This window comes from Pseudomonas sp. NBRC 100443 (genome assembly GCF_030268185.1).
Classification (GTDB): domain Bacteria; phylum Pseudomonadota; class Gammaproteobacteria; order Pseudomonadales; family Pseudomonadaceae; genus Pseudomonas; species Pseudomonas citronellolis.
In genome coordinates, this window is sequence record NZ_BSQE01000030.1 from 1 (window position 1) to 56400 (window position 56400).

Below are 56400 nucleotides of genomic sequence, written 5' to 3' on the forward strand. Positions count from 1 at the left end.
GTTGGCCAGAAGCCCGACGTGGCTTCCTCGAACAGGCCTAATACATAGATGCAGTCGGGTTTTCATGTTCAAAAGCGGGTTGACGGTGGGGGTGAGTCCATACATAGGAGCGAGCTTGCTCGCGAACAGGTTCCGCTGCGGGGCTCATTCGCGAGCAAGCTCGCTCCTACGAAAAGCCATAAAGCCATCCGCCCTCAGGCCAACACCGCCACCGACTTCACCTGCGCCCACACCCCCTCCCCCACCCGCAACCCCAGTTGCTCGCAGGAGTAACGGGTAATCCGCGCCAACAACGGATTCCCCCCCACATCCAGCCGCACCAGCAGATGCGCCGGCGTATCCGTGGGAGCCAGCTCGGTCACCGTGGCCGGCAGCAGGTTGAGGATGCTGCTGCGCTGCGGGCGCTGCAGAGTCAGGCTGACGTCGCGGGCCTGCACCTTGATGCGCAGCGCCTTGCCTACCGGCAGCGGGCCGTGGGCCAGGCGGATGCGTTCGCCGCAGTTGGGCAGGCCGAGGTCGAGCAGGCCGTATTCGGCGTCGTGGCCCAGCACCTGGCCGTCGATCACCACGCCGGCGTCTTCCAGCAGCGAGGTGGGCAGGTCGGTGCGCGCCAGGGTCTCGCCCACCGCGCCGCTGGCCAGGGCGCGGCCGGCTTCCAGCAGCACCAGGTGGTCGGCCAGGCGCGCCACTTCGTCCGGCGAGTGGCTGACGTAGAGGATGGGAATGTCCAGCTCGTCGTGCAGGCGCTCCAGGTAGGGCAGGATTTCCGCCTTGCGCTTGAGGTCCAGGGCCGCCAGCGGCTCGTCCATCAGCAGCAGGCGCGGGCTGGTCAGCAGGGCGCGGGCGATGCCCACCCGCTGGCGCTCGCCGCCGGACAGGTGGCGCGGCATGCGTTCGAGCAGGTGGCCGATGCCCAGCAGTTCGCAGGCCTGGTCCATGGCCACGCGGTGCTCGCGCGCCGGCACGCGTTTCATGCCGTAGCGCAGGTTGCGCCTCACCGACAGGTGCTCGAACAGGTTGGCGTCCTGGAACACGTAGCCGATGGCGCGCTTGTACGGCGCCAGGAACAGGCCCTGGGCGCTGTCCTGCCAGGTTTCGCCATTGACCACCAGGCGCGCCTCGCGCGGCCTTTCCAGGCCGGCCACGCAGCGCAGCACGGTGGTCTTGCCGGAGCCGGAATGGCCGAACAGCGCGGTCACCCCGCGGCCCGGCAGGCGCAGGTCGACGTCCAGGGTGAAGCTGCGGTATTCGAGCAGGAAGCGCGCTTGGATGTCTGCCGGCATCTCAGTTCCAGGCCGAGTGGCTGCGGCGCGTGGAGTACAGCGCCAGCAGCACGAAGAAGGAGAACACCACCATGCCGCCGGCCAGCCAGTGCGCCTGGGCGTACTCCATGGCCTCGACGTGGTCGAAGATCTGCACCGAGACCACGCGGGTCTGGCCGGGGATGTTGCCGCCGATCATCAGCACCACGCCGAACTCGCCCACGGTATGGGCGAAGCCGAGGATGGCGGCGGTGACGAAGCCCGGCCGCGCCAGCGGCAGGACCACGCTGAAGAAGGTGTCCAGGGGCCCGGCGCGCAAGGTCGCCGCGGCCTCCAGCGGGCGCGTGCCGATGGCCTCGAAGGCGTTCTGCAGCGGCTGCACCACGAAGGGCAGCGAGTAGATCACCGAGCCCACCACCAGCCCGGCGAAGCTGAACGGCAGGCGTTGCCAGCCGAGGGCGTCGGTGAGCTGGCCCACCGGGCCGTTGGGGCCCAGCGTGACCAGCAGGTAGAAGCCGATGACCGTCGGCGGCAGCACCAGTGGCAGGGCCACCAGCGCACCCAGCGGGCCCTTGAGCCACGAACGGGTGCGCGCCAGCCACCAGGCGATGGGGGTGCCCAGCAGCAACAGGATAAGGGTGCTGACGGTGGCCAGCTCGAGGGTGAGCCGGATCGCCGTGAGGTCCGCCGCGGTCAGGTGCATCGTTTTCCCTGTTTACAGCTCGTAGCCGTAGGCCTTGATCACCGCCGCCGCCTTCGGCCCCTTCAGGTAGTCCACCAGGGCCTTGGCCGCGGCGTTGTCCTTGCCTTTTTCGAGGATGACCGCGTCCTGGCGGATCGGCTCATAGAGGTCGGCCGGGACTATCCAGGCCGAACCGGCCGTCACCTTGCCATCCTTGTAGATCTGCGACAACGCCACGAAGCCCAGTTCGGCGTTGCCGCTGGAGACGAACTGGTAGGCCTGGCCGATGTTCTGGCCCTCGACGATCCTGCCGGCCAGCTTGTCCTTCAGGCCGAGCTTGTCTAGCACCTGGGTGGCGGCCAGGCCGTAGGGCGCGGTCTTCGGGTTGGCGATGGACAGGTGCTGGAAGCCGCCTTTCTTCAGGACCTCGCCCTTGGCGTCGACGTAGCCGTCTTTCGGCGACCACAGCGCCAGCTTGCCGATGGCGTAGGTGAAGCGCGAGCCGGGGACCACCGCCTTCTCCTGCTCCAGCTTGGCGGGGGTGCTGTCGTCGGCGGCGAGGAACACCTCGAAGGGCGCGCCGTTCTTGATCTGCGCGTAGAACTGCCCGGTGGCGCCGAAGGAGGCCACCAGCTTGTGCCCGGTGTCCTTCTCGAAGTCCTTGGCGATGGCCTGGATGGGCGCGGTGAAGTTGGCCGCGACCGCGACCTGCACCTCGTCGGCCAGCGCCGCGTGGGTGGCCAGGCAGGCCGCCAGGGCCAGGGAAAGGCGGGCGAATGTGTGTTTCATCGATGTGCTCCAGTGGTTGGCTGTCGTTCTGCTTCGAAGGGCCCGCCGGCTCTGCTATACCTTCCTGACCTCACTGCAACCAAGGAGAGAAAGACATGAAAGTCAGCGCGCGCAATGTGTTCCGCGGCACGGTCAAGCAACTGCGCAACGGCGCAGTGAATGCCGAGGTGGTGGTGCAACTGCCCGGCGGCAACGACCTGGTGGCCATCGTCACCGAGGAAAGCGTGAAGAGCCTTGGCCTGGCCCAGGGCAAGGACGTGGTGGCGCTGGTCAAGGCGCCCTGGGTGATGCTGATGACCGACGCCGAGGGCATTCGCCTGTCGGCGCGCAACTGCCTGGCCGGCACGGTGAAGTCGGTGGCCGACGGCGCGGTGAACGCCGAGGTGGTGCTGGACCTTGGCGGCGGCAGCGAAGTGGTGGCGGTGGTCACCCGCGACGCCGTCGCCGAACTGGGGCTGGCGGCCGGCGTCAAGGCCACGGCGGTGATCAAGGCTTCCCATGTGATTCTCGGTGTTCCTTCCTGACGGATGCCACGGCGCGACGCTGGAGGGCCCGGTCTGTCCGGGGCCCGCTGCCGGAGAATCGTTATATCAAAAATTACATAACGATACCCGTGCCGCAGCAATACCCATTAAGGGCAACGCCATGGGCTTGGCCACGGGCGTCGGTGCCGATGGGCACGCCAGCATTCTGCATTTATTGACCTAGAGGTCAATTTTTTCGCAAGGCTACAGCGCCAGGTACAGCGTCAGCAGCAGGCCCAGGCCGGCCACCGTCAGGTTGAGCCAGGGCCCGGCGTTGACCCGGTAGCCCTCGGGAATCTCCACCGGCTTCAGCCCGCGCACCACGTTGCGGTACTGCAGCGCCGAACTGCAGGCCGCCACGCAGCCGAGCAGGATGAAGCCCAGCCCCACCCAGAACGACATGCGCAGCGCCGCCGCGGTCTCCAGGCCCGCGTGCATCAGGCGCAGCAGCAGGCCGGTGCGCTCCACCACGAAGCCGAAGGCGATCAGCGCCAGGGCGGTACGGTTCCAGGCCAGCAGGGTGCGCTCGGCGGCGAAGAAGACGCGGGGGTCGTTCAGGTCGGACATGGGGCCTCGGTGTGCAAGGGAATCTCCGGGTAGCGTAGGCGGCGGGCGGCGCTGCGTCTAAGGCACGGCTTCATGCCCCCGCGCCCTTGCGCCGCTGCTGCCATTCGAACGCCGCCATGCCGGCCAGCATCCCCAGCACGAACAGCGCCGCCTGCCAGTGGCCGGCGCCCAGGCCGACCAGCGCCGGCCCCGGGCAGATGCCGGCGATGCCCCAGCCAACGCCGAACACCAGGCTGCCCAGCACCAGGCGGCGGTCCAGGTCGCGGCGCGTCGGCAGTTGCATGGCGCCGCCGAGCAGGCCGTGCGCCTTGCCGCGGGCCAGGCCGAAGAACGGCAAGGCGGTGAGGATGGCGCCGACCATCACCAGCGCCAGGGACGGGTCCCAGGCCCCGGCCAGATCAAGGAAGGCCAGCACCTTGGCCGGGTCGGCCATGCCGGCCAGCAGCAGGCCCAGGCCGAACAGCAGGCCGCAGAGGAAAGCGCTCAGGCGGGCCATGTTCAGGCTCCCAGCAGGTGGCGGGTGCAGAAGACGGTGGCGAAGCCGCTGGCCATGAAGCACAGCGTGGCCAGCAGCGACCGCGGCGACAGCCGCGCCAGGCCGCACACGCCATGGCCGCTGGTGCAGCCGGCGCCATAGCGGCTGCCCAGCCCCACCAGCAGCCCGGCCAGCAGCAGCGCTGGCCAGGCGCTGTCGAAGTGCAGCGCCGGCAGCGGACCGAAGGCCAGCCACAGCAGCGGCGCCAGCAGCAGCCCGAGGAGGAACGCCAGGCGCTCGCCGCCGACGCCGCCCCTGGCCAGCAGGCCGCCGAGCAACCCGCTGATGCCGGCCACGCGGCCGTTGAGCAGGGCGAACAGGCCGGCGGAAAGGCCGATCAGCGCGCCGCCGGCCAGGGCGCTCCAGGGGGTGAAAGCCGTCCAGTCGATGTTCATTCGGCATCCTCCGTGCAGTACAGCCGGTAGAGCGTCTGGATCACCGCCAGCGCCTGCGGGCTGCTGATGCGGTAGTACACCTGCTTGCCCTCCTTGCGCGTCGCCACCAGCCCTTCGCGGCGCAGCACGCCCAGTTGCTGCGACAGCGTCGGCTGGCCGACGCCCACCCGCTCCTCCAGGGCGCCGACGTGCAGCTCCTCCTGGGACAGCATGCACAGCAGCAACAGGCGGTCGGGGTTGCCCAGGACCTTGAGCAGGCGCCCGGCCTGGTCGGCGGAGTGGCGCAGGCGTTGCAGGTCGATGGCTGGAGTGGCGGGCATGGGAACGCTCTACGAAATTACAATATATGAAAACATATAATATAAACCCGCAGAACGTCCACCCTCACCCGCCGCGGGCTATTCCTTGGGCGCCTGGCGCCGCGGCCAGGCCAGGGTGAAGCAGGCGCCGCCCAGGGCCTGGCTGCGGGCGATGGACACCCGGCCGCCGTGCCAGCGGATGATCCGCCGCACGATGGACAGCCCCAGGCCGTGCCCGCCGGTGACCCGCGTGCGACTGTCGTCGACGCGGAAGAACGGCGTGAACAGGCGCTCCCAGCGGTCCTCCGGCACGCCCGGGCCGTCGTCCTCGACGTCTACCTGGCAGCGGTCCAGGCTGACCCGGTAGCTCACCCGCACCCGCGTCTCGGCGTAGCGGATGGCGTTGCTCAGCAGGTTCTGCAGGGCGCGGTGCAGGTAGCGCGGCTCGGCCTCGATCCAGCTGCCCTGGTCGAAGGGTACCAGCGCGCCGGCCTCGCAGGTCACCTGCACCTCGCCGCGCAGCGGGGCGATCTCCGCCACCACCTGGCGCACCAGCTCGCCCAGCTCCACGCTCTGGTAGGTCAGCGCCGGCGAGCCCTGCTCCAGGCGCGCGTAGGTGAGCATCTCGTCCACCAACTGGTCGAGGTCCTGAATGTCGCCGTCCATGCCCTCCAGGTACTTGTGCCGGGTCTTGTCGTCCTCGGCGGACTCGATCATCTCCAGGCCGAAGCGCAGCCGCGCCACCGGCGTGCGCAGCTCGTGGGACACCGCGCGGACCAGCTCGCGCTGCACGCTGATCAGGCGCTGGATCTGCTCGGCCATGTGGTTGAAGGTGCCGGCCAGGCGCCCCACCGAGTCGCTGCCGCGCTCCTCCACCCGGGTGTCGAGGCTGCCGCGGGCAATGCGCGAGGCAGCCGACTCCAGGCCGCGCAGGCGCTGCTCCAGGCGGCTGATCAGCAGGTACAGGGTGAGGCCGATCAGCGACAGGCCGACGGCGGCGATCAGCAACAGCAGTTGCGGCGGATAGGGGTTCATCTGGTAGATCGGCCCCAGCTCCAGCACCCAGGGCGTGTCGACGATGCCGGCCACCACGCGGATGGAGTCGCCGTTCTTGCCCAGCGCCAGCACGGTGTCGCCCTCCTCCACCCGGCGGCTCTGGTCGTCGTCCAGGTCGATCTCCTTCAGGCGCAGCAGGTGCACGTCGAAACCGAAGCGCTTGTCGCGCACGATGCGCGCCAGGTGGTAGGGCTGCTCGCTGGCGGGGAAGCGGCGCAGCTCGTCCATCAGCATATAGATGGTGGCCCGCGCCAGTTGCTCGCTGACCTGCTCCACCTCGCCGGTGAGCACCAGGCCCTCCTGCAGGCTGACCTGGGTATGGATGCGCACCTGGTGCGGCCCGTCGGCCTCCACCAGCACCTGGTTATTCATCAGCCGCGCGCGGTCGCGGCCGTCCATGCCCAGGGCGTCGAGCTTCTGCAGGCTCAGCGGGATGCCCATCAGGCGGCTCCACTGCAGCAGCGCGCGCTTGCGGTCCACCTCCTCCATGCCCGCCATCTCGTCGGCCATCAGGCGGAAGGTGCCGCGCGCCAGCTCCTCGCGGTAGCGGTCGCCGCGCACCTCGTTGACCAGGTGCAGGGTCAGCACGCCGAGGGCGGCGACCAGCACCAGGGTCAGCAGCATGCCGCCGTAGATGCGCAGGAAGATGGATTTCATCGGCGAAGCCCTGTGCCGGGTTCAGCGGCCGGCGTGGAGGCGCGGGGATGGCGCCGGGAAGTATGGATGCAACACGCAGGATGGGAGAGCGAAGCGATTCCCATCGATGGGTATCGCCGCGCTCCACGCCATCCTACGTGAACACGGACGCGGGCGAGAGCGTTGGCCCTACTGCTCGCCAACGAACAGATAGCCCTTGCTGCGCACCGTCTTGATCAGCCGCGGGTGCATGGGGTCGTCGCCGATCTTCGGGCGGATGCGCGAGATGCGCACGTCGATGGAGCGGTCCTGGCCGTCGTATTCGATGCCGCGCAGGGAATTGAAGATTTCCTCGCGGGAAAGGATGCGCCCGCTGTTGGCCGCCAGCAGCCACAGCAGGTCGAACTCGGCGCTGGTCAGCTCGATGGTCTGGCCGTCCAGCCAGGCTTCGCGCATGGCGTTGTCGATCACCAGCCTGCCGAAGGTCAGGCGCTTGCTGCCCGCCGCGGGCGCCTCGTCCGGCCCCTCGCTGCGCCGCAGCAGGGCGCGGATGCGCGCCAGCAGCAGGCGCGGGCGCACCGGCTTGCACACGTAGTCGTCGGCGCCCATCTCCAGGCCCTGGATCTGGTCCATGTCGTCGGTGCGCGCGGTGAGCATCAGGATCGGGCCGTCGTAGTCCGGGCGCAGGCGCCGGCAGATCGACAGGCCGTCCTCGCCGGGCAGCATCAGGTCCAGCACCACCAGGTCCGGCCGTTCCGCCAGCACGCGGTCCACCGCGCGGGCGCCGTCGGCCTCGACGCCCACCTTCAGGCCGTTGCTTTCCAGATAGTCCTGGGTCAGCTCGGCCAACCGCTGGTCGTCCTCGACAATGAGGATTCGCGCCTCTTGCTCCACACCGCCTCCCAATGCACCTGAACGGGTCCGCCGCGCACCGCCGCGAGGCAGGCGGGACGTGCCGCATTGTAGCCAGGAAGCCGCGCCATGGCACGGGCGGAACGCGACGGGGCAGGACCACAAGATATTGTGGTAGGGTTCACACCCTGACAGCCTCAGGCCAACTCCTGAATCTGTCAGTCGCTCATGACGAACGGTGAAAATCAGCAGCGGTGCGGCCTGGCGCGATCCCTACGCGATCACGCACACGCCACCCACAATTTATCCACAGGTTTCCCCCAGCCTGCCGCCTTGCAAAGCCTCCCATAGCGCATTATCTTGTATCCCCGTTGCGGATAACCCCTACATGTTGGGTCCGCAACCTGGAACCGGACACAAGAAGAAGCATGAGGTCGCGAGCCTTTTCCACGGCTCCTCCGGTTCCCCCAGCAGCTGCATCCAGGCGTACGGAAGTCCGACGCGGCGTAGGCCGCAAAGGAGTGATCGATGTCGATGGCCATGCGGTACGGGTGTTGCAACCGATCGGTCAACACCACTAGGTATTGTGGTTCCGGCCCGTAAAGCCGGACACCCGACTTGGGCCAGGGAGGCGCTTGAGTCCCCTTCCCCTGTTACGCAAGTTTTCATGCGGCCGGCCCCGCCGGACGCACACGCTCTTTATTGCTGTTTTTCCGGAGCGGCGCCCCCGGCGCCAGTGACAGAACCCACTAAGAGAATGTGGAGACAACCACCCATGCAGATCGACACCACTCGCGAGAACCCGCAGGCCGCAGCGCCGCAGGCAGCCGAATCCGCCCAGGATCTGGCCGCCACCGCGCCCGGCCAGCTGCGCGTGATCAAGCGCAACGGCACCGTAGTTCCCTACACCGATGACAAGATCACCGTAGCCATCACCAAGGCGTTCCTCGCCGTGGAAGGCGGCACCGCTGCCGCCTCGTCGCGCATCCATGAAACCGTCGCGCGCCTGACCGAACAGGTCACCGCGACCTTCAAGCGCCGCATGCCCTCCGGTGGCACCATCCACATCGAAGAAATCCAGGATCAGGTCGAACTGGCCCTGATGCGCGCCGGCGAGCAGAAAGTCGCCCGCGACTACGTGATCTACCGCGAAGCCCGCGCCAACGAGCGCAAGACCGCCAGCGCCGCCGGCGAAGTCGCCCAGCCGCACCCGAGCATCCGCATCACCAAGGCCGACGGCAGCACCCAGCCGCTGGACATGGGCCGCCTGCAGACCATCATCCGCGAAGCCTGCGAAGGCCTGGCCGAAGTCGATGGCGGGCTGATCGAACGCGAGACCCTGAAGAACCTCTACGACGGCGTGGCCGAGAAGGACGTCAACACCGCCCTGGTGATGACCGCCCGCACCCTGGTGGAACGCGAGCCGAACTACTCCTACGTCACCGCCCGCCTGCTGATGGACACCCTGCGCGCCGAAGCCCTGGGCTTCCTCGGCGTGGTCGAGAGCGCCACCCACCACGAAATGGCCGAGCTCTACGCCCGCGCCCTGCCGGCGTACATCGAGAAGGGCGTGGAATTCGAGCTGGTCGATCCCAAGCTGAAGACCTTCGACCTGGCCAAGCTGGGCGCCGCGCTGAACCACGAGCGCGACCAGCAGTTCACCTACCTGGGCCTGCAGACCCTGTACGATCGCTACTTCATCCACAAGGACGGCATCCGCTTCGAACTGCCGCAGGTGTTCTTCATGCGCGTGGCCATGGGCCTGGCCATCGAAGAGCCGCAGAAGGAAGAACGCGCCATCGAGTTCTACAACCTGCTGTCGTCCTTCGACTACATGTCGTCCACCCCCACCCTGTTCAACGCCGGCACCCTGCGTCCGCAGCTGTCCAGCTGCTACCTGACCACCGTGCCGGACGACCTGTCGGGCATCTACAGCGCCATCCACGACAACGCCATGCTGTCGAAATTCGCCGGCGGCCTGGGCAACGACTGGACCCCGGTGCGCGCGCTGGGCTCGTACATCAAGGGCACCAACGGCAAGTCCCAGGGCGTGGTCCCGTTCCTGAAAGTGGTCAACGACACCGCCGTGGCCGTGAACCAGGGCGGCAAGCGCAAGGGCGCCGTGTGCGCCTACCTGGAAACCTGGCACCTGGACATCGAAGAATTCCTGGAGCTGCGCAAGAACACCGGTGACGACCGCCGCCGCACCCACGACATGAACACCGCGAACTGGATTCCCGACCTGTTCATGAAGCGCGTGTTCGAAGACGGCACCTGGACGCTGTTCTCCCCGTCCGACGTCCCCGACCTGCACGACCTCTACGGCAAGGCCTTCGAAGAGCGCTACGAGTACTACGAAGCCCTCACCCAGTACGGCAAGCTGAAGCTGCACAAGGTCGTCCAGGCCAAGGACCTGTGGCGCAAGATGCTCTCCATGCTGTTCGAGACCGGCCACCCGTGGCTGACCTTCAAGGACCCGTGCAACCTGCGCAGCCCGCAGCAGCACGTGGGCGTGGTGCACAGCTCGAACCTGTGCACCGAGATCACCCTGAACACCAACAAGGACGAGATCGCCGTCTGCAACCTGGGCTCGGTGAACCTGGTCAACCACATCGTCGACGGCAAGCTCGACGTCGAGAAGCTCGGCCGCACCGTGAAGACCGCGGTCCGCATGCTCGACAACGTCATCGACATCAACTACTACTCGGTGCCCCAGGCGGAGAACTCCAACCTCAAGCACCGCCCGGTGGGCCTGGGCATCATGGGCTTCCAGGACGCCCTGTACCTGCAGCACATCGCCTACGGCTCCGACGCCGCCATCGACTTCGCCGACAAGTCCATGGAAGCCATCAGCTACTTCGCCATCCAGGCCTCCTGCGACCTGGCCGAAGAGCGCGGCGCCTACGAGACCTTCGACGGCTCGCTGTGGTCGCAAGGCATCCTGCCGATCGACTCGCAGAAACTGCTGATCGAAGCTCGCGGCGCCAAGTACATCGAAGTCGACCAGAGCGAGAGCCTGGACTGGGCCCCGGTGCGCGAGCGCGTGCGCAAAGGCATCCGCAACTCGAACATCATGGCCATCGCGCCGACCGCGACCATCGCCAACATCACCGGCGTGTCGCAGTCCATCGAGCCGACCTACCAGAACCTCTACGTGAAATCGAACCTCTCCGGCGAGTTCACCGTGATCAACCCCTACCTGGTGCGCGACCTCAAAGCCCGCGGCCTGTGGGACCCGGTCATGGTCAACGACCTGAAGTACTACGACGGCTCCGTGCAGCAGATCGAGCGCATCCCGCAAGACCTGAAAGACCTGTACGCCACCGCCTTCGAAGTGGAGACCAAGTGGATCGTCGACGCCGCCAGCCGCCGCCAGAAGTGGATCGACCAGGCCCAGTCGCTGAACCTCTACATCGCCGGCGCCTCGGGCAAGAAGCTGGACGTGACCTACCGCATGGCCTGGTACCGTGGCCTGAAGACCACCTACTACCTCCGCGCCCTGGCCGCCACCAGCACCGAGAAGTCCACCATCAACACCGGCAAGCTGAACGCCGTGAGCTCGGTGATCGACGAAGGCCTGCAAGCCGCCCCGGCCCCGGCGCCGGTACCCAAGGCCTGCAGCATCGATAACCCGGACTGCGAAGCCTGCCAGTAAGGAAGTAGCGGCCCTCGCCCGAGGGCCGCGTTTCCACGCAGCACGGATATCCCCTCTCCCTTCAGGGAGAGGGTTAGGGAGAGGGGCTCTTGTCCCCGCCTCCCCCAGACATAACAGCTTCCCCTCGTCATTCCCGCGAACGCGGGAACCCGGAGAAGGGAAGCCAAGCAAGCTTTAGCGTGCCCCCCATCACGCAACCAGACCAGGAGAGGAACCAATGCTGAGCTGGGACGAATTCGACAAAGAAGACCCCACCGAAGCCAAGGCCGCCCCGGCCGTGGCCAAAGCCGCCGCCCAGGCCGCCGACAAACTGGACGACGAAGCCGCCGGCTCCGTGGAAGAAGCCCGCGCCGTCTCCGCCAGCGACTCCGACGCGGTCGCCCGCGCCAAGAAGGCCCTGGACGCCCTGGACATCCAGGAAGGCCTGGACGATCTGGAAGGCTCGGCCGCCCGCGTACAGGTCGGCGACAAGCAGATGATCAACGCCCGCGCCGACCTCAACCAACTCGTACCCTTCAAGTACGACTGGGCCTGGCAGAAGTATCTGGATGGTTGCGCCAACCACTGGATGCCGCAGGAAGTGAACATGAACGCCGACATTGCCCTGTGGAAGAGCAAGGACGGCCTGTCCGAAGACGAGCGCCGCATCGTCATGCGCAACCTCGGCTTCTTCTCCACCGCCGACTCCCTGGTGGCGAACAACCTGGTGCTGGCCGTGTACCGCCTGATCACCAACCCCGAATGCCGCCAGTACATCCTGCGCCAGGCGTTCGAAGAGGCAATCCACACCCACGCCTACCAGTACTGCATCGAGTCGCTGGGCATGGACGAGGGCGAAATCTTCAACATGTACCACGAGATCCCGAGCGTCGCGAAAAAGGCGTCCTGGGGCCTGAAGTACACCCGCTCGATCTCCGACCCGCAGTTCCAGACCGGCACCCCGGAAACCGACCGCCAGTTCCTGCGCAACCTGATCGCCTACTACTGCGTGCTGGAAGGCATCTTCTTCTACTGCGGCTTCACCCAGATCCTCTCCATGGGCCGCCGCAACAAGATGACCGGCACCGCCGAGCAGTTCCAGTACATCCTGCGCGACGAATCCATGCACCTGAACTTCGGCATCGACGTGATCAACCAGATCAAGATCGAAAACCCGCACCTGTGGGATGCCCAGATGAAGGACGAAGCCACGCAGATGATCCTGCAGGGCACCCAACTGGAAATCGAATACGCCCGCGACACCATGCCGCGCGGCGTCCTGGGCATGAACGCAGCGATGATGGAGGACTACCTCAAATTCATCGCCAACCGCCGCCTGACCCAGATCGGCCTGAAGGAAGAATACCCGGGCACCAGCAACCCGTTCCCGTGGATGAGCGAAATCATGGACCTGAAGAAGGAAAAGAACTTCTTCGAAACCCGCGTGATCGAGTACCAGACCGGCGGCGCGCTGAGCTGGGACTGACGGAAGTAGTAGCAAAGCAGCAAGTCAAGACCATTAGAAAGCGCTATATTCCCGAAATGGATTTTTGGGGCAGCGATGAAAGACCAAAGCCCCGCCTAGTGCGGGGCTTTCCTATTCACGGCATTTGGTCAGGAAGTCATGATCTCTAAAGAAAAAGTCCGAGAACTGTTACTTGACGTCGAATCTGATCGAACTGAGAGAACGATATCGACTACCAATAAAGATAAATTCTGCGAAGCAATTTGCTCATTCGCCAATGACTTCCCTAACCATCGAGAGTCTGGATATCTTTTTATAGGTGCAAAAGACGATGGAACTTTAAATGGCCAAATCATTACTGATGAAATATTAAGAAATCTTGGTGGCATCAGATCTGAAGGAAATATTCTGCCCCAGCCAGCTATGACCGTATCCAAGTATTCCTATGAAGGTGGCGAAGTTGCCGTAGTAGAAGTTCACCCATCGGACCTTCCACCTGTTCGATATAAAGGTAGAACTTATATTCGCGTAGGCCCAAGAAAAGCCATTGCGAATGAGCAAGAAGAGAGAATTCTTACCGAAAAGAGGATTGGCCTTGCGCGATCATTTGACTCTCATCCTTGTGTAGCGGCAAGTCTTGCCGACCTAGCTCTGAATCAATTTATCGCATACAGAGATGAAGCTATAAATTTAGATGGAGAAGAAGACAGCCGTAGCATTGAGATGCAAATGGCGTCATTACGTTTATTTGATCCTGATCGAAACTGCCCGACAAATGCAGGAATACTCCTCTTTGGGAGCAATCCAATTTTTCATCTCCCAGGTGCGTATATTCAATACCTTGAAATGCCCGGCACAGACTTAACCGAACTTCCTACCAATCAGGCAGAAATTTCTGGCGATCTCAGGACCGTTCTCACTGAGCTTGAGACCCGTCTGCGGTCCCTAATCACCAGAACAATAGTCAGCGTAAGTGAATAAGAGAAGAGACTCGCTATAACTATCCTGAAACGGCAATTAGAGAGCTACTTATGAATGCTGTCATGCACAGAAACTACGACAGCACAAGCCCAATAAAATTCTATGTATTTTCTGATCGAATAGAAATAACAAATCCGGGAGGGCTGTATGGCGAAGTCAATCAGTCCAACTTCCCCAGCAGAAGCAGCTATAGAAACCCAACTATTGCTGAAGCAATGAAATCATTAGGTTTTGTAAACCGTTTTGGATATGGAATTATTCGAGCTCAAAGTCTACTTGAGAAAAACGACAGCCGTCTTGCAGAGTTCGAAATTGAAGAGAACTTTGTACTAGCAAGGGTTTTTGCGAGGACCGAATGAAAATTCTAGCATTTTTCAACAACAAAGGCGGAGTTGGAAAAACTTCACTTGCCTATCATCTCGCATGGATGTTTTCCGAGAAAAACATTCCAACCCTTGCCGTAGATTTAGATCCGCAAGCCAACCTAACCACCATGTTTCTTGACGAGCAAAAGCTAGAAGAGATATGGCTGGATGGCGGTGAGCGTACAATATACGGCTCCGTTGCACCGTTAATGTCTCGTGTCGGCGACATCGCCCCTCCCCATATAGAGCCCATTGCACATAACCTCTGGCTTATCCCTGGAGATCTTACACTCTCCAGGTTTGAGGATCTGCTCTCTGAGAACTGGCCAAAGTGCCTAGACTCTCAAGAAGCAGCCTTCCGCGTTACTACCGCCTTTTTTCGGGCAATATCAATTGCAGCAAAACAGACCAAGGCAGAATTAGTCCTCATTGACGTAGGACCAAACCTCGGTGCGATTAACCGATCTGCATTAATAGCCTCTGACCATGTATTACTACCTCTCGCGCCAGATTTGTTTTCTCTTCAAGGTCTTCGAAATCTCGGCCCAACCCTTAAAGAATGGAGAAAGGGCTGGAGAAAACGATATGATGAAGCGCCACAGAGAAAAGACCTTGAATTACCTAACGGGTCAATGACGCCTATTGGCTATGTTGTAATGCAGCATAGTACGCGAGAGAACAGACCAGTAAAAGCATACCAGCGCTGGATGGAAAAAATTCCGGAGATCTACGAAGATAACTTCCTCGACCCTCCCTCTAGTTCACAATCCACTCCAGATGAGTACAGATTGGCACTATTAAAGAACTATCGAAGCCTAATGCCTATGGCAATGGAGAACCATAAACCAATGTTCTCCTTAAAATCATCCGACGGTGCTATCGGCTCCCATATAGAGGCAGTTAAAAGTTGCTACCGCGACTTCGAACTCTTGGCAAGCAGAGTTTCCGAAAAGCTAAAAATACCCTTCACTCTTTCCAAAAGAACTCTAAACGTCAGAGGCTCTTACTCAAAAAGCACAATAATACCAACAAGCCTTCCAGGAGCATTCAGCCTTAAAAAATCTACCGACGGCCAATACTACTTCACCCTAAGCCGCGGCAATGGAGAAACAATTCTAAGCAGCGAACTTTACAAGCATAAAGAAAGCGCAATAGCCGGAATAGAATCCGTACGAAAAAATTCTCTCCGAGCAGACGCCTTCGAAATAAAAAAGGCATCTAACGGAATGTTTTATTTCACACTAAAAGCAATGAACGGCCAAATTATAGGCCAAAGTCAAATGTATTCATCAGAGTCACACTGCATGATTGGCATTCAGGCAGTTGCCGCATCGGCCTTCAACTCCAACCTGAAGGACTCAACTAGTTAATCTTCGGAGTTCAAACTGACATAATTTTTATTTACAGTTGACCAAAATTAGTAAAAAAATTAGTATTTTTCGCGGCGCCTAAGAAACGCCTGTCACCTAGCGGCCTGACCGCTCCCGAAAGCTAAGCGGCTTTTTTGAGCCTGCGGGATTTTCTCGTCCTCAAAAAACTCTGCGACGCCGGGAGTGGGCTAATACAAGACCCGAAAGGGGAATACGTCCGGCCCTCTAGGTGGGGTTTCTTAACTCCCGGCACCCAGCCCTAAGAAAGCTGTTCTGACCTAGCAGAGGTAATGGATATGCCTATCACCCCCAGCCTTCAGCCCGAAGGCGCTCCGCCGTACCTGCCCTCTTCCCCCTCCACCCCGGAGGTGCGCCATGTCTGAAGAGGTACTGATCCCCACCCTGTTCACCCGCCACAAGCGCCAGCTGCGCGCCCTGCTGCTGGAAGACCAATGCTGGTTCAGCACCCGCGACCTCGGCCGGCTGATGGGCGTGCCGATGCTGGAAGAGCGCGTGCAGCGCAACCTGGACGACGACCAGCACCGCCGCGCCTGGCTGCGCGGCGGCAATGGCGACTACGAGGACGAACTGCTGCTCAGCGAATCCGCCGTGTACGCCACGCTGATCCACTACTTCCACCCGGAAAACCGCTGCATCCGCCAATGGATCACCCAGGAGGTGGTCCCAGCCCTGCGCGACAGCTACCGCCACGACACCCGCCAACCCCGCCGCGAAACCCTCCACGGCCCCACCCAGGCCCTGACGGTGCTGCACTGGCAAGGCATGCTCTGGGTGCCCTACCGGCAATGGCCACAGGTGGACACCACACCCACCCGCTGAACACCGGACCTGTTCGTAGGATGGCGTTGAGCGCAGCGATACCCATCGATGGCGCGGCAGCATGGGTATCGCTTCGCTCCACCCATCCTACGGGGGCTGGCGCTTCGGGTTCGGCCATGGTGTTGGCGGCAACGGTGATCACCGCGTACAACCGCGAACGGTTGTACGCCCTACGGGAGGGCCTGGCGTAGGGCGAATAACGCTCCGCGTTATCCGCCGTTTGACCTTGGCCCAATCCCGCTCGCCGCCGAGCACGGAGCCGCCCTCGAAACCGCGCCAGGCTCAACCACGGCGTTGCCGACAAGGAAGGTGTAGCGGCGGATAACCGCGAACGGTTATTCGCCCTACGGGTGGGCCTGGCGTAGGGCGAATAACGCTCCGCGTTATCCGCCGTTTGACCTCGGCCCAATCCCGCTCGCCGCCGAGCACGGAGCCGCCCTCGAAACCGCGCCAGGCTAAACCACGGCGTTGCCGGCAAGGAAGGTGTAGCGGCGGATAACCGCGAACGGTTATTCGCCCTACGCAACCTGCCCACCGGGGACGATCACGCCGCCTGATGCTCTATGGTCAGGCCGATGGACAATCCGGCGTGAACGGTGAGCACAACCAGGGCATCCAGGCTGAACTCACTCAACTGGCCGCGCTTGAGCAGGGTATAGCGCGGCGCGGTGATACCCAGACGTTTGGCGCGGCTGCGGTCGGTGCCATCCCAACTGGCCGCCTCCTTCTGGATCGCCTGCAGGAGGGTCGCGCGCAGGCGCAGCTTTTCCACCTCGGCGGTGGTGTCTGCAATGGCGTCGAAGACGCTGTTGAACGCTTGGACCTCGATCGTTTTCTTTCCCTCGGTCAATCGCGCAGGCGGCTCCTGGCCAGGTCGATAGCTGCCCGCCGATAAAGCCGGGCAAGCAAAGTTATCGGAACCGATAACGCGGCACAATTTTCCTGTCGACCAAAAGCGGAGTTTGGCGTTAAGGATGAGGCCCAGCACCGTAGGGCGCAGGGAAGCACGGTCGTAGGAGCGGACTCCGTCCGCGATTCGGCGGATAACGCCGGCGGTCGGGGTTAAGAGCACCCTCTCCCCAGCCCTCTCCCGCAAGCGGGAGAGGGGGCTGTTCGTGCCACCGGGGCATCCGGCGTGGCCGGGGAAGCCAATCGCGGACGGAGTCCGCTCCTACGGGAAGCTTCGTGCCTCATTGCAGACTGTAGGAGCGGGCCCTGCCCGCGAATCGCGCGCAGGGCGCGCTCCTACAGGTGAATGGTGCGGGCGGCACTCACGTCACGACCGAGCGCCATGCTCGGGGCTGTCGTCCAGGCTAATGCCCTGCACCCCGATTTCCTTCTCCAGTGCCAGCAGGTATTGGCGCAGGGCCTGGCGGGTGGATTCTTCGCGCAGGCTGTGGCGGACGCGGGTGCTGACCTGGGCGTAGGGCAGCGGGCGGCTTTCCTGGCGTTGGTCGATGCTGACCAGGTGCCAGCCGTAGCGCGAGGCCAGGGGGCGGTCGTGCAGGCCCAGGGGCAGGCGGTGCAGGGCCTGGTCGAGTTCGGCGACGGTTTGCCCGGCGCGGAGCCAGCCCAGGTCGCCGCCTTCTTCTTTCGACGGGCAGGCCGAGTGGCGTTGGGCGAGTTCGGTGAAGCGCTGCGGGTCGCGGTGCAGTTCGCGCAATAGTTTTTCGCCCAGGTGGTAATGGGCGTCGCGGGCGCTGGCGTCGTCCGGGGCGGCGGGCAGGAGGATGTGGCGGACCTTGATCCTGGCCGGCTCGGCGAAGCGTTCGCGGTGGGCTTCGAAGTAGCGCCGGCAGGCGTCCTCGTCGGGCTCGGGGACTTGCAGTTCGCGCTCCAGCAGCGCCGCCACCGCCTGGTCGGCGCCCTCCTCCGCCAGTTCGCCCGCGGGCAGCAGGCCGAGGCTGGCGGCCCTTTGCCCGAGCAGTTCGCGCACCACCAGGGCGCGGGCCGCCTGCAGTTGCGCCTCGGCCAGGGAGGCGGCCGGGTGGAAGGGGGTTTCCCGGGCGATGTCGGCTTCGCTGAGCTGGGCGCTGCCGACGCGGATGACCGCGACGGGCTCGTCCGGCAGGTTCTCGACGGCGATCATTTGGGCCATGGCTTCGCTCCTCAGCCGCGCCGGCGGACGATCTGGTAGTTACGCCCGAAGTAGCCCAGGGGGATGCTCCAGACGTGCACCAGGCGGGTGAAGGGGAACAGCAGGATGATGGTCAGGCCGATGAAGATGTGGATCTTGAAGATCAGCGGCGTGCCGATCAGGAAGCTGGCCGCGTCGCCGCGGAAGAACACGATGGACTGCGCCCAGCCGGCCAGGGCCAGCATCATTTCGCCGTCCAGGTGGTGCAGCGAGAAGAAGATGGTGATCAGCCCCAGGCACGCCTGCAACAGCAGCAGGGCGATGATCAGGTTGTCCATGAAGCTGGACGAGGCGCGCACCCTGGGGTTGAACAGCCGGCGCCAGAGCAGCATGCCGCCGCCGATCACGCAGAGCACCCCGGCCGCGCCGCCGAAGAGGATGGCCATGAGCTGCTTGTGGCCGGCGGAGAGGAACGGCTCGTAGACCCAGTGCGGCGTCAGCAGGCCGACCAGGTGGCCGAAGAAGATCGCCAGGATGCCGATGTGGAACAGGTTGCTGGCCAGGCGCATGTGGCGGCTGGAGAGCAGTTGGCTGGAGCCGGTCTTCCAGGTGTACTGGCCGTAGTCGTAGCGCAGCAGGCTGCCGAGCAGGAACACGGTGCCGGCCAGGTAAGGGTAGTAACCGTAGAGCAGGTGCAGAACGTAGTCTTCTAACATGGTGAGCCTCCGTTCATTGGCCGTCCGCCAGGGGCGACGGGGTGGCGGGCAGGACCTGGACGACCTGGGGCAGCGCCTGGTATTTGCGCTCGGCCAGGCGCCGGCCCTCGGCGGACTGCAGGCTGCAGTCCTGGTCGGTCTCGGCGTTGAAGCGGACGATTTCCTCTTCCCACACCGCATCCAGGGCTTGTGGCGTGTGGTCCGGCGCCTCCCCCTCGACCGCCGGGCGCTGCTGCTGGATCAGCTCGCTGCGGCCGATCAGCGCCAGCAGCGCGTGGGGCACCAGGGCGTGGTCGGCGCCGCGCTCTTCCAGGCGCGCGGCGAGCAGCGCGAGGATGTGCTGGATGTCGCCCAGCCATTGGCCGATCTCGGCGTGGCTGCGGGTGGAGAGGTATTCGAGGAACAGCGGCAGGTGGTCGGGCAACTCGCGGGCGTCGAGCTGGAAGCCGGCGGCCTCGTACTCGGCCAGCAGGTCGACCATGGCCTGGCCGCGGTCGCGGGACTCGCCGTGGACGTGCTCGAACAGCAGCAGCGAGACCGAGCGGCCGCGGTCGAAGAGTTCGACGTAGGCTTCCTGCAGGTCCAGCAGGTCGCTCTGCGCCAGGCGTTGGCACCACTGGCCCAGGCGCTTGCGCAGGGGCTCGGGCAGGCGCGTCTCGTCGTCGAGGATGGCGGCCAGCTCGCCGCCCGCTGCCTGCAGCTCGGCGCAGGGGTAGTCGAGCAGCCGGGCCAGCACGCGCAGGCTCAGCAGGCCCTGGGGCTGGCGCTCATCCATGGCGGCTGTCCTCCACCGGGTCGAAGGTCTGCACCGGCTTGACCAGGGTGGTGGTCTGCTTGCTGCCGCCGAACAGGCTGACCTCGCTGTTGCCGCCGTGGCAGCCGTTGCCGAAGCTGAAGCCGCAGCCGCTGCGCTCGGCGTAGGCGTCGGGCAGGGCCTCGCGGTGGCCGGTGGGGATGACGAAGCGGTCCTCGTAGTTGGCGATGGCCAGGTAGCGGTACATCTCTTCCACCTGGCGCTGGCTCAGGCCGACCTGTTGCAGCACTTCGCTGTTGAGGGTGCCGTCCACGTGCTTGGCGCGCATGTACACGCGCATGGCCATCAGCCGCTTGAGGGCCAGCACCACCGGCGCCTCTTCGCCGGCGGTGAGCATGTTGGCCAGGTAGCGCACCGGGATGCGCAGCGACTCGATCTTCGGCAGCACGCCGTCGAATTCCACGTGGCCGGCCTCGGCGGCGGACTGGATGGGCGACAGCGGCGGCACGTACCAGACCATCGGCAGGGTGCGGTATTCCGGGTGCAGCGGCAGCGCCAGTTGCCAGTCGATGGCCAGCTTGTACACCGGCGAGGCCTGGGCCGCGGCGATGACGCTGTCGGGCACGCCGTCCTTGCGCGCCTGCTCGATCACTTGCGGGTCGTGGGGGTCGAGGAAGATTTCACACTGGCGGTGGTAGAGGTCGCGGTCATCGGCCGAGGCGGCCACTTCCTCGATGCGGTCGGCGTCATACAGCAGCACGCCGAGGTAGCGGATGCGCCCCACGCAGGTCTCGGAGCAGACCGTCGGCTGGCCGGTCTCGATGCGCGGGTAGCAGAAGATGCACTTCTCGGACTTGCCGCTCTTCCAGTTGTAGTAGATCTTCTTGTACGGGCAGCCGCTGATGCACATGCGCCAGCCGCGGCACTTGTCCTGGTCGATCAGGACGATGCCGTCTTCCTCGCGCTTGTAGATGGCGCCGCTGGGGCACGAGGCCACGCACGCCGGGTTCAGGCAGTGCTCGCACAGGCGCGGCAGGTACATCATGAAGGTGTTTTCGAACTGCCCGTAGATGTCGGCCTGGACCTGCTCGAAGTTGATGTCCTTGCGCCGCTTGGCGAACTCGGTGCCCAGCAGTTCTTCCCAGTTCGGCCCCCATTCCACCTTGTCCATGCGCAGCCCGCTGATCAGCGAGCGCGGCCGCGCCACCGGCTGGTGCTCGCCCTGGGCGGCGCTGTGCAGGTGCTGGTAGTCGAAGGTGAAGGGTTCGTAGTAGTCGTCGATCTGCGGCAGGTCGGGGTTGGCGAAGATGTTCGCCAGCACCCGCCATTTGCCGCCGATGCGCGGGTTGATGGAGCCGTCGGCGTTGCGCACCCAGCCGCCGTTCCATTTCTTCTGGTTCTCCCATTCCTTGGGGTAGCCGATGCCGGGCTTGGTCTCGACGTTGTTGTACCAGGCGTATTCGATGCCTTCGCGGCTGGTCCAGACGTTCTTGCAGGTGACCGAGCAGGTGTGGCAGCCGATGCACTTGTCGAGGTTGAGGACCATGCCGACCTGGGAACGGATCTTCATTTCACCGCCTCCTGCTGGTAGTCGTTGCCTTCGCCGTCGAGCCAGTCGATGCGCTTCATCTTGCGCACGATGACGAACTCGTCGCGGTTGGAGCCGACGGTGCCGTAGTAGTTGAAGCCGTAGGACAGCTGCGCGTAGCCGCCGATCATGTGGGTCGGCTTGGGGCAGACCCGCGTCACCGAGTTGTGGATGCCGCCGCGCGTACCCGTCACTTCGGAGCCGGGGATATTCAGGATGCGTTCCTGGGCGTGGTACATCATCGCCATGCCCGGGCGCACCCGCTGGCTGACCACCGCCCGCGCGGCGATGGCGCCGTTGGCGTTGTAGAGCTCTATCCAGTCGTTGTCGACCACGCCGATGGCGCGCGCGTCGTCCTCGCTGATCCAGACGATGGGCCCGCCGCGCGACAGTGTCTGCATCAGCAGGTTGTCGCTGTAGGTGGAGTGGATGCCCCACTTCTGGTGCGGCGTCAGCCAGTTCAGGGCGATTTCCGGGTTGCCGTTGCTGCGCGGCTCGGCGACGCTGGCCGCGGCCTTGGTGTCGATGGGCGGGCGGTAGACCATCAGGCTCTCGCCGAAGGCGCGCATCCAGGGGTGGTCCTGGTAGAACTGCTGGCGGCCGCTGAGGGTGCGCCAGGGGATCAGCTCGTGGACGTTGGTGTAGCAGGCGTTGTAGCTCACGTGCTCGTCCTCCAGGCCCGACCAGGTGGGGCTGGAGATGATCTTGCGCGGCTGCGCCACCAGGTCGCGGAAGCGGATCTTCTCTTCCTGCTTGGGCCGCGCCAGGTGGGTGTGGTCGCGCCCGGTGATCTTCGACAGCGCGGCCCAGGCCTTGACCGCCACCTGGCCGTTGGTTTCCGGGGCCAGGGTGAGGATCATCTCCGCCGCGTCCACCGCCGAGGCCAGCCGTGGCCGCCCTTCGGCGGAGCCGTCGAGCTTGCGGTAGTTGAGCTTGCCGAGCAGGTCGACCTCTTCCTGGGTCTGCCAGGCGATGCCCTTGCCGCCGTTGCCCAGGGTGTCCAGCAGCGGGCCGACGGAGCTGAAGCGCTCGTAGGTTTCCGGGTAGTTGCGCTTGACCTCGATCAGCGAGGGCATGGTCTTGCCGGGGATGGGCTCGCACTCGCCCTTCTTCCAGTCGCGCACTTCGGGCTGGGCCAGCTCGCCGGGGCTGTCGTGCTGCAGCGGCAGGGTCACCAGGTCCGTCTCCTCGCCCAGGTGGCCGACGCACAGGCGCGAGAAGGCGCGGGCGATGCCGTCGTAGATCTGCCAGTCGCTGCGCGCTTCCCAGGCCGGGTCGGTGGCGGCGGTGAGCGGGTGGATGAAGGGGTGCATGTCCGAGGTGTTGAGGTCGTCCTTCTCGTACCAGGTGGCGGTCGGCAGCACCACGTCGGAGTACAGGCAGGTGGTGGACATGCGGAAGTCGAGGGTCACCAGCAGGTCGAGCTTGCCCTCGATGGGCTCGTCCTTCCACAGCACTTCCTCGGGCTTCTGCTTGCCGGCCTCGCCCAGGTCCTTGCCGAGCACGCCGTTCTTCGTGCCGAGCAGGTACTTGAGCATGTACTCGTGGCCCTTGCCCGAGCTGCCCAGCAGGTTGGAGCGCCAGACGAACAGGTTGCGCGGATGGTTCTGCGGGTTGTCCGGGTCTTCGCTGGCGAAGCGCAGCTGGCCGCTCCTGAGCTGCTCCACCACGTAGTCGGCGGTGCTCTTGCCGGCGGCCTGGGCCGCGGCGGCCAGGCGCAGCGGGTTGGTGCTCAGCTGCGGCGCCGAGGGCAGCCAGCCCATGCGCTCGGCGCGCACGTTGAAGTCCACCAGGCTGCCGCTGAAGTCCTGCGGCCGGGCCAGGGGCGAGAGCAGTTCCTTCACCTCCAGCTTCTCGTAGCGCCACTGGCTGGAGTGGTTGTAGAAGAACGAGGTGCCGTTCATGTGCCGCGGCGGGCGGTGCCAGTCCAGGGCGAAGGCCAGGGGCGTCCAGCCGGTCTGCGGGCGCAGCTTCTCCTGGCCGACGTAGTGCGACCAGCCGCCGCCGCTCTGGCCGATGCAGCCGCAGAGGATCAGCATGTTGATCAGCCCGCGGTAGTTCATGTCCATGTGGTACCAGTGGTTCATCCCGGCGCCGACGATGATCATGGAGCGGCCGTGGGTCTTGTCGGCGTTCTCGGCGAACTCGCGGGCGATGCGGATCATCTGCGCCGCCGGCACCCCGGTGATGGCCTGCTGCCAGGCCGGGGTGTAGGGCTTGAGCTGGCCGTAGTCGCTGGCGCCATCGTCCTCGCCGGCGCCGCCCACGGTGGGCTGCAGGCCGCGGTCGATGCCGTAGTTGGCGGCCATCAGGTCGAACACGCTGGCCACCAGTGCCTCGCGGCCGTCGGCCAGTTGCAGGCGCTTGGCCGGCACGTGGTGGTAGAGCACGTCGCGCACCGGCACGTTGGGGAAGTGCTTGCGCTCGATGCCGCCGAAGTACGGGAAGGCCACCCGCGCCACTTCGTCGTGGCGGCCCAGCAGCGACAGCGCCAGGCGCACCTCGCGGCCCTCGGCGTCCACCGGTTCCAGGTTCCAGTGGCCGGACTCGCCCCAGCGGAAGCCGATGGAGCCGCGCGGCACCACCAGGCGCTCGCCCGCCTCGTCCCAGGCCACGGTCTTCCACTCGGGGTTGTTGGCCTGCGCCAGGTTGCCGGCGAAGTCCGCGGCGCGCAGTTGCTTGCCGGGGACCAGGCCGCCTTCGGCGCGCGGTTCCAGTTCCACCAGGATCGGCAGGTCGGTGTAGCGGCGCGCGTAGTCGGTGAAATAACTCCGCGGGTTCTCCAGGTGGAATTCCTTGAAGATGACATGGCCCATGGCGATGGCCAGGGCCGAGTCGGTGCCCTGCTTGGCGCTCATCCACTCGTCGCAGAGCTTGGAGATTTCCGCGTAGTCCGGGGTGATGGCCACGGTCTTGGTGCCCTTGTAGCGCACCTCGGTGAAGAAGTGCGCGTCGGGGGTGCGCGTCTGCGGCACGTTGCTGCCCCAGGCGATGAGGTAGCCGGAGTTGTACCAGTCGGCGGACTCGGGCACGTCGGTCTGCTCGCCCCACACTTGTGGGGATGCGGGCGGCAGGTCGCAGTACCAGTCGTAGAAGCTCAGGCACACCCCGCCGATCAGCGACAGGTAGCGGGTGCCCGAGGCGTAGCTGACCATGGACATGGCCGGGATCGGCGAGAAGCCGGCGACGCGGTCCGGGCCGTAGGTCTTCACGGTGTAGACGTTGGCCGCGGCGACCAGCGTCTGCAGCTCGTCCCAGTCGCTGCGCACGAAGCCGCCGCGGCCGCGGATGGACTTGTACTGCTTCGCCTTCTGCGGGTCTTCGACGATGCTCGCCCAGGCCAGCACCGGGTCCCTGTGCGCGGCCAGCGCCTCGCGCCACAGCTGGATCAGCGCCTTGCGCACCAGCGGGTATTTCAGCCGGTTGGCGCTGTACAGGTACCAGGAGTAGCTGGCCCCGCGCGGGCAGCCGCGCGGCTCGTGGTTGGGCAGGTCCGGGCGGGTGCGCGGGTAGTCGGTCTGCTGGGTTTCCCAGGTCACCAGGCCGTTCTTCACGTAGATCTTCCAGCTGCACGAGCCGGTGCAGTTCACCCCGTGGGTGGAGCGGGCGATCTTGTCGAACTGCCAGCGCTGGCGGTAGCCGTCCTCCCAGGCGCGGCTCTCGTCGCGGGTCTCGCCGTGGCCGCCGGCGAATTCCGGCGGGCGTTTGACCAGGTAGCGCAGGCGGTCGATGAAGTAACTCATTTCTCTCCTCCTCGGCGCGGGCCGGATGGCTAGCAGCTCACCTCGGCGTTACGGCGGGTGTAGTAGAACCAGGTCACGACGATGCACAGGGCGTAGAAGACGATGAAGCCGTAGAGCGCCCACTCCGGCCCACCGGTCAGGTCGAACGAGCTGCCGAACGACTTCGGGATGAAGAAGCCGCCATAGGCCGCCACCGCCGAAATGAAGCCCACCGCGGCGGCGGACTCCTTCTCGCTCTGCAGCGCCTGCTGCTCGGCGGGCAGGCCGGGGAACAGGCGCGGCGTCTGGATGCGGAAGATCGCCGGGATCATCTGTGTGGTGCTGGCGTTGCCGACCCCGGAGAAGAAGAACAGCAGCAGGAACATGGCCAGGAAGCCCCAGTAGGCCCCCGGCTGGTCCTTGATGCCGATGAAGAACAGCACGCCGCCCACGCACACGGCCATGGCGACGAACACCCAGAGGCTGATGCGGGCGCCGCCGAAACGGTCGGCCAGGCCGCCGGAGAAGGCGCGGCTCAAGGCGCCGATCAGCGGGCCGAGGAAGGCGAAGCGCAGCACGTCGACCTGCGGGAACAGGTGCCCGGCCAGCAGCGGGAAGCCGGCGGAGAAGCCGATGAAGCTGCCGAAGGTGCCGGTGTAGAGCACGCTCATCAGCCAGGTGTGCTTGCGCTTGAAGATCGCCATCTGGTCGCTGAACGAGGACTTGGCGCTGGCGATGTCGTTCATCCCGAACCAGGCGGCGAGGGTCGCGGCGATGATGAACGGCACCCAGATGAAGCCGGCGTTCTGCAGCCACAGCGGGGTGCCGGCGGCGGTCGTCTGCGGCTCGCCGCCCAGGCTGCCGAACACCGCCAGGGTGATCGCCAGCGGCACCAGGAACTGCATGACGCTCACGCCCAGGTTGCCCAGCCCGGCGTTCAGGCCCATGGCCGCGCCCTTGGCCTGTTTGGGGAAGAAGAACGAGATGTTGGCCATGCTCGAGGAGAAGTTGCCGCCGCCCAGGCCGCACAGCAGGGCGAGGATCAGCATGATCAGGTAGGGCGTGTTGGGGTTCTGCACGGCGAAGCCGATCCACAGCGCCGGCAGCAGCAGCGAGGCGGTGGACAGCGCGGTCCAGCGCCGGCCGCCGAAGATCGGCACCATGAAGCTGTAGAAGATGCGCAGGGTGGCGCCCGACAACCCGGGCAGCGCCGCCAGCCAGAACAACTGGTTGGGCGTGTAGCTGAAGCCGGCCAGTGGCAGCTTGGCCACCACCACCGACCAGACCATCCAGATGGCGAAGGCCAGCAGCAGGTTGGGGATGGAGATCCACAGGTTGCGCGTGGCGATGCGCTTGCCCTTGGCCTCCCAGAACGCGGCGTCCTCCGGGTGCCAGTCCAGCAGCACGAAGCTGCTGGGGGTGGACAGTTCCGGCAGGTCGCGGCCCTCCCGCTGCTCGGCCCATTCCACGCGCTCGGCCATGCGGATCGCGTAGTGCATCCAGGCCAGGGCGCCTGCGGCGATCAGGAACAGCAGCATGAAGCAGCTCTGCCAGACGCCGATGACGTCGTTGAGCATGCCGAAGGTCAGCGGCAGCAGGAAGCCGCCAAGCCCGCCGATCATGCCCACCAGGCCGCCGACCACGCCGACGTGCTGCGGGTAGTAGCTGGGGATGTGCTTGAACACCGCCGCCTTGCCCAGCGACATGAAGAAGCCCAGCACCACGATGACCGGGATGAAGCCGGCCAGGCCCAGGTGCAGGGAGAATTCCAGGTCGCCGCGCACGCCGCTGACGATGTAGCGCGTCGGCGGGTAGCTGAGCAGGAAGGTGCACAGCACCGACACGCCGAGGGTCCAGTACATCACCCGGCGCGCGCCGTAGCGGTCGGACAGCCAGCCGCCGAGGATGCGGAACAGCGACGCCGGCACCGTGTACAGCGCGGCGATCACCCCGGCGCTGGCCAGGCTGACGCCGAACACCTGCATCAGGTAGTGCGGCAGCCACAGGGCCAGGGCGACGAAGGCGCCGAAGACGAAGAAGTAGTACAGCGAGAAGCGCCAGACGCGCAGTTCCGCCAGCGGCGCCAGTTGCTCCGCCAGGGGAATGGGCTGCTGCTTGCGCGCCTGGCTCTGCGGGTCGGACTTGGCCAGCAGCATGAAGGCCACGCCCATGACCGCCAGCACCGCGGCATACACCAGCGCGGCGCCGCGCCAGCCCAGGGCCAGCAGCAGGAAGGGCGCGGCGAAGTTGGTGATGCCGGCGCCGACGTTGCCGGCGCCGAAGATGCCCAGCGCGGTGCCCTGGCGCCCCGGCTCGAACCAGGCCGAGGTGTAGGCGGTGCCGACGATGAAGCCGCCGCCGGCCAGGCCCACGCCCAGGGCCGCCAGCAGCAGGCTGTAGAAGTCCGTGGCGAAGGTCAGCAGGTAGACGCACAGCGCCGAGGCCAGCATCACCAGGCCGAACACCCAGCGCCCGCCGTAGCGGTCGGTCCACAGGCCGAGGAAGATCCGCGAGATGGAACCGGTCAGCACCGGCGTGGCCATCAGCAGGCCGAGCTGGGTGTCGGTTAACCCGAACTCGTCCTTGATCTGCAGACCGAGGATGGAGAACAGCGTCCACACGGCGAAGCAAAGGGTGAACGCCAACGTCGACAAGCCGAGGGCCCGGTATTGGTCCCGGGCGGGAACGGTCGTAACCATGCGCACGCAGTCCCTGGCGAGCGCCTCGAACGGCGCTTGCTCTACAGGCCCGGGGGCGAGTCCCGATACCGGCGGCTACCGGTCCACAGCGAATAACGTCGCACTCAGGCCAATCACGGTTGATGTTGCTGCTTTCGTTATCGTGGCACCGCTTTGGTGCAAGAACTGAGCGTAGACAGGTTCCGCGAGAATTCCAGAACGCCGCCTCAGGCAGGCGCCGCCGCAGAGGCGGCTCAAGTTGTCCCCTTGCGGGGACATCGCGGTAGCGCGCGGGGGGTAGAGTCGTCGGCGAATCCGCCCACAAGCACAATAATCCCGGAGACGCACCGCGATGCACTGCCCTTCCGCCGAGCCCCGGCGCTCGCTGTATTTCGACTACCAGGTCCACCCCGCCTTCACCGCCGCCGTGGGCGCCGCGCAGGCCGCGCGGCATGCCGTGGTCATCGTCGGCGCCGGGCCCATCGGCCTGACCACCGCGCTGGACCTGGCCCGCTACGGCATCCCCTCGGTGCTGCTCGAAGCCGAGCAGCAGGTCAGCGAGGGCAGCCGCGCCATCGTCTTCACCCGCCGCTCGCTGGAAATTCTCCAGCAGGTCGGCGTGGCCGGGCGGGTGACCGCCGCGGGGCTGGGCTGGCGCTTCGGCAACTCCTTCTACCGCAACCAGCGGGTGTTCCGCATGGAGGCGCCGCAGGACGCGGACGACCGCTTCGCGCCCATGACCAACCTGCAGCAACCCTGCCTGGAGCAGTACCTGGTGGAGGCCGTCCAGGCCAACCCGCTGATCGAGCTGCGCTGGGGCAACAAGGTGACCGCCGTGACCCAGGCAGCTGACCATGCGCGCCTGGAAGTGGACACGCCCGCCGGCCCCTACGCCCTGGAAGCCCAGTGGGTGATCGCCGCCGACGGCGCGCGTTCGGCCCTGCGCTCGCTGCTCGGACTGAAGCTGGAAGGCGCGGCCTACGAGGGCCGCTTCGTGATCGCCGACATCCGCATCCGCCTCGACCTGCCCACCGAGCGCCTGGCCTTCTTCGACCCGCCGTGGAACCCCGGCAACACCGTGCTGATGCACCGCGAGCCCGGCGACATCTGGCGCATCGACTACCAGCTGCCGGCCGACGAGACGCCGGAGCAGGCCCTGGCGCCCGAGTCCCTGCGCGCACGCATCGACGCGCAGCTGACCCTGGTTGGCGTGCAGGACCCGCAGTGGGAGCTGGACTGGTGCTCGGTGTACTCCGCCCGCGCGCTGACCCTGCCGGACTACATCCACCGGCGGGTGATCTTCACCGGCGATGCCGCGCACCTGCTGCCGATCTTCGGCGTGCGCGGGGCCAACACCGGCTTCCAGGACTGCAACGGCCTGGCCTGGAAACTGGCCCTGGCGCTCAAGGGCCTGGCCGGCCCGGCGCTGCTGCCCTCCTACAGCCACGAGCGCGTCGGCGCGGCGCGGGAGATCATCGCCGAGGCCGGCAAGAGCACCCGCTTCATGACCCCGCCCACGCCCGGCCAGCGCCTGGTGCGCGATGCCGTGCTGTCGCTGTCGCTGAGCCAGGCCTTCGTCCGCCCGCTGTACCACTGGCGCACCTCGCGGCCCCACGACTACACCGACTCGCCGCTGAACTGCCGCGACGACGACGATGCGGCGTTCCCCGCCGGCCCGCGCCAGGGCGCGCCGCTGCCGAACGTCCGCCTGGGCGAGGACGACTACCTGTTCGACCACCTGGGCGCCGCCTTCCACCTGCTGTACTTCAGCGAAGCCGGCGAACTGCCCGAAGACCTGCGGGCCCAGGCCGCGGCCCTGCGCGAGCGGGGCATCCCGCTGCGCATCCTGGCCATAGGCGCGGCCGATGCGGTGGACGGCGCCGACCTCAGCCTCGCCGACGCCGACGGCCACCTGCGCCGCAAGTACGCCGCGCAGCCGGGCGGCGCCTACCTGGCGCGCCCCGACCAGCACGTCTGCGCACGCTGGCGGCAACTGGACGGCGCCGCGCTGGGCCGGGCCATCCACACCGCACTGGGCAACGCCTGAGGGAACCGCCATGCAAACACTGACCATCGCCGGGCTGGAAAGCGTCTACGAACAACTGGCCGAAGCCCTGGACCGCGCGCCCCAGGCGCAGCGCGAGCTGTTCCTGGTCAAGCTGGCGCTGCTCGCCGCCGAGGCCCTGGGCGAGCCCGAACGCTTCGCCGAACTGACCGAGGCCGCCCTGCTGGACCTCTGAGCCCGGCCGATCCCCGGTCCGCCATGGCGGCGGCCGGGGTGCTACAGTGGCCGGCGCCCGCAACCCGCAGAACCCCGGAGGGACGTCGCGATGCAGTACTGGCCCCTGCGCGCCGGCAGCGTCGAGCACAGCCTGAACCTCGGCCACGCCGCCAACCTGTTCGCCCGCGTCGGCGGCAACCGCAGCCGCACCCTGGCCGCCGACCTGCTGCAGCTGATCGGCCCCGGCGTGCCCCTGGCGCAGTGCACCATCTTCGCCTACGCGCCGCGGCGCAACCCGCAGGTGTTCTCCTTCGCCGACCGCGCCCGCGACGTGGCGCTGCCGCGCATCTCGCACAACTACGCCGAACGCTTCTACAGCCAGGACGGCAACCAGCAGGCCATGGCCCGCCGCGGCCCGGCCGAGCGCATCCTGGTGCAGCGCCAGGGCATCGACGACATCGCCCACCCCGAATACCGCCGCGTGTGCTACGAGCAGCCGCGCATCAGCGAGCGCGTGGCCCTGCTGGCCCATGGCGAGAACGAGCGCTGGCTGTCGCTGAACCTCTACCGCGGCCACGAGCACGGGCACTTCTGCGCCCGCGAGATGGACTACCTGGAAACCCTGGCGCCGCTGCTGATCCAGGCCGTGCGCCTGCACTACCAGGCCTGGCTGCAGGCCAACGAGCTGCCGCTGCTGCTGGCCGAACGCATAGCCGCCCGCCAGCCGGGCCTGACCCTGCGCGAGCAGACGCTGCTGCGCCTGATGCTGACCGGCGCCGACAACGACGCCATCGCCGCGCAACTGGGCGTGCGCCCCTCCAGCGCCGCCACCTACGTCAAGCGCCTGTACCGCAAGCTGGGCATCGGCGGCCTGCGCGAGCTGATCGGCCTGGCGACCCAGGCGCAATGGGCCTAGCGCAGACGCCAGGCGGGCGCCGCGGAAAACCCCGGAAACGCTTTTGCCCGGCGGCGATCCGCAATTCCACGAACTGGCCTGACTTGGGACAAGGACTCCGGGGAATGGCGCGACCGAGCCTAGGTGTCGGCCGAAAAATTGTCGGACAATTCGCACGCCAATCTCTGCCCTTGACGGGAAGAAACTACACGCATGCCCACCCGGATCTTCGCCTTCATGATGTCGCTGGCCATCGGCCTGTCCCTGCTCGCCGGCTGGCAGATGCTGGCCATGAAGCGCGATGCACTAGCCTACGCCCGGGCCAGCGGGCACAACATCCTGCTGCTGGTGGAACGCGAGCTGCACCGCGACCTGGTGGTGCATACCCAGACCCTGCAGACACTCAACAACGTGGTCGTCTCGCCGGACGCCCGCGAAGTCGCCGGGCCGGCGCTGGGCGCCCTGCTGCGGGGGCACGAGGACAGCGCCGGGGAACTGGGCACCATCGTCCTCACCGATGCCCGGGGCCAGCTGCTGCGCGAACTGCACCACCAGACCGAGGTGCAGCGGGACCTGTCCGGGCGGGAATACGTCAGCGCGGTGCTGGCCGAACCGCAGCGCCTGCACCTGAGCCATCCCTTCCTGCCGTCCTATCCGGGCGCGGGGCCGAGCACGGCGCTCAGCCGCAGCCTGCTCGACGCGGACGGCAAGCTGATCGGCGTGGTGGCGGTGATCAAGGAGCTGCGACGCCTGCGCAGCCTCATCGAGGACGTGAAGATCGACAGCAGCGGCCTGGTGTCGATCCGCCTGCTCGACGGCACGCCGCTGGCCCGGTGGCCGGTCGCGGGGCGCAGCAACAGCGAGGCGGAAAAGCGCGCCTTCGAGCACTTCGTCGCCAGCGGGCAGCAGGAATACGTGCACGACAACCTGGACGCCCCGCAACCGGCCTGGCACGGCTACAAGCGCGTCGGCGACTACCCCATGGCGGTCAGCGTGGAACTGGGGAGCGAGTGCGTGCTGCGCACCTGGAACGGCCGCACGGTGGTCACCAGCGGCCTGCTGGTGAGCTTCAACATCGCCACCGTGGCCATGGCCTTCCGCCTCAGTCGCTATCTGCGCGAACGCGCCGCCGCCGAGAACCGCCTGCGCAACCAGGCCTGCACCGACGCCCTGACCGGCCTGCACAACCGCCGCTGGTTCGACGACAAGGCCCGCCAGGAATGGCACCGCCACCTGCGTAACGGCGGCGACCTGGCGGTGCTGATGCTGGATATCGACCAGTTTAAGGCCTACAACGACCACTACGGCCACCCCATGGGCGACGTGGCCCTGGCGAAGGTGGCCGAACAGGTGCGCCAAGGCTGCCGCCGCGAGGAAGACGGCGCCGCGCGCTACGGCGGCGAGGAGTTCGTGGTCATCCTGCCCAACGCCGACCTGGCCGGTGCGCGCAAGGTGGCCGAGGACATCCGCCAGCGGGTGGAAGCCACCGCCCTGCCCCACGCCAAGGTCCAGCGCGGCGTGGTGACGGTGAGCATAGGCGTGGCCAGCACCTCGGCGAGCAAGGTGGAGAGCGTCGAGGCGCTGCTGAAGGTGGCCGACGAGAACCTGTACCGGGCCAAGGCGGATGGGCGTAATCGGGTGGTGGGGTGACCGCCCATGGCGGGCTTGGCGTAGGGCGCATAACGCCTCCGGCGTTATCCGCCGCTTGACCTTGGCCACACACCGCTCGCTGCCGTGCACGGAGCCGCCGTTGAAGAGCGCGCCGAGTTCAACCACGGAGTCGGTGATAGGTGAGGTGAGGGCTTGCTCGGGGGCGGTGCTTGCCGGGGGCTTTGGTGGTGAGCCTTCAGAGCGCCCTCTCCCCAGCCCTCGGCTGCGCGCCCCGCCCTGAAGGGAGAGGGGGCTTGTCCGTGCCGAGAAAGGATCTGGTGTCAGCCGGGTAATCGGTACAAGCCGGCTAACGCCGAAACATCCGCGCACACCGAACGGTCCCCTCTCCCTTCAGGGAGAGGGTTAGGGAGAGGGAACAGAGGTGGGCTTGGCAGAGGAGTCACCGGGGAGCCTGTTCGCGAGCAAGCCCCACTCCTACTACTGCATGAGCGAGCATGGCTTTTCGTAGGATGGTGTTGAGCGAAGCGATACCCATCACCGCAACCGCATGGGTTTCGCAGGCTCAACCCATCCTACGAAGGGCGCCTCGGCGCAACCGGCAAGACAGTTGCTTGTGCCAACTCTGCAAACAAGAACGCCCGCGGATCACTCCGCGGGCGTTCTTTCATTCCAGCGCCGCCGCCTTCAATCCGGCAGCGCGAAGGCCATCACGTAATCCCCCTGGCGGGTGCCCAGGGAGCCATGCCCGCCCGCCATGACCAGCACGTACTGCTTGCCGTCCTTGCCGGTGTAGGTCATCGGCGTGGTCTGGGCGCCGGCCGGCAGGCGGCCTTCCCAGAGGACCTTACCGTCGCGCATGTCGTAGGCGCGCAGGTACTGGTCCAGGGTGCCGCTGAGGAAGCCCAGGCCACTGGCGGTGGTGATCGGCCCGCCCATGCTGGGCACGCCCATGGTCAGCGGCAGCGGGAGGGGCGAGTTGTCGCGCACGGTGCCGTTCTTGTGCTTCCAGATCACTTTGTGGGTGGTCAGGTCCACCGCCGCCACGTAGCCCCAGGCCGGGGCCTGGCAAGGCAGGCCGATGGGCGACAGGAAGGGCGCCATGATCACGCCGTAGGGCGCGCCGGCGTTGGGTTGCACGCCTTCGGTCTCGCTCTTGCGGGCCGGGCCGCCGGCGACTTCCTCGCGGGGCACCAGCTTGGACTTGAAGGCCATGTAGTCGGGGTTGACGAACATGATCTGGCGCACCGGGTCGACCGACACGCCGCCCCAGTCGAACACCCCGAAGTTGCCTGGGAACACCAGCGAGCCCTGCAGCGACGGCGGGGTGTAGATGCCCTCGTAGCGCAGCGACCTGAAGTCCAGGCGGCAGAGCATCTGGTCGAACGGCGTCACGCCCCACATGTCCTTCTCGCGCACGGTGGGCGGCATGAAGTTCAGCTCGGACATCGGCTGCGTCGGCGAGGTGTGGTCGCCTTCCACCGCGCCCTGCGGCACCGGGGTTTCGTTGATCGGCACGATGGCCTCGCCGTTGCGGCGGTCGAGCACGTAGATGCTGCCCTGCTTGGTCGAGGCCAGCAGCGCCGGCTTGATGCCGTCGGCGGTCTTCAGGTCGACCAGGGTCGGCTGGCCGCCCACGTCCATGTCCCACAGGTCGTGGTGGGTGAACTGGTGGGTCCAGCGCACCTTGCCGGTGGCCAGGTCCAGCGCGGTGACGCCGGCGCTGAACTTCTCCGCCTCGGGGGTGCGGTTGCCGCCCCACTGGTCGGGCATCTGGTTGCCCATGGGTAGGTAGACCAGGCCGAGCTTCTCGTCGACGCTGGCCACCGACCACATGTTCGGCGAGTTGCGGGTGTAGGTCTTGTCGGCGGCGATCGGCGCGGTGGCGTCCGGGTTGCCGCTGTCCCAGTTCCACACCAGGTGGCCGTCGCGCACGTCGTAGGCGCGGATCACCCCGGAAGGCTCGTCGGTGGAGACGTTGTCGGTGACGTGGCCGCCGATGATCACCAGGTCGCGGGTCACCGCCGGCGGCGAGGTGGAGTAGTAGCCGCCGGCGGTGAAGCTGCCGATGTTGGCGCGCAGGTCGATCTCGCCCTTGTCGCCGAAGCCTTCGCAGACCTTGCCGGTGTCGGCGTCGAGGGCGATCAGGCGGGTGTCGGCGGTGGGCACGAACAGGCGTTTCGGGCAGCTGCCGGCGGCCGGCGCCGGGCTGGCGACGGTAGTGCCGTCGGCGGCCTTGGCGGCGTAGGCGGCTTCGTCATGGTAGGCCACGCCGCGGCAGGTCATGTGCGCCCAGCCCTTGAAGTTGGCCGCGTTCTGCGTGCTCAGCTTGGGATCGAAGCGCCAGAGTTCCTTGCCGGTGTCCGGGTCCAGGGCGATCACCTGGCTGTGCGGGGTGCACACGTAGAGCTTGCCGTTGACCTTCAGCGGGGTGTTTTCCGCGGTGGTCTCGCCCGGGTCGTTCGGGCCGGGCAGGTCGCCGGTGCGGAAGGTCCAGGCCAGCTTCAACTGGTGGACGTTGTCCGGGTTGATCTGCGTGAGCGGCGAGTAACGGTCGCCGAAGGCGGTGCGCCCGTAGGCCTGCCAGTCGCCCTCGGGCTGCGCCGGGGCGGCGTTGGGCACGCCGGCGCTGGCGCGGTCGATGCGCCCTTCGATGCGGCCCGGGTTGGTGAACTGCGAGGCGATGGCGGTGGCACCGGCCAGCACCACGGCCAGGCCCAGCAGCGCAGTGGCCTTGGGCGCCGGGCCCGCGGCCAGCAGCGGGCGGCGCAGCCAGGGCAGCAGCAGGACGATGCCGAGCACGAACCACAGCGCCAGGCGCGGCACCAGTTGCCACCAGTCCAGGCCCACTTCGTACCAGGCCCACAAGGTGCTGCCCAGCAGGAACAGCGCGTACAGGCCGATGGCGGCGGCGCGGCCGAGCAGCAGCAGCACGCCGGTCACGGCCAGCACCGCGCCGGCCACCAGGTAGTAGAGCGAGCCGCCCAGGCTCAGCAGCTTGATGCCGCCGGCCAGCAGGGCCAGGCCCATCAGCAGCAGCAATAGTCCGAGCAGGCTCGGCAGCAGGCGTGGCCTGCCAAACGCACCGTCAGTGCTCATGCGTGTTCTCCTTCGGTCTTTCAGTGAGCGGGTACTGCTTGGGTTCAGAACTGGTATTGGAGGCCAGCGCCGGCGTACCAGGAACGCCCCGGGGCGGCCTCGTAGTAGCGGCCGTTGCTGTCGCCGACGATGACCGAGCCGACGTACTGGCGGTCCAGCAGGTTGTCCAGGCGCAGCAACTGGTGGAAGGTCCAGGGGCCGTAGCGCTGTTCGAAGCGCGTGCGCCAGTTGAACACCGCGTAGCTGGGCGCCGGCTTGTCCTCGTTGCTGTCTTCAACATAGACCTTGCTGCGGTACTGCCCTTCGAAGCCCATGCTGACGTCCTGGCGCGGCTTCCACACCAGCTCGCCGTAGAGGCTGCTGCCGGGCACGCCGGGCAGGTGGTTGCCCTTCTCGATGAGGTTGCCGCCCTCGACGAAGTCCTGGTCGTAGGTGGCTTCCAGGCGGGTGTAGGCGAGGGTCGCGTCCCACTGTTCGCTGAGCTGGCTCTGCACGCCCAGTTCGAAGCCGCGGCGCAGGGTCTTGCCGGCATTCTGGTAGCTGGTGCGGCCGCCGGTGGAGCTGGCGACGACGATCTCGTCGTCGGTGCGGATTTCGAAGACCGCCGCGTTGACCCGCGTGTTGCCGCCGACCTTGGCCTTCAGGCCCAGTTCGTACTGGGTGCTGGTGGCCGGGTCGAGGCCGAAGTTGAAGCTTTCCACCAGGCCCGGGGCGTAGGCCATCTCGGCCTGGGTCGGCGTCTCGAAGCCCTTGCCGGCGCTGACGTAGCCGTGCAGCTCGGGGGTGAAGGCGTACATCACCGACAGCGACGGGGTGTTCTTCTGGTACTTCTTCGAGCCGCTGGAGTCGCCGTTGGCCAGGTAGTGGTCGTCCACCTCCATCTTCATGGTGCTGTGGCGCAGGCCGGCGTCGAAGGTCCAGTCGCCCAGCTCCCAGCGCGCCTGCACGTAGGGGTCGAGGCTGGTGGCGATGTCGTCCTCGTCGCGGCGCAGCTCGCCCTTCACGCCCAGCAGGTCGCCGCTGTAGTTCTGGTAGCCGTGGCGGTCGTCGCGGCTGCGGTCGTAGTCCACCCCCGTGGTGACGGTCAGCTCGCCGGGCACCCCATGCACCGGCTGGATCCAGCGCAGGGTGCCGCCGTGGAATTCGCGGTCGAAGTCCACCACGCCGCCGCCGCGCTGGGTGTTGGAGACCACGCCCCTGGGGATCGACAGGTACTGGATGACGCTGCGCTGCCCGGCGTACAGGTTGAACTGCAAGGTGGCGTCGCCGAAGTAGCGCTCGTAGTTCATGCCCACCTGCTGGTGGTCGATGCTTTTGCGCGTGTTGTAGGTCTCGGCCACCGACGCCACCGAGCGCGGGTCGTGCTGGTAGGCGGCCCAGGTCTGGCCCAGCGGGTCCTGGGTGCCGTTCTGCTCCAGGCTGCTGTAGATCAGCGCCAGGCGGCTGTCGTCGTCGAGCCTGAAGTTGAGCTTGGCGAAGGTCTGGTCGCGGCGCGCGGCGCTGTGGTCGCGGTAGCCGTCGGTGTCCATGCGCGAGGCGTCGAGGAGGAAGCCGGCCTTGTCGTTGCCGCCCTCGGCGTAGAGGTGGTTCTTGTTGAAGCCGTCGCTGCCGAAGGTGGTTTCGGCGCCCACCTTCGGCGGGCCGGAGCCATCGCGGCTGAACATCTGGATGACCCCGCCGGCGTTGCTGCCGTAAATGGTCGAGGCCGGGCCGCGCAGCACCTCGATGCGGTCGGCCACGTCGAGGTTCAGCGTCGCCGCCTGGCCCTGGCCATCCGGCGTGCTGGCCGGGATGCCGTCGCTGAGCAGCTTCAGCCCGCGAATGCCGAAGGCCGAGCGCGCGCCATAGCCGCGCGAGGAAATCTGCAGGTCCTGGGCGTAGTTCTGGCGGTTCTGCACCACCAGGCCGGGCACCCGCGGCAGCACTTCGGAGAGGTTGACGCCGAGCTGGCCGTCGCCGATCTGCGGCTGCTGCACGGTGTCGATGGAGAACGGCAGGTCGAAGCTGGAGACCGGCGCGTAGGTGCCAGTGACGACCATCGGGGCGAACACCTCGTCGGCGGGCACGGCGCTGTCCGCGGCAAGGGCGAAGGTGCCGGTGCTCAGGCCCCAGAGCAGCAGCGGCGGCTGCAGGGTCATGGCGAGGCTGAGCGGGCGAAAACGCAAGGGCATGCTGGGGTTCCTGCTCCCTGCCCCGGCGCTGGCCGGGGCCTTGGTGATGACTGGGCGGCTCAGAAGCTGGACTGGATCTTCAGGCCGGCGACCAGGGCGTTGTCCACCTCGTAGACGCCGCCGGGATGCTTGATGTACTGCAGGTTCGGCCGCACCGTCAGCCAGTTGGTGACGTGCACCCCGTAGTACAGCTCGGCGTCGTATTCGCTGTGCTGCACCGGCTGGAACAGCGGTTTGTCGTAGTCGTCGATGCCCGACACCGCGTTGATCTGCTTCTGGTGCCTGGTCACATCGTCGTTGATGTGGATGCGCGCCACCGCCAGGCCGATGTCGTCCTTCGGCCGCGCATCGAACAGGCCTTTGTAGACCGCGCCCACCTGCTGGTAGTTGTCGATGCTGTTGGTCGCCTGGTCATGCACGGTGAAGTTGGCGAACAGGCTCAGGCCGCGCGCGGCGTCGCCGTCGTGCGCGGTGACCTGCTGCTGCGCCACCACCCACCAGCCGTGCTTGCTGCCGTGGGACTTGAAGGCGTTGCCGGTCAGCGCCTGGGGCTGGCCGTTGACATCCTCGTAGACGTCGTCGGCCTTGGCGGTGCTGTAGTAGTAGCCCAGGCGGTATTCGCCCGGCAGCCCGCCGACCTTCGGCGACCACACCAGCTCCATCGGCAGGATCGCGCCCTTGGTGCCGCTGCCGCTGAGCTTGAAGCCGTTGCCGGTTTCCAGGTTCGAGGGGTTCTGCTCGTAGGCGCCGACCTGCACGAAGAACTCCGGGCTCAGGTTGTACTTCACCCGCAGCGCCCACTGCGCCACCGGCCAGTTGTACCAGATGCCGCCCACCCAGTTGCCCACCTGCGAGCCGCAGAAGGCCAGGTTCTGGAAGTCGCAGGGGAAGCTGTTGAAGTCCTCGCCCTCGCCGAACTGGCCGACCTTGATGTCCAGGGCGTCGTCGAGGAAGGTCTGCTTGTACCACATCTGCGTCAGCCGCCAGGTCTGGCCGCGGCCCCAGACTTCCTGCACCGAGCTGAGCTGGCCGGCGCGCGGGTCGCTGATGCGGTCGTTGGAGAGGTTGTTGCCGCTGCGCTCGGTCACCGTCAGCTGGAACTCGGCGCCGTGCCAGCCGAGGATCTTCTGCAGGTCCAGGTGGGTGCCCAGCGCCCACTGGTCGGTGTAGCGCGCAGTCTTGTCGTCGTTGTAGCCGCCGTGCAGGTTGCCCGCGGCCTCGCCGACGTAGTCCAGCTTGAAGTCGTAGCCCTTCTCCAGCAGCTCGCTGCGGATGCCGCCCCAATCCCCCAGGCCCCATTTCGAATCGGCGGAAAAAGCCTCGTCGCCATGGGCGCCGCCGGCCAGCAGGGCGAGCAGCCCCAGCCCCGGGGCGAGATTGCGGGCGGTGATCATGGGGGCTATTCCTCCTGGCAGCCTGAAGCGAAAAGCGCCACCCGGCCCGCTCCCCAACGGGGCGCGAGCCGCATGGCCAAACGAAAACTGTAGAACAGGGCCCGGCGCAGCGCTCTGGCGCGGCCATTCCCCCTGCCCCGGAAAATCTGCGCAGCCTTGAGACAGCGCTATCTTTTGCAGATGAAAAAAACGCCCGGTCAAAGGCGACGCGCACGTTACTGCCCGCACGGGCTAATGGCCAGACGCAGGGCTGGCAATATTATTTTTCATTTCCCGTAATAATCTAGTCCGCTGGCGAAGTATTTTCCTCAATAACCGCACGAAAATCAGGGTAATGGCGGCCCACAGGTTCGCGCCTGCGGGGCCCTGCGGCGACATGCAGCCTCCCGCGCGCAAAAGACAGCGCTGTCCAAACACCTCCCCAAACCACCACCGGCACGGCGCTGGCAGCCCGCGCCCGGCTCCGCTACCTTGGCCGGGCCATCGACGAAGCGAGAATCCCCATGCCCCTTCCGCACGCCGCCCGAGGCCGCCATGCCCCGCGCTGACACGGCCAGCGCGCCCACGCCGCGCATCGACGAAGAGCTGACGCTGAAGAAGCTGGAAGTCTTCCTGGCCTTCATGCGCACCGGCAACCTGGCCCGCGCCGCCGCCGAGCTGGGCACCAGCAACGTCAGCGTGCACCGCGCCATCCACTCCCTGGAAAGCGCCCTGCGCTGCCCGCTGTTCAAGCACGAGGGGCGCACGCTGACGCCGCTGGAAAGCGCCTTCGTGCTGGAGGAACGCGCGCAGAAGCTGGTGCAGGACGTGAACGAGACGGTGCGCCTCACCCGCGAGGCCGCCGGCTTCTCCGCCGAGCGCTTCAAGCTCGGCGCGCTCTATTCGCTGACGGTGAAGACCGTGCCGCAGCTGATCATGGGCCTGAAGCTGCGGCGCAGCGAGCTGAACATCGATCTCATCCTCGGCTCCAACGTCGACCTGTTCTACCAGTTGAAGAACATGGAGCTGGACGCCATCCTGGTGTCGCTCAACGAGAGCGTGGCCGACCCCGACTGCGAGCAGCTGCCGCTGTTCTCCGACGACATCTTCCTCGCCGTGCCGGTGGATTCGCCCTATGCCGAGCAGGCCGAGATCGACCTGGCCAGCCTGAAGGACGCGCCCTTCGTCACCCTCGCCCAGGGCTTCGCCACCCACCAGGACGGCGTGCGGGTGTTCCGCCAGGCCGGCTTCGAGCCGCACATCGCCATGCAGGTGAACGACATCTTCACCCTGCTCAGCATGGTCAGTTCCGGGGTGGGCTACGCGCTGCTGCCCAAGCGCATCGAGGCGGTGTACGAGAACCGCGTGAAGCTGATTCCGCTGCAGGCGCGCTACCGCCTGCAGCAGCGCATCGGCGTGGTGTTCCTGCGCGCCAAGGAGCGCGACCCGAACCTGCTGGCGCTGCTCGCCGAATGCCGCATGTACAGCATGCGCCACGAGCAGGAAGCGGCGCGGGCGGGGGCCTGAGGCGCCCCGCCCGCTTTTCTCAGCCGGCCACTAGCTCAACCCACCAGGCCGCGCACGCAGAAGTACAGCAGCGACGGGCCGAGCAGACAGCCCAGGCCGGTGTGGAAGGTGGCGGTCAGCGCGCCGTAGGGCACCAGGCGCCGGTCGGTGGCGGCGAGCCCGGCGGTGACGCCGCTGACGGTGCCGGCCAGGCCGCCGAAGACCATCGCCGAGCGCGGGTTGTCCAGGCCCAGCAGGCGCGCCGAAACCGGAGTGAAGACCATCACCAGGATGGCCTTGATCAGCCCGGTGGCGATCGACAGCGCCATCACGTCGGAACTGGCGCCCAGCGCCGCGCCGGTGACCGGGCCGACGATGTAGGTGACCGCGCCCGCGCCTATGGTGGTCATGCTCACCGCGTCGCGGTAGCCGAACGACCAGGCCACGATCACCCCGACGATGAACGGCAGGATGGTGCCCAGCAGCAGCGACACCGCGCCGATCAGCCCGGCCTTGCGCGCCTCGGTGGCCTGCACCTCGAAGGCCGTGGCGACGATGGCGAAGTCGCGCAGCATGGCCCCGCCCATCAGGCCGATGCCGGAGAACAGCGAGAGGTCGGCCAGGCCCTTCTGCCCGCCGCTGAGGGTGCCGCCGACCCAGGCCAGCACCAGGCCGATGAGGATGGCGATGGCCGAGCCGTGGACGCGGCCGAAGGTCAGGTGGCGGGAAATCAGCACCGACACCCACATGATCACGCCCACCACCGCGAAGGCGGTGACCAGGCCGTTATGGATGAGCGCGTTCTCGACGATCTGCCACATCTCAGCGCCCTCCCACCGGGGCGGCGCCCAGGTCTTCGGCTCGGTCCTCGCGCGGCAGCGGCTCGCCGCGGTGGGTACGGCTGATCAGCGCGATGGTCGCGCCGCACACCAGCACCGAGCCGATCGCCGCGAGCAGCGCCACCGGGCCGCCGTGCAGGGCGGTGACCACGTTCTGCTGCGCGGCCATGGCGACTACCACGGGAATGTACATGGCGCCCCAGAAGCCCACGCCGAACTCGCATTCCTTGCTCAGCCCGCCGCGCTTGTGCATCGCCAGGCGGGCGAAGATCAGCAGCAGCATGGCGATGCCGACGCCGCCGACGTTGGATTGCACGCCGAGCAGCACGCCCAGCAGATCGCCCAGGATCACGCCGGCGAGCGTGCAGGCAGACAGTAAAGCGACACCGTAGATGATCATTGTTGTTGTCCTCGGTTGGTCGTTGGGGTTGGGGGTATTTGGGACCGGCTCAGGGGTCGCGGCGTTCCTCCTCGCGCAGCAGCGCGTCCAGGGTGTCCGCGCGGGCACCGTCGAAGGCGATGGCGGCGGCGCCGAAGCAGGGCTTGGCCAGGCCGCTGAGTATGCGCCCGGGCGGCAGCTCCAGGTGCAGGCGGGCGCCGCGCTCGTAGGCGCTGCGCAGGGTCGCGCGCCACTCCACGCGGCGCGCCATGTTCCAGGCGAGGTCCGCGGCCAGGGCCGCCGGCTCCATGACCAGGCGCGCCGTGCTGCTGCTCAGGTAGCGCAGCCGCGGGCGCTTCAGTTGCACGCCGGCGAAGGCTTCGGCCAGGCGCGCGGCGGGTTCGGCCAGCAGTTCGCAGTGCGAGGGCACGCTGACCGCCAGGCGCTTCGCCGCGCTGGCGCCCTGGGCGCGGGCCAGTTCGGCGATGGCTTGCAGGGCCTCGTCGCTGCCGGCCACCACCAGTTGCCGTTCGGCGTTGATATTGGCCAGGTAGACCGGGCGCTCGGCGCTGTGCACCTGGGCCAGCAGCGGCTCCAGTTGCGCCTGTTCCAGGCCGAGGATGGCGCTCATGCCGTAGCCGCTGGGCCAGGCCCGCTGCATCAGCTCGCCGCGCAGGGCGACCAGGCGCAGGGCGTCGGCATAGGCCAGGGCACCCGCGACCACGGCGGCCGGATAGGCGCCGATGGACAGCCCGGCCACCATCGCCGGCCGATGCCCGCGTGCGCCGAGCAGGCGTGCCGCGGCGACACCGGCGATCAACAGGCACAGCTGCACGGCGCGGGTAGAGGCCAGGGCCTCGGCGCTTTCCAGGCTGGCCATGGACTGGCCGAGCACGTCCGCCGCCTCTTCCAGGCAGGCGCGCACTTCCGGCTCGCCGGGCAAGGCCGAGAGCATGCCGGAGTACTGCGCGCCCTGCCCGGGGAAGGCGAAGAAGCTGCTCATGCGGCCACCTCGGCACGCGCCCAGGGATCGGCCAGCAGAACCGGCGCCTGGTCGCCCTTGACCATGACGCGGGCGCCCTCCCCGGCCCATTCGGCCAGGGCCAGGCCGCCGGCGGGGGTCTGCAGTTGCAGGTCGATGCGGCAGGCGGCCTGGTTCAGTTCGGCGAGCAGCGCGCGGGCCGCATCGCGGGAAAACGGCTGCGGAGTGCGCAGCAGCAGGTCGAGGTCGCTGGCGTCGTGCAGCACCGGCACGCCGGTGGCCAGTTCGAAGCCGGCGCCGCCGGTGATGCCCCAGGCCAGGCCGCTGGCGTCCAGCACTTCGCGCACTTGGCGCAGGGCCTGCCAGGTGGGCAGCTCGCGTTGCGGCGCGACCTGGCGCAACGCTTCGGGCATGGAGCAACGCTGCACCGCGGCTACCAGCAGCCAACCCGCCCAGCGCTGCTCGCGGCTCCGCCCGCGCAGGCCGACGGCCACCCAGCCATCCCGTGCCGGCGCGCGGCGCACGACAACCGGCCAACCGGCCGCCAGCACTTCGCTCGCCCAGGCCGGTGCATCCTCCGGCAAGTGTTCGGCGCCCATGCCCCAGAGCAGGTCGTGGGCGCGGAAAAGGTCAGGAGCTGGCCGGTCCCGGCGCGAACCCCGCTGTGAGCTATCGACGATGGCCATGGCCCGCTCCTGAGTTCTCACCACTGCTCGCGCAGCAGTTCGCGCACGCGGCTGGAGGCCGCGCGGTTGGCTGCGCCGAGGCGGCCGCGCAGGTCGCGCGGGGCGCCGGCGATATCGTCCAGGGCGCGGCGCAGGCTGGCTTGCACCTGGGCCACGTCCGCTTCGCCGGGCGCGTCTATGGACGGCACTTCGAGGCTGTCCCACAGCAGGCCGAGCGAGGCGTAGCTGTCGATGTCGTAGGCCATCGGCGGAACCGTGGCGGCCAGGCGTTCCAGTTCCTCGACGCTGCGCAGGGTGATGCGCGCGGCGGCGGCCTTGCCCATGGCGTGGACCATCACCCCCGCATCACGCAACGCGATCAGCCGGTTGGCCTGGTAGCCGTGGGCGAGGAAGGCGCCGGACATGGCCTTGCCCACCAGCAGGCCGATCACCGGGTGGCCGGCGAGGCGCGCGCGGGCATAGGCGTCCACCGCCGCCGCCAGCGCCTGGTGAATGCCCAGGGCTTCCTCGCGGCGGCCGTAGGCCTGGCTGGGCACGTCGACGATGGCGACCAGGGCGCGCTTGCGCGGCGCATCACGGTCGGCCTCGATGGCCTCGTCCACCGCCGCAGCCAGGCGCCAGCCTTCGAGCAGGCCGACCTCGCCGTTGCAGGCGCGGGGGAAGGGATTCTGCGCATCGGCAATCACCGCCAGGTAGCGCAGCGGCTGGCCGTCCAGCTCGGCGTCGGCCACCCGCAGCGAGGCGCCGTCCTGCGCCCGCGCGGGCTGTTCGCCGGCCAGCGCCTGGAACCAGGCCAGGCCGCGGGAAGAAGGTGCTTGGCTCATTGCGCGTCTCCTTGGTTCAGGCCGGCGTAGAGGTGGCGCACGCCGGCGGCGTCGATCTGCTCGCTCGTATCGAGGCTTTCCAGGCGCGCCAGGAAGTCCCGCGCGCGGCGGCTGCGCGGGTGCGCCGGCAGGCCCTTGGCGAAGTAGTCGCGCACCGCCTGGTGAAGGGTCGCCAGGTCATCGGCCAGGCAGGCATCGGCCAGGCCGCTGGCGGCGCGTTGCTCGCCGCCGGTGAGGCTCCAGATGAACGGACGGTCGCGGGAGTCGTATTCCTCGATGCCGGCTTCCTGCTCGATCACCTGCGGGCCGTTGAGCCCCAGGCGCGCCTCGCGGGTGACCAGCACGTAGCTGCACAACCCGGCGGCGATGGACATGCCGCCAAAGCAGCCGACCGGGCCTGCGACCAGCGCCACCACCGGCTGGTACTGCTGCAGGTCGACGATGGCCGCCTGGATTTCGGCGATGGCCGCCAGCCCCAGGTTGGCCTCCTGCAAGCGCACGCCGCCGGTTTCCAGCAACAGCAGCGCGCGGGTGGGAATGCCCTTGCGGTTGTCCTCCGCGGCCAGTTCCAGGGCGCCGGCGATCTTCGCCCCGCTGACCTCGCCCATGCTGCCGCCCTGGAAGGCGCCTTCGATGGCGGCCACCACCGCCGGCTGGCCGTCCAGGGTGCCGCGGGCGATGACCACGCCATCGTCGGCCTGGGGCACGATGCCCTGCCCTTCCAGCCAGGGCGACTGCACGCGGGCGAAGGGGTCGATGAGTTCGCGGAAAGTGCCGGCGTCCAGCAGTTCGCGGGCGCGCTGGCGGGCGGAGAGTTCGGTGAAGCTGCGCAGGGCCAGCAGTTGGGCGACGTCACTCATGGCCGGCCTCCTCCAGTGCCTGTTCCAGGCGTAGGCGCACCACGCCGGGGGTGGCGCCGAAATCGTGGATGCAGATTTTCGCGGCCGGCGCCGGCACGGCGGCGAACAGCCGCTCGAAGAGTTGCTGCCAGCGCGGCGCGCTGCCGTTCACCGAGGTCACCACCTCGATCTTCAGGGCGCCGGCCGCGGCCGGTTGCAGCAGCACCTCCAGGTCGCCGGAACCGACGCAGCCCACCAGGGCGCGGCCGCGCACCGACGAAGTGGCGGGGTATTCGAAGGACAGGGTTTCCATGGTCAGAGGCTCCCGGCCCACCCGCCGAGCGCGGCGGGCAGGCGATCCAGAAAGAGACAGGCGGCGAGCAGGTCGGCAGCGCCACCGGGGGATGCGTTGAGCGCCAGCAGCGCGCGGTCCAGCTCGCGCAGTTGGCGACGCCCGGCCAGGCTGGCGCTGCCGCCGGCATCGAGCACCGCCCGCGCGCCGCCCTGCATGGCTTGCAGGCCGGCGCTGCCGGCGCGGTGCAGCACGCAGGTGTCGTCGAGCACAGCCATGATCGCCAGCAGCGCGTCGAGCCGGGCGTTCTGCTCGCCGGCGCCGGCCGCGCGGCTGCGCCTTAGTTGCGGCAAGCCGTGCAGCACCACGCGGGGGAAGCCCAGCTGGGCTTCCTCGCGGGCGCCGCCGACGCCGTAGCGCTGGCGCACCCTGGCGCCATGGCTGGGCAGTTGCGGCTGGGCGCGGTCGGCGAGCACGGCGATGCGCCCGGCGCGGGCGGCCACCGCTTCGGCCGCCAGCCGCGAAGTGTCGAGCGCGGCGGCGGCGCTCAGCAGGCCCAGGGCCCAGATGGCGCCGCGATGGGTGTTCACCCCCGCCGTGGTGCGCAGCATGTCCGCCTCGCCTTCGCGGCCGAGGCGACCGAGGGTTTCGCGCAGCGGCAGGCCGATTTCGCCATGGGCTTGCGCGGCCTCGGCCATGGCCTGGAAGCACGGCCACAGGCTCAGCGCCGAGGCCTGCATCAGGCCCAGGTGCAGGTCGCTGTGGGCGCCGCTGCCGCGACGGTCCACCAGCGCCGGCTTGGGCGACAGCTCGGCTTCGTCGATCAGCGCGTCCACCGCCAGGTCGGCCAGGCGCTCGCCCAGGCCGACGCGGGGTTCGAGTTCGTATGCCTGGGCCATCACCAGCTCCTGAAGCGCGCCGGCGGCTCGTACAGGCCCCCGGACCAGCCGACCAGTTCGGCGATGCTCTTGGCCGCGAGCAGTTCGCGGCTGGCGTCGGCGCGGCGGATGCCCAGGTCCTCGGGCAGCGCGATCAGCCCTTCGCGGCGCATGCGCTCGGTGTCCTTGGGGTCGTGGCGCAGGCCGATGGGGCTGATGCCGGCCACCGCGGCGATCATCGCCCGGCGTTCCTCCAGCGAGCGCGCCTTGTACAGGTAGGCGATGCCTTCCTCGGTGAGCACATGGGTGACGTCGTCGCCGTAGATCATCACCGGCGCCAGCGGCATGTTGGCCTTGCGCGCCACGTCCACCGCGTCCAGTTGCTCGACGAAGGTGGGTTTGCCGCCGTCCTGGAAGGTCTCGACCATCTGCACCACCAGCTTCTTGCCGCGTTCCAGCAGGGCTTCGGGCTCGGGGCGCATGTCCAGCCAGGCCGGGGTGGAATGCCGCCGGCCGCGCGGGTCGTGGCCCATGTTCGGGGCGCCGCCGAAGCCGGCCAGGCGGCCGCGGGTGACGGTGGAGGAATGGCCGTCGCCGTCCACCTGCAGGGTGGCGCCGATGAACAGGTCCACCGCGTACTGCCCGGCCAGTTGGCAGAACATGCGGTTGGAGCGCAGCGAGCCGTCGCGGCCGGTGAAGAACACGTCCGGGCGCTGGGCGATGTAGCGCTCCATGCCCAGCTCGGTGCCGAAGCAGTGCACGCTTTCCACCCAGCCGCTCTCGATGGCCGGGATCAGCGTCGGGTGCGGGTTGAGCGTCCAGTGCCGGCAGATCCTGCCCTTCAGCCCCAGGGACTCGCCGTAGGTCGGCAGGATCAGCTCGATGGCCGCAGTGTTGAAGCCGATGCCGTGGTTCAGCGACTGCACGTTGTGCCGCTCGTAGATGCCGCGGATCGCCATCATCGCCATCAGCACGTGCACCGGCTTGATGTGGCGCGGGTCGCGGGTGAACAGCGGCTCGATGTAGAACGGCCGGTCGGCCTCCACCACGAAGTCGATCCAGCTGGCCGGGATGTCCACCCGCGGCAGGTCGCGCGGATCGTCGACGATGCGGTTGACCTGGGCGATGACGATGCCGTCGCTGAAGGCGGTGGGCTCCACCAGCGCCGGGGTGTCCTCGGTGCTGGGGCCGGTGTAGAGGTTGCCTTCGCGGTCGGCGATGAAGCCGGCCACCAGGGCGACATTGGGAATCAGGTCCACCACCAGGCGCGAGTACAGCTCGATGTAGGTGTGGATGGCGCCGATCTCCAGCAGCCCATCCTCCAGCAACTGGCCGATGCGCAGGCTCTGCGGGCCGGAGAAGGAGAAGTCGAGCTTGCGCGCGATGCCCAGCTCGAACAGGTCCAGGTGCTCGGGGCGGCCGACGCTGGGCATGATCATGTGCAGGTCGTGGACCTTGCCCGGGTCCACCCGGGCCAGGCTGCGCGAGAGGAAGTCGGCCTGCTTCTGGTTGTTGCCCTCCAGCACCACACGGTCGCCCGGGGCGATCAGCGCCTCCAGGGCGCGCACCAGGTGCTCGCGCGGCAGCACCGCGCCGTCGGCCAGGTGGCGCACCCGTTCGAGGCGTCGCGCTTTCTCGGCGCGCCGCCGCGACCACTGGGGCGGGGGGGATGTCTGGATCATCGGAACCTCCACGAACGCTGCTGTCGTGGACGCACCTTAGGGACCCGCCGCCCGCTGCATCAATCAAGCGCGGCGCACGATCGTTAACCTGAGCGTAACGTTTGACCCAGCCTGCCAGCGGTTCCGCGCCATGGAACCGCTGTGCATTGCCGCGCCGGCCCCGTCCGGATTCTGCTGGAAAGGCGACGGCGGCCCCGCAGCCGCCCCGGTACCTGCCTACAACAACCACAACCAGGAATCCGCGCCGTGCACACCCAAGCTCACCACCGCAAACCTTCCCCGTTCCTCCTCGCCGTCCTGCTGGCCGCCCCCTTCGCGGCCCAGGCCGAGGGCTTCCCCGGCATCGGCCGCATCGCCTCGGGCTTCGGCTACTACAACATCGACAAGGGTTTCGACGACAAGGCCAGGGTCTACGGGACCCTCGACGTCTTCAGCGACTACCACGACTCCGACCACCACTCCGGCTGGCGCCTGGAAGGCGGCGGCGCCTGGACCAACAAGCTGGGCCTGTACCTGCGCAAGTCGCTGGACGAGGACACCGTGCTGGAGGCCGACGTCGAGGAAGGCTTCAACCTCAACGGCCAGGCCCTGGAGCAGCACTGGAAGCAGGTCGGCGCGCTGCGCCTGGCGCTGGTGGCGCTGCGCACGCGCAACTACGGCAAGCTGGAGTTCGGCAAGACCTACAACATGAGCACGCCGACCTACGCCGACCCCTTCCTCGCCGTGTACGGCTCGCCCTACACCTTCCTCACCCTGCCGCCGCGCGGCAAGGGCGCCTACTACCTGGACGTGCGGCCCAAGCACACCCTCGCCTACACCACGCCGAGCTACCACGGCTTCAGCCTCGGCAGCGCCATGAGCTTCGGCTTCGACGACGCCGCCAGTTCCGGGCGCACGGTGCGCGGCAAGGGCGTGAGCCTGCAGTACCGCGACAGCCGGCTGATCCTGCTCGGCTCCTACAACGACTACCTGAGCGACCCGTGGGACGACGGCGGGCGCAGCCGGCAGACGCACAACGTGTTCAAGAGCGCCTCGGCCTTCTACGACTTCGGCCCCTTCTCCTCCAACCTCACCTGGCAGCGCCAGGACGTGGACTACCACGGCACCCCGAGCATGACCGCCTGGACCCTCGGCTTCATGCTGCCGGTGGGCGAGCGCGACCTGGCGCGGCTGGTGGCCACCCGGCGCAACGTCGACAGCGGCGAGCAGGACGCCACCGGGGTGATGCTCGGCTACGACCACTTCCTGCGCCCGAACCTGGCGCTGTATGGCCGCGTGGCGCTGATCGACAACCAGCGCCAGGCCGCCGTGAGCTATGCCGGCATCCCCGTGGAGCAGGCCGGCGACGACCCGTCCAGCGTGGCCATCGGCATCTACTACCACTTCTGAGCGCGCGCGGTTCCACAGGGTGGAACCAACGCGCATTGCCCACTCACGGCGCCCGCGCTTTGCTGGTAGCCATCCGAGCCGGCGGCCCCGCCGCCGGCAACCGCCAACAAGACCGGACTCCAGTCCGGCTACCCCGGGAGAGCCCCACATGCCCCGCCACGCTCACATCCTCGCCTGGCTGAACGACAGCGCCGACGAACTCAAGGCCCTGCGCCAGGACATCCACGCCCACCCCGAACTGGGCTTCGAAGAACGCCGCACCGCTGACCTGGTGGCCGACCTGCTCGGCCAGTGGGGCTACGAGGTGCACCGCGGCGTCGGCCGCACCGGCGTGGTCGGCGTGCTGCGCAACGGCGACTCGCCGCGGCGCCTGGGCCTGCGCGCCGACATGGACGCGCTGCCCATCGAGGAGGCCACCGGCCTGCCCTACAGCAGTTGCCACAGCGGGCGCATGCACGCCTGCGGCCACGACGGCCATACCACGATGCTGCTCGGCGCGGCTCGCTACCTGGCCGCCACGCGCAACTTCCAGGGCAGCCTGACGCTGATCTTCCAGCCCGCCGAGGAAGGCCAGGGCGGCGCCCTGGCCATGCTGGAGGACGACCTGCTGCAGCGCTTCCCCTGCGACGCGTTGTTCGGCATGCACAACATGCCGGGGCTGGAAGCCGGCCACCTGTGCTTCCGCAGCGGGCCGATGATGGCCTCCCAGGACCTGCTGGAAGTGCGCATCGAAGGCGTCGGCGGCCACGGCTCGATGCCGCACCTGAGCGTCGACCCACTGGTGGCGGCGGCGAGCGTGGTGATGGCATTGCAGACCGTGGTGGGGCGCAACGTCGACCCGCAGCAGGCCGCGGTGGTCACCGTGGGCGCGCTGCAGGCCGGCGAGGCGGCCAACGTCATCCCGCAGCAGGCATTGCTGCGCCTGAGCCTGCGCGCGCTCGACGCCAAGGTGCGCGAGCAGGTGCTGGAGCGGGTGCAGGCGATCATCCACAGCCAGGCGCAGAGCTACGGTTGCACGGCACAGGTCGAGCACCGCCCGGCCTACCCGGTGCTGGTCAACACGGCGACGGAAACCGCCTTCGCCCGCGAAGTCGGCCTCGAACTGGTGGGCGCCGACGAAGTGCGCGAGGCGCCCACGGTGATGGGCAGCGAGGACTTCGGCTGGATGCTCCAGCGCTGCCCCGGCAGCTACCTGTTCATCGGCAACGGCGCCGGGGCGATGGTGCACAACCCGGCCTACGACTTCAACGACGCCATCCTGGTGCGCGGCGCCGCCTACTGGGCGGCGCTGGCCGAGCGCTGGCTGCGCCCCTGAGCGCCTTACCGAGCTGCCCTCCCCCTTTCTGGAGCACCCCGTGATGCAGACCTCCTCCCGCGCCGTGTCGCGCAACCACCAGGTGGCGGCCGCCGTGATCGGCAACGCCCTCGAGTGGTACGACTTCATCGTCTATGGCTTCCTCTCCAGCCTGATCGCCCGGCTGTTCTTCCCCGCCGAAAGCGCCTACGCCTCGCTGCTGATGGCCCTGGCCACCTTCGGCGTGGGCTTCTTCATGCGCCCGGTGGGCGGCGTGCTGCTGGGCATGTACGCCGACCGCAAGGGCCGCAAGGCGGCCATGCAGCTGATCATCGCGCTGATGACCCTGGCCATCGCGCTGATCGCCTTCGCCCCGGACTACGCCGCCATCGGCGTCGGCGCGCCGGCGCTGATCGTCGTCGCGCGCATGCTGCAGGGCTTCGCCACCGGCGGCGAATACGCCAGCGCCACGGCCTTCCTGGTGGAGTCGGCGCCGGCCAACCGCCGCGGCCTGTACGGCGCCTGGCAGCTGTTCGGCCAGTGCCTGGCGGTGTTCGCCGGCGCCGGCATGGGCGCGCTGGTCACCCACAACCTGTCGCCCGAGGCGCTGGACGCCTGGGGCTGGCGCGTGCCCTTCCTGCTCGGCCTGCTGATCGGCCCGGTGGGGCTGTGGATGCGCCGGCACATGGAAGAGACCGAGGACTTCGTCCGCGCCAGCAGCCAGGAAAAACCCGTGGGCCTGCGCCAGGTGCTGCGCGAGCACCGCCGCGCGGTGCTGGTGACCATGGGCTCGACCATCAACGGCACCGTGGCCTTCTACGTGGTGCTGGTGAACATGCCGACCTTCGCCCACACCCAGCTGGGCCTGCCGCTGGACCAGGTGTTCATGGTGCAGATGCTGGCGGTGGCGCTGATGACCGTGATCATCCCCGTCGCCGGCGCCCTCTCCGACCGCTACGGCCGGCGCCCGGTGCTGTTCGCCGGCATGCTCGGCTTCACCCTGCTGGTCTACCCGCTGTTCGCCTGGGTGGCCGGCGCGCCGAGCATCGGCAACCTGCTGGTGATGCAGCTGGTGCTGTGCAGCCTGATCGGCATCAGCTACGGCCCGGCGCCCACCGCCGTGGCCGAGCAGTTCCCCACCCGCGTGCGCTCCACCGGCCTGGCCCTGGCCTACAACGTGGCGGTGATGCTGTTCGGCGGCTTCGCCCCGTTCATCGTCGCCTGGCTGACAAAGGTCGGCGGCACCCCGGTGGCGCCGGCCTGGTACGTGCTGGCGGCCTCGCTGATCGGCCTGTTCGCCCTGGCCTTCCTCCGCGAAGGCGCGCCCGAGGCCCTGGCCCGGCGCCGCGCCCGCGCTACCCTTTCCGCCACTGCCCGGAGCCTGTGAATGACCGCCATGACCGCGCCCTACGCCACCGCGCTGCAGCAGGACATCGTCGCCCTCGACGCGCTGCCGCTGTCGGAGGCGATCCGCAACCGCCAGCTCAGTTGCCGCGAGGTGATGCAGGCCTACCTGGAACAGATCGAACGCTACAACCCGCGGGTCAACGCGCTGGTTTCGCTGCGCCCTGAAGACGAACTGCTGCGCGAGGCCGACGAGCACGACCGCCTGCTCGCCCAGGGTCGCTGGCTCGGCTGGCTGCACGGCATGCCCCAGGCGCCGAAGGACCTGGCGGCCTGCGCCGGGCTGGTCACCAGCATGGGCTCGCCGCTGTTCGCCAGGCAGGTGACCGGGCACGACGCCTACGTGGTGGAGCGCGCGCGCAAGGCCGGGGCGATCTTCGTCGGGCGCAGCAACGTGCCCGAGTTCGGCCTGGGCTCGCACACCTACAACGCCGTGTTCGGCATCACCGGCAACGCCTACGAGCCGCGCCTGACGGCCGGCGGCAGCAGCGGCGGCGCTGCGGTGGCCCTGGCCCTGCGCATGCTGCCGGTGGCCGACGGCAGCGACATGATGGGCTCGCTGCGCAATCCGGCGGCGTTCAACAACGTCTACGGCCTGCGCCCGTCCCAGGGCCGCGTGCCCTTTGGCCCGGCCAACGAAGTGTTCGTCCAGCAACTGGCCAGCGAAGGGCCCATGGGCCGCAGCGTGGCCGACGTCGCCGCGCTGCTGCGCACCCAGGCCGGCCATGCGCCCGGCGCGCCGCTTTCGCTGCGCGGCAGCGACGACCTCGCCGGGCCGCTGGAGCGCGACTTCCGCGGCGCGCGCATCGGCTGGCTGGGCGACTTCGACGGCTACCTGCCCACCGAGCCGGGCCTGCTCGCGCTGTGCGAGGCGGGCCTGGCGGACTTCCGCGCCCTGGGCGCCGAGGTCGAGCCATGCCGCCCGGACTACGACATGGCGCGCCTGTGGCGCTGCTGGCTGGTGCACCGCCAGTGGCTGGTGGCCGGCAGCCTGGCCCAGGCCTACGCCGAGCCGACGTTGCGCCGGCAACTCAAGCCGGAGGCGATCTGGGAAGTGGAGTCGGGCCTGGGCCTGGGCGCCGCCGACGTCTACCAGGCCTCGCTGGACCGCAGCGACTGGTACCGCGCCCTGCAGAAGCTGTTCGAGCGTTACGACTACCTGCTCCTGCCCAGTGCCCAGGTGTTCCCTTTCGATGCACAACTGGCATGGCCGGATGCCATCGCCGGCCGCCCGATGGACACCTACCACCGCTGGATGGAAGTAGTGATCGGCGCCACCCTCGCCGGGCTGCCGGCGATGAACGTGCCGGTGGGCTTCAACCCCGCCGGGCTGCCCATGGGCGTGCAGATCCTCGGCCCGGCGCAGGCGGACCTGGCCGTGCTGCAACTGGCCCACGCCCATGAACAACGGACGCGCTGGGTCGCCCGGCGGCCGCCGGCGCTGCTCGATGAACGCTGAGGCGCGGGGCCCGCTCGGGCATGGCACGCATCCTGCCTCCCCATTGCCGACGGCATTGGGTACATGGGGAACGGCGATGCAGGGGAAAGAGGAAGGCAGCACGGTGCGCTCGGTGGAGCGCGCCCTGGCGATCGTCGAACTGCTCGGCGAGCACGGCTCCCTGGGGCTGGAGGAACTGCACTACCTCACCGCCCTGCCCAAGGCCACCGTCTCGCGCCTGCTGCACACCCTGCAGGAGCAGGGCTGGCTGTACCGCGGCCTGTGCGACCGGCGCTACCGCCTGAGTTCGCGGCGGCTGTTCGGCGACGCCAGCGAGCGCCAGAGCCGGCGCCTGGTGGAGGAAGCCGCGCCGCTGCTCAAGGCGCTGAGCGAGCGCACCGGGCTGGTGGCCGACCTGTCGTTCTTCGACGGCGCCGACCTGCGGGTGATGGAAAGCTCGGTGCCCGAGCGCCTGCGCAAGCGCTACCCGAGCAACCGCATGATCGTCGGGCTCAAGGCCAGCCTGTTCCACTCGGCCATGGGCCAGGCCTGCCTGGCGGCGCTGGACGAGCAGCACGTGCGCACCCTGGCCGAACGCCACGCGCTGCAAGGTGAGGAACTGCTGCAGTTGCACGAGCGCGCGCACCATCGCGGCTTCGGCGAACGCACCGAGGGCCACTGGGAATACTCGGTGCGCCTGCCCTTCCTGATCCGCGCCATCGCCCTGCCGGTGCGCAGCGGCGAACGCCTGCTGGGCAGCGTCGCGCTGCACTGGCCGCAGGACCAGGGCAGCGTCGAGCAGGTGCGCCGCCAGTACCTGGGCAGCCTCGGCGACACCATCGAGCAGCTGCAGCGCAGCCTCGCCTGAGGCGCGCTCAGGGCGCGCCGAACATCGCCGTCCAGTAGATGCCGGCGTCGCTCTTCGGGTCCACCGCGTAGGCCGCGCCCAGCTCGCGGTACTGCGGGCTCATCAGGTTGGCGCAGTGCCCGGGGCTGGCCAGCCAGGCCTGCACCACGGCGTTCGCGGTGCCCTGCCCGGCGGCGATGTTCTCGCCCACGGCGCCGGCGCTGTAGCCGCCCAGCTCGGCGCGGTCGCCGGGGGTGCGGCCGTCGCGGTCCAGGTGGGAGAAGTAGTTGCCGTTGGCCATGGAGCGGCTGTGCTCCTCGGCCACGCTGCCCAGCACGGCATTCCAGCCCAGCGGCGCGGCCTTGGCGAAGGCCTGCCCGCCGCACTGGCGCGCCTGGCCCCGCGCGGCATTGACCGCCTGCAACAGCTTCTGCCCCTCGGCCTGCCAGTCGCCCAGCTTGCCCTGCAACAGCGGCCGCGCCAGCACCACGCGCCAGTCGTTGCCCTGGCGGCTGACGCCGACCTCGATGAACTGCGGGTCGAGCAGCACCTGGCAGAAACTCTCCTGCAACGCCGCCATGGCCGCCTGCTCGTCCTTCGGCCCGCTGAGGCTGAGCATGCGCGCGCTGCTCATCGGGTAGCCGGTGGCCTTGAGCGCCGACTGCCAGTCGGGAACCCCCGGCGCCAGCACCAGGCGCGCATCCTGCCCCAGCGGCGGCAGCGCCTCGCTGGCCCGGCCGGCGCAGGCCTGCGGCTGGCTGCGGTAGAGGTTGATGGCTTCGAGCAGCGGCTCGGCCGCCACGGCATGGCCGGCGCCGGCCAGCAGCGCCAGGGACGGCAGGAGGCATCGCAGAACGGACGGCAAGACGCGCATGAAAGGCTCCCTTGGTGGACTGCCGGACATGATGCGCGATCCGGCGGGATTTCGCTGCCCCCTGGCGCGGGGTCGAAGTCGCCAGTGCGCGCCGGGTTATCTGCCGATTGCATAACCTGGAGCAACTCCCGGCGCCGATTCGTGAGCTAGAAACACAAATCAATTGCCGCGGGGCTGGTTTTTCCGCTTCCGCGGCCTGGCTATCCTGCCGGCCACTCACAGCTTTCGGAGCCTTTCCATGCAAAACATCCTCCTGCTCAATGGCGGCAAGCAGTTCGCCCATTCCAACGGCCAGTACAACGCCACCCTGCACGAAGCAGCGCTGGCCCACCTCGACCACGCCGGCTTCGACGTGAAGCAAACCTTCATCGACGGCGGCTATGACATCGACGAAGAGGTGCAGAAATTCCTCTGGGCCGACGTGGTGATCTACCAGATGCCCGGCTGGTGGATGGGCGCGCCCTGGACCGTGAAGAAGTACGTCGACGAGGTGTTCACCGCCGGCCACGGCAGCCTCTACGCCAACGACGGCCGCACCCGCTCCGACGCCTCGCAGAAGTACGGCAGCGGCGGCCTGATCCACGGCAAGCGCTACATGCTCTCGCTGACCTGGAACGCCCCGCAGCAGGCCTTCGACGACCCCAGCGACTTCTTCGAGGGCAAGGGCGTGGATGCGGTCTACTTCCCCTTCCACAAGGCCAACCAGTTCCTCGGCATGCAGGCGCTGCCGACCTTCCTCTGTGTGGATGTGATGAAGCGGCCGAACATCGAGGCGGATGTGGAGCGTTATCGCAAGCATCTGGACGAGGTGTTCGGCAGGCAGTGAGGTTCGGCGTCGCCCCGTAGGAGCGGACTCCGTCCGCGATAGCCGGAACCACCGGCGCGATTCGCGGATGAGATCCGCGCCTACGCTGCCCCACCCACGCCATTCCCCTGTAGGAGCGCGCCCTGCGCGCGAATCGCGGGCAGGGCCCGCTCCTACAGTTCCGGGGAAGCACGGGCGTAGCGGACTTTGTCCGCGATTGGATCCACCGGCCACGCCGGACGCCCCGGGGGCACGGACAGCCCCCTCTCCCTCAGGGAGAGGGTTGGG

General features: G+C 67.7%; 47 protein-coding genes and 1 pseudogene. 19 read left to right on the forward strand and 29 right to left on the reverse strand.

Translation table 11 applies throughout. From position 1 onward, the window contains the following. Positions 1-194: 194 nt before the first annotated feature. Genes modC through modA form a run of 3 tightly spaced genes read right to left on the reverse strand, consistent with a single transcriptional unit; the run spans position 195 to position 2733 of the window. Positions 195-1283 (reverse strand): molybdenum ABC transporter ATP-binding protein, encoded by a 1089-nt coding sequence (gene modC / locus QSJ95_RS28760; protein WP_285646999.1) that lies wholly within the window; start codon positions 1281-1283, stop codon positions 195-197. A 1-nt stretch (position 1284) separates the two neighbouring features. Continuing rightward, complete coding sequence (gene modB, locus QSJ95_RS28765) at positions 1285-1965, reverse strand: molybdate ABC transporter permease subunit (protein ID WP_043270704.1); 681 nt, start codon at positions 1963-1965, stop codon at positions 1285-1287. A 12-nt stretch (positions 1966-1977) separates the two neighbouring features. Then, positions 1978-2733, reverse strand: a complete 756-nt coding sequence (gene modA, locus QSJ95_RS28770) for a molybdate ABC transporter substrate-binding protein (protein WP_281688073.1) — start codon at positions 2731-2733, stop codon at positions 1978-1980. Between the two features lie 95 nt (positions 2734-2828). On the opposite strand from modA, the gene QSJ95_RS28775 reads away from it, so the two are divergent. Then, on the forward strand, positions 2829-3257 hold the full coding sequence (locus QSJ95_RS28775) for a TOBE domain-containing protein (protein WP_043270708.1): 429 nt from the start codon (positions 2829-2831) through the stop codon (positions 3255-3257). A 204-nt stretch (positions 3258-3461) separates the two neighbouring features. Here the strand turns inward: QSJ95_RS28775 and QSJ95_RS28780 are convergent, their stop codons facing one another. The 6 genes from QSJ95_RS28780 to QSJ95_RS28805 form a co-directional block, all read right to left on the reverse strand. Beyond that, positions 3462-3824, reverse strand: coding sequence for a YidH family protein (locus tag QSJ95_RS28780; RefSeq protein ID WP_009621770.1), 363 nt, complete (start codon positions 3822-3824; stop codon positions 3462-3464). Positions 3825-3894: 70 nt separating this feature from the next. Then, positions 3895-4320, reverse strand: a complete 426-nt coding sequence (locus tag QSJ95_RS28785) for a DUF6691 family protein (RefSeq protein WP_285647001.1) — start codon at positions 4318-4320, stop codon at positions 3895-3897. A gap of 2 nt (positions 4321-4322) precedes the next feature. Continuing rightward, positions 4323-4754 carry a YeeE/YedE family protein gene (locus tag QSJ95_RS28790; RefSeq protein ID WP_043317212.1) on the reverse strand — a complete coding sequence of 144 codons (432 nt, stop codon included), beginning with the start codon at positions 4752-4754 and terminating at the stop codon, positions 4323-4325. After that, positions 4751-5074: an ArsR/SmtB family transcription factor gene (locus QSJ95_RS28795; protein ID WP_043317210.1), complete on the reverse strand. Its 324-nt coding sequence runs from the start codon at positions 5072-5074 to the stop codon at positions 4751-4753. The genes QSJ95_RS28790 and QSJ95_RS28795 overlap by 4 nt, the downstream gene beginning before the upstream one ends. A gap of 78 nt (positions 5075-5152) precedes the next feature. After that, a complete protein-coding gene (locus QSJ95_RS28800) occupies positions 5153-6766 on the reverse strand; it encodes an ATP-binding protein (RefSeq protein ID WP_009621766.1) in 1614 nt (537 codons plus the stop codon). A 168-nt stretch (positions 6767-6934) separates the two neighbouring features. Then, on the reverse strand, positions 6935-7639 hold the full coding sequence (locus QSJ95_RS28805; protein WP_009621765.1) for a response regulator: 705 nt from the start codon (positions 7637-7639) through the stop codon (positions 6935-6937). A 733-nt stretch (positions 7640-8372) separates the two neighbouring features. Here QSJ95_RS28805 and QSJ95_RS28810 point away from each other — a divergent pair. The 7 genes and pseudogenes from QSJ95_RS28810 to QSJ95_RS28840 all read left to right on the forward strand — a co-directional run bounded on the left by QSJ95_RS28810 (position 8373) and on the right by QSJ95_RS28840 (position 16252). Beyond that, positions 8373-11252, forward strand: a complete 2880-nt coding sequence (locus QSJ95_RS28810; protein WP_009621764.1) for a ribonucleoside-diphosphate reductase subunit alpha — start codon at positions 8373-8375, stop codon at positions 11250-11252. A 217-nt stretch (positions 11253-11469) separates the two neighbouring features. Further along, positions 11470-12717 carry a ribonucleotide-diphosphate reductase subunit beta gene (locus QSJ95_RS28815; protein ID WP_009621763.1) on the forward strand — a complete coding sequence of 416 codons (1248 nt, stop codon included), beginning with the start codon at positions 11470-11472 and terminating at the stop codon, positions 12715-12717. Positions 12718-12855: 138 nt separating this feature from the next. Further along, positions 12856-13677, forward strand: a complete 822-nt coding sequence (locus tag QSJ95_RS28820) for an AlbA family DNA-binding domain-containing protein (RefSeq protein WP_285647007.1) — start codon at positions 12856-12858, stop codon at positions 13675-13677. 62 nt (positions 13678-13739) lie between these two features. Further along, positions 13740-14036, forward strand: coding sequence for an ATP-binding protein (locus QSJ95_RS28825; RefSeq protein ID WP_285647008.1), 297 nt, complete (start codon positions 13740-13742; stop codon positions 14034-14036). After that, positions 14033-14554, forward strand: a pseudogene (locus QSJ95_RS28830) (ParA family protein); the annotation flags it as partial. The gene QSJ95_RS28825 and the pseudogene QSJ95_RS28830, both read left to right, overlap by 4 nt. Positions 14555-15064: 510 nt before the next feature. Then, positions 15065-15412, forward strand: a complete 348-nt coding sequence (locus QSJ95_RS28835; protein WP_285647105.1) for a YegP family protein — start codon at positions 15065-15067, stop codon at positions 15410-15412. 375 nt (positions 15413-15787) lie between these two features. Continuing rightward, positions 15788-16252 carry a BRO-N domain-containing protein gene (locus QSJ95_RS28840; RefSeq protein WP_043270720.1) on the forward strand — a complete coding sequence of 155 codons (465 nt, stop codon included), beginning with the start codon at positions 15788-15790 and terminating at the stop codon, positions 16250-16252. A 544-nt stretch (positions 16253-16796) separates the two neighbouring features. Here QSJ95_RS28840 and QSJ95_RS28845 read toward each other — a convergent pair. The 7 genes from QSJ95_RS28845 to QSJ95_RS28875 all read right to left on the reverse strand — a co-directional run bounded on the left by QSJ95_RS28845 (position 16797) and on the right by QSJ95_RS28875 (position 27808). Continuing rightward, positions 16797-17102: a helix-turn-helix domain-containing protein gene (locus QSJ95_RS28845; protein WP_285647011.1), complete on the reverse strand. Its 306-nt coding sequence runs from the start codon at positions 17100-17102 to the stop codon at positions 16797-16799. 426 nt (positions 17103-17528) lie between these two features. Next, positions 17529-18350, reverse strand: coding sequence for a peptidylprolyl isomerase (locus QSJ95_RS28850; protein WP_285647012.1), 822 nt, complete (start codon positions 18348-18350; stop codon positions 17529-17531). Between the two features lie 11 nt (positions 18351-18361). Beyond that, on the reverse strand, positions 18362-19045 hold the full coding sequence (gene narI, locus QSJ95_RS28855; protein WP_043270724.1) for a respiratory nitrate reductase subunit gamma: 684 nt from the start codon (positions 19043-19045) through the stop codon (positions 18362-18364). A gap of 13 nt (positions 19046-19058) precedes the next feature. Beyond that, a complete protein-coding gene (gene narJ, locus QSJ95_RS28860; protein ID WP_281688062.1) occupies positions 19059-19820 on the reverse strand; it encodes a nitrate reductase molybdenum cofactor assembly chaperone in 762 nt (253 codons plus the stop codon). Continuing rightward, on the reverse strand, positions 19813-21369 hold the full coding sequence (narH, locus tag QSJ95_RS28865; RefSeq protein ID WP_074976947.1) for a nitrate reductase subunit beta: 1557 nt from the start codon (positions 21367-21369) through the stop codon (positions 19813-19815). The genes narJ and narH overlap by 8 nt, the downstream gene beginning before the upstream one ends. Continuing rightward, positions 21366-25130, reverse strand: a complete 3765-nt coding sequence (locus QSJ95_RS28870; RefSeq protein WP_285647014.1) for a nitrate reductase subunit alpha — start codon at positions 25128-25130, stop codon at positions 21366-21368. Before QSJ95_RS28870 ends, narH begins: the two co-directional genes overlap by 4 nt. Positions 25131-25159: 29 nt before the next feature. Further along, positions 25160-27808, reverse strand: coding sequence for a nitrate/nitrite transporter (locus QSJ95_RS28875; protein WP_069864011.1), 2649 nt, complete (start codon positions 27806-27808; stop codon positions 25160-25162). Positions 27809-28139: 331 nt separating this feature from the next. Between QSJ95_RS28875 and QSJ95_RS28880 the strand changes: the two genes are divergently transcribed. The 4 genes from QSJ95_RS28880 (at position 28140) to QSJ95_RS28895 (ending at position 32553) form a co-directional block, all read left to right on the forward strand. Next, positions 28140-29834, forward strand: a complete 1695-nt coding sequence (locus QSJ95_RS28880) for an FAD-dependent monooxygenase (RefSeq protein ID WP_285647016.1) — start codon at positions 28140-28142, stop codon at positions 29832-29834. A gap of 10 nt (positions 29835-29844) precedes the next feature. Further along, positions 29845-30027: a hypothetical protein gene (locus QSJ95_RS28885; protein ID WP_009621747.1), complete on the forward strand. Its 183-nt coding sequence runs from the start codon at positions 29845-29847 to the stop codon at positions 30025-30027. A gap of 90 nt (positions 30028-30117) precedes the next feature. Further along, positions 30118-30924, forward strand: coding sequence for a helix-turn-helix transcriptional regulator (locus QSJ95_RS28890; protein ID WP_043270734.1), 807 nt, complete (start codon positions 30118-30120; stop codon positions 30922-30924). 192 nt (positions 30925-31116) lie between these two features. Further along, positions 31117-32553, forward strand: coding sequence for a GGDEF domain-containing protein (locus QSJ95_RS28895; protein WP_285647020.1), 1437 nt, complete (start codon positions 31117-31119; stop codon positions 32551-32553). A gap of 645 nt (positions 32554-33198) precedes the next feature. On the opposite strand, the gene QSJ95_RS28900 is transcribed toward QSJ95_RS28895, so the two are convergent. The 3 genes from QSJ95_RS28900 to QSJ95_RS28910 are packed head-to-tail and all read right to left on the reverse strand — an operon-like array spanning position 33199 to position 39175. Beyond that, on the reverse strand, positions 33199-35610 hold the full coding sequence (locus QSJ95_RS28900) for a glucose/quinate/shikimate family membrane-bound PQQ-dependent dehydrogenase (RefSeq protein WP_064583785.1): 2412 nt from the start codon (positions 35608-35610) through the stop codon (positions 33199-33201). A 44-nt stretch (positions 35611-35654) separates the two neighbouring features. Continuing rightward, entirely contained in the window at positions 35655-37781 is a 2127-nt protein-coding gene (locus tag QSJ95_RS28905; protein ID WP_285647023.1) for a TonB-dependent receptor family protein, read from the reverse strand. Positions 37782-37840: 59 nt separating this feature from the next. Further along, positions 37841-39175 (reverse strand): carbohydrate porin, encoded by a 1335-nt coding sequence (locus tag QSJ95_RS28910; protein ID WP_285647025.1) that lies wholly within the window; start codon positions 39173-39175, stop codon positions 37841-37843. Between the two features lie 534 nt (positions 39176-39709). Here QSJ95_RS28910 and QSJ95_RS28915 point away from each other — a divergent pair. Further along, the gene (locus QSJ95_RS28915; RefSeq protein ID WP_116423646.1) at positions 39710-40681 is read left to right on the forward strand and encodes a LysR family transcriptional regulator; all 972 of its coding nucleotides are present in this window, start codon (positions 39710-39712) and stop codon (positions 40679-40681) included. Between the two features lie 35 nt (positions 40682-40716). Here the strand turns inward: QSJ95_RS28915 and madM are convergent, their stop codons facing one another. The 9 genes from madM to mdcA are packed head-to-tail and all read right to left on the reverse strand — an operon-like array spanning position 40717 to position 48061. Further along, the gene (madM, locus tag QSJ95_RS28920) at positions 40717-41481 is read right to left on the reverse strand and encodes a malonate transporter subunit MadM (protein WP_043314735.1); all 765 of its coding nucleotides are present in this window, start codon (positions 41479-41481) and stop codon (positions 40717-40719) included. Position 41482: 1 nt separating this feature from the next. Further along, the gene (madL, locus tag QSJ95_RS28925) at positions 41483-41899 is read right to left on the reverse strand and encodes a malonate transporter subunit MadL (RefSeq protein ID WP_043314736.1); all 417 of its coding nucleotides are present in this window, start codon (positions 41897-41899) and stop codon (positions 41483-41485) included. Between the two features lie 49 nt (positions 41900-41948). Continuing rightward, the gene (gene mdcH / locus QSJ95_RS28930) at positions 41949-42881 is read right to left on the reverse strand and encodes a malonate decarboxylase subunit epsilon (protein ID WP_058071364.1); all 933 of its coding nucleotides are present in this window, start codon (positions 42879-42881) and stop codon (positions 41949-41951) included. Next, positions 42878-43546 (reverse strand): malonate decarboxylase holo-ACP synthase, encoded by a 669-nt coding sequence (locus QSJ95_RS28935; RefSeq protein WP_285647030.1) that lies wholly within the window; start codon positions 43544-43546, stop codon positions 42878-42880. Before QSJ95_RS28935 ends, mdcH begins: the two co-directional genes overlap by 4 nt. A gap of 17 nt (positions 43547-43563) precedes the next feature. Further along, a complete protein-coding gene (gene mdcE, locus QSJ95_RS28940; RefSeq protein WP_285647034.1) occupies positions 43564-44370 on the reverse strand; it encodes a biotin-independent malonate decarboxylase subunit gamma in 807 nt (268 codons plus the stop codon). Next, positions 44367-45230 (reverse strand): biotin-independent malonate decarboxylase subunit beta, encoded by an 864-nt coding sequence (locus QSJ95_RS28945; protein ID WP_064583799.1) that lies wholly within the window; start codon positions 45228-45230, stop codon positions 44367-44369. Before QSJ95_RS28945 ends, mdcE begins: the two co-directional genes overlap by 4 nt. Continuing rightward, the gene (locus QSJ95_RS28950; protein ID WP_285647038.1) at positions 45223-45522 is read right to left on the reverse strand and encodes a malonate decarboxylase subunit delta; all 300 of its coding nucleotides are present in this window, start codon (positions 45520-45522) and stop codon (positions 45223-45225) included. The genes QSJ95_RS28945 and QSJ95_RS28950 overlap by 8 nt, the downstream gene beginning before the upstream one ends. A gap of 2 nt (positions 45523-45524) precedes the next feature. Next, a complete protein-coding gene (locus QSJ95_RS28955) occupies positions 45525-46400 on the reverse strand; it encodes a triphosphoribosyl-dephospho-CoA synthase (protein WP_285647040.1) in 876 nt (291 codons plus the stop codon). After that, positions 46400-48061, reverse strand: coding sequence for a malonate decarboxylase subunit alpha (gene mdcA / locus QSJ95_RS28960; RefSeq protein WP_285647042.1), 1662 nt, complete (start codon positions 48059-48061; stop codon positions 46400-46402). The genes QSJ95_RS28955 and mdcA overlap by 1 nt, the downstream gene beginning before the upstream one ends. Positions 48062-48358: 297 nt before the next feature. On the opposite strand from mdcA, the gene QSJ95_RS28965 reads away from it, so the two are divergent. From QSJ95_RS28965 to QSJ95_RS28985, 5 genes are all read left to right on the forward strand, one after another. Beyond that, on the forward strand, positions 48359-49450 hold the full coding sequence (locus QSJ95_RS28965; protein WP_285647107.1) for a porin: 1092 nt from the start codon (positions 48359-48361) through the stop codon (positions 49448-49450). 148 nt (positions 49451-49598) lie between these two features. Next, complete coding sequence (locus QSJ95_RS28970; RefSeq protein ID WP_285647044.1) at positions 49599-50765, forward strand: M20 aminoacylase family protein; 1167 nt, start codon at positions 49599-49601, stop codon at positions 50763-50765. Positions 50766-50808: 43 nt separating this feature from the next. After that, positions 50809-52131, forward strand: coding sequence for a citrate-proton symporter (locus tag QSJ95_RS28975; RefSeq protein ID WP_043314745.1), 1323 nt, complete (start codon positions 50809-50811; stop codon positions 52129-52131). A 9-nt stretch (positions 52132-52140) separates the two neighbouring features. Continuing rightward, the gene (locus QSJ95_RS28980; protein ID WP_285647109.1) at positions 52141-53607 is read left to right on the forward strand and encodes an amidase; all 1467 of its coding nucleotides are present in this window, start codon (positions 52141-52143) and stop codon (positions 53605-53607) included. A gap of 76 nt (positions 53608-53683) precedes the next feature. Then, on the forward strand, positions 53684-54454 hold the full coding sequence (locus QSJ95_RS28985) for an IclR family transcriptional regulator (RefSeq protein WP_058071356.1): 771 nt from the start codon (positions 53684-53686) through the stop codon (positions 54452-54454). Between the two features lie 7 nt (positions 54455-54461). On the opposite strand, the gene QSJ95_RS28990 is transcribed toward QSJ95_RS28985, so the two are convergent. Next, positions 54462-55307: a CAP domain-containing protein gene (locus tag QSJ95_RS28990; protein ID WP_285647047.1), complete on the reverse strand. Its 846-nt coding sequence runs from the start codon at positions 55305-55307 to the stop codon at positions 54462-54464. Positions 55308-55545: 238 nt separating this feature from the next. Between QSJ95_RS28990 and mdaB the strand changes: the two genes are divergently transcribed. After that, entirely contained in the window at positions 55546-56133 is a 588-nt protein-coding gene (gene mdaB, locus QSJ95_RS28995) for an NADPH:quinone oxidoreductase MdaB (protein ID WP_058490535.1), read from the forward strand. The last annotated feature ends 267 nt before the right edge of the window (positions 56134-56400 follow it).

What these genes read in the sequence shown, in the direction of transcription:
- modC (WP_285646999.1), bottom strand. Translation starts at nt 1,283, where the DNA reads ATGCCGGCAGACATCCAAGCGCGCTTCCTGCTCGAATACCGCAGCTTC.
- modB (WP_043270704.1), bottom strand. Translation starts at nt 1,965, where the DNA reads ATGCACCTGACCGCGGCGGACCTCACGGCGATCCGGCTCACCCTCGAG.
- modA (WP_281688073.1), bottom strand. Translation starts at nt 2,733, where the DNA reads ATGAAACACACATTCGCCCGCCTTTCCCTGGCCCTGGCGGCCTGCCTG.
- QSJ95_RS28775 (WP_043270708.1), top strand. Translation starts at nt 2,829, where the DNA reads ATGAAAGTCAGCGCGCGCAATGTGTTCCGCGGCACGGTCAAGCAACTG.
- QSJ95_RS28780 (WP_009621770.1), bottom strand. Translation starts at nt 3,824, where the DNA reads ATGTCCGACCTGAACGACCCCCGCGTCTTCTTCGCCGCCGAGCGCACC.
- QSJ95_RS28785 (WP_285647001.1), bottom strand. Translation starts at nt 4,320, where the DNA reads ATGGCCCGCCTGAGCGCTTTCCTCTGCGGCCTGCTGTTCGGCCTGGGC.
- QSJ95_RS28790 (WP_043317212.1), bottom strand. Translation starts at nt 4,754, where the DNA reads ATGAACATCGACTGGACGGCTTTCACCCCCTGGAGCGCCCTGGCCGGC.
- QSJ95_RS28795 (WP_043317210.1), bottom strand. Translation starts at nt 5,074, where the DNA reads ATGCCCGCCACTCCAGCCATCGACCTGCAACGCCTGCGCCACTCCGCC.
- QSJ95_RS28800 (WP_009621766.1), bottom strand. Translation starts at nt 6,766, where the DNA reads ATGAAATCCATCTTCCTGCGCATCTACGGCGGCATGCTGCTGACCCTG.
- QSJ95_RS28810 (WP_009621764.1), top strand. Translation starts at nt 8,373, where the DNA reads ATGCAGATCGACACCACTCGCGAGAACCCGCAGGCCGCAGCGCCGCAG.
- QSJ95_RS28815 (WP_009621763.1), top strand. Translation starts at nt 11,470, where the DNA reads ATGCTGAGCTGGGACGAATTCGACAAAGAAGACCCCACCGAAGCCAAG.
- QSJ95_RS28820 (WP_285647007.1), top strand. Translation starts at nt 12,856, where the DNA reads ATGATCTCTAAAGAAAAAGTCCGAGAACTGTTACTTGACGTCGAATCT.
- QSJ95_RS28825 (WP_285647008.1), top strand. Translation starts at nt 13,740, where the DNA reads ATGCACAGAAACTACGACAGCACAAGCCCAATAAAATTCTATGTATTT.
- QSJ95_RS28840 (WP_043270720.1), top strand. Translation starts at nt 15,788, where the DNA reads ATGTCTGAAGAGGTACTGATCCCCACCCTGTTCACCCGCCACAAGCGC.
- QSJ95_RS28850 (WP_285647012.1), bottom strand. Translation starts at nt 18,350, where the DNA reads ATGGCCCAAATGATCGCCGTCGAGAACCTGCCGGACGAGCCCGTCGCG.
- narI (WP_043270724.1), bottom strand. Translation starts at nt 19,045, where the DNA reads ATGTTAGAAGACTACGTTCTGCACCTGCTCTACGGTTACTACCCTTAC.
- narJ (WP_281688062.1), bottom strand. Translation starts at nt 19,820, where the DNA reads ATGGATGAGCGCCAGCCCCAGGGCCTGCTGAGCCTGCGCGTGCTGGCC.
- narH (WP_074976947.1), bottom strand. Translation starts at nt 21,369, where the DNA reads ATGAAGATCCGTTCCCAGGTCGGCATGGTCCTCAACCTCGACAAGTGC.
- QSJ95_RS28870 (WP_285647014.1), bottom strand. Translation starts at nt 25,130, where the DNA reads ATGAGTTACTTCATCGACCGCCTGCGCTACCTGGTCAAACGCCCGCCG.
- QSJ95_RS28875 (WP_069864011.1), bottom strand. Translation starts at nt 27,808, where the DNA reads ATGGTTACGACCGTTCCCGCCCGGGACCAATACCGGGCCCTCGGCTTG.
- QSJ95_RS28880 (WP_285647016.1), top strand. Translation starts at nt 28,140, where the DNA reads ATGCACTGCCCTTCCGCCGAGCCCCGGCGCTCGCTGTATTTCGACTAC.
- QSJ95_RS28885 (WP_009621747.1), top strand. Translation starts at nt 29,845, where the DNA reads ATGCAAACACTGACCATCGCCGGGCTGGAAAGCGTCTACGAACAACTG.
- QSJ95_RS28890 (WP_043270734.1), top strand. Translation starts at nt 30,118, where the DNA reads ATGCAGTACTGGCCCCTGCGCGCCGGCAGCGTCGAGCACAGCCTGAAC.
- QSJ95_RS28895 (WP_285647020.1), top strand. Translation starts at nt 31,117, where the DNA reads ATGCCCACCCGGATCTTCGCCTTCATGATGTCGCTGGCCATCGGCCTG.
- QSJ95_RS28900 (WP_064583785.1), bottom strand. Translation starts at nt 35,610, where the DNA reads ATGAGCACTGACGGTGCGTTTGGCAGGCCACGCCTGCTGCCGAGCCTG.
- QSJ95_RS28905 (WP_285647023.1), bottom strand. Translation starts at nt 37,781, where the DNA reads ATGCCCTTGCGTTTTCGCCCGCTCAGCCTCGCCATGACCCTGCAGCCG.
- QSJ95_RS28910 (WP_285647025.1), bottom strand. Translation starts at nt 39,175, where the DNA reads ATGATCACCGCCCGCAATCTCGCCCCGGGGCTGGGGCTGCTCGCCCTG.
- QSJ95_RS28915 (WP_116423646.1), top strand. Translation starts at nt 39,710, where the DNA reads ATGCCCCGCGCTGACACGGCCAGCGCGCCCACGCCGCGCATCGACGAA.
- madM (WP_043314735.1), bottom strand. Translation starts at nt 41,481, where the DNA reads ATGTGGCAGATCGTCGAGAACGCGCTCATCCATAACGGCCTGGTCACC.
- madL (WP_043314736.1), bottom strand. Translation starts at nt 41,899, where the DNA reads ATGATCATCTACGGTGTCGCTTTACTGTCTGCCTGCACGCTCGCCGGC.
- mdcH (WP_058071364.1), bottom strand. Translation starts at nt 42,881, where the DNA reads ATGAGCAGCTTCTTCGCCTTCCCCGGGCAGGGCGCGCAGTACTCCGGC.
- QSJ95_RS28935 (WP_285647030.1), bottom strand. Translation starts at nt 43,546, where the DNA reads ATGGCCATCGTCGATAGCTCACAGCGGGGTTCGCGCCGGGACCGGCCA.
- mdcE (WP_285647034.1), bottom strand. Translation starts at nt 44,370, where the DNA reads ATGAGCCAAGCACCTTCTTCCCGCGGCCTGGCCTGGTTCCAGGCGCTG.
- QSJ95_RS28945 (WP_064583799.1), bottom strand. Translation starts at nt 45,230, where the DNA reads ATGAGTGACGTCGCCCAACTGCTGGCCCTGCGCAGCTTCACCGAACTC.
- QSJ95_RS28950 (WP_285647038.1), bottom strand. Translation starts at nt 45,522, where the DNA reads ATGGAAACCCTGTCCTTCGAATACCCCGCCACTTCGTCGGTGCGCGGC.
- QSJ95_RS28955 (WP_285647040.1), bottom strand. Translation starts at nt 46,400, where the DNA reads ATGGCCCAGGCATACGAACTCGAACCCCGCGTCGGCCTGGGCGAGCGC.
- mdcA (WP_285647042.1), bottom strand. Translation starts at nt 48,061, where the DNA reads ATGATCCAGACATCCCCCCCGCCCCAGTGGTCGCGGCGGCGCGCCGAG.
- QSJ95_RS28970 (WP_285647044.1), top strand. Translation starts at nt 49,599, where the DNA reads ATGCCCCGCCACGCTCACATCCTCGCCTGGCTGAACGACAGCGCCGAC.
- QSJ95_RS28975 (WP_043314745.1), top strand. Translation starts at nt 50,809, where the DNA reads ATGCAGACCTCCTCCCGCGCCGTGTCGCGCAACCACCAGGTGGCGGCC.
- QSJ95_RS28980 (WP_285647109.1), top strand. Translation starts at nt 52,141, where the DNA reads ATGACCGCGCCCTACGCCACCGCGCTGCAGCAGGACATCGTCGCCCTC.
- QSJ95_RS28985 (WP_058071356.1), top strand. Translation starts at nt 53,684, where the DNA reads ATGCAGGGGAAAGAGGAAGGCAGCACGGTGCGCTCGGTGGAGCGCGCC.
- QSJ95_RS28990 (WP_285647047.1), bottom strand. Translation starts at nt 55,307, where the DNA reads ATGCGCGTCTTGCCGTCCGTTCTGCGATGCCTCCTGCCGTCCCTGGCG.
- mdaB (WP_058490535.1), top strand. Translation starts at nt 55,546, where the DNA reads ATGCAAAACATCCTCCTGCTCAATGGCGGCAAGCAGTTCGCCCATTCC.